This window comes from Micromonospora sp. DT68, assembly GCF_049847245.1.
GTDB classification, from domain to species: Bacteria; Actinomycetota; Actinomycetes; order Mycobacteriales; family Micromonosporaceae; genus Micromonospora; species Micromonospora profundi.
This window is the reverse complement of sequence record NZ_JBNCNZ010000008.1, coordinates 1-56,737: the sequence shown is the minus strand read 5'-3', so window position 1 is coordinate 56,737 and position 56,737 is coordinate 1. Positions and strand designations below refer to the sequence as shown.

Sequence of the window (56,737 nt, the reverse complement as noted above, 5' to 3'; positions counted from 1 at the left end):
GATCACCACTGCGGCGTAGCGGGAGGTGCGCTCCGGGCCGTACCCGCCGGTGGAGCGGGTCGTCACGTCCCAGCGGTCCCCCTCGGCGGGCTCCACACGGACCACCTCGGTGCCGAACCAGATGTGCGACCGCAGGTCGAAATGGTCGGCGTAGCGTTCGAAGTACGAGAGCAGCTGACTGTGGTGCGGGTAGTCCGGCCAGGAGTCCGGCATCGGGAAGTCGGGGAACTGGGTGAACGGCTTCGACGAGATCAGGTGGGTGCTGGCGTACACCGGGCTGCGGTCGTGGCGCCAGTTCCAGGCGCCGCCGACTCCGGTCTCCCGTTCGTAGCAGTCCACCCCGAAGCCGTGCTCGCGCAGGTTCTTGATGGCCGTCAGGCCGCTGGCCCCGGCCCCGATGACGCAGACCGTGTCGCTCCGGTCGGACAGGGGGCGGACGTCGCGGCTCTGCGCCGACGGCGTCCCCTCCGGGTCGGGCCGGCCGTTGTCGGTGGAGGTGGACACCGGGACATCTCCTTTTGTACGGCACGGGTGCCGGTCGCCGCGAAATCCTCTCCACATCGGAGCCGGATGTCCAGCCCCGACGCGGACCGATCGACGGGTGGGGCGGGCGGGTCAGCCGGAGCTGGGCAGCAGCAGGTCGACCAGGACCGGAAAATGATCGCTGGCCCGCCGTGTCTGCGGAGTGTCCACCACGTCGTAGTCGACCACCGTGACCCGCGGGTCGACGAAGAGCGCGTCGATGCGCCGACGCGGGTCGGCGCACGAGTAGGTGAGCCGGTCCGCCCGGTCGGCCGCCACCGCGGCGTCGGTGAGTCCGTCCGCCACAGTGGCCCAGGCCGGCCCGTCCGGCCCCTCGTTCAGGTCGGCCCCGACCACCACCGGGCCGCTCGCCGCGGCCAGGCCGCGCTTGAGCTCGGCGGCCTGTCCGGGACGTTCGGCCGGATCGGTGGACAGGTGCGAGCCGGCGAGGCTGAACCGGGCGCCGCCGACCCGGCATTCGGCGTACGCGGCGCCGCGCAGGTGCCGGCCCGGGGTCAGCGGGAAGCGCTGACACCTGGTGCCTGTCACCTGCACGCGCAGGCTCGTCAGCAGCAGGTTGCCCAGCGCGGGCAGCCCACCGGCGGCCACCACCAGCCCGAACGACTCGGCGAGGGCGGCGGACTTCTCCCGCCACCGGAAGCGGCGCGGCCCCTCCTGCACGATCACCACGTCCGGGCGCGCGGCCCGGACCACAGCCGCCAAAGCGGCGGTGTCGTCGCGCTGGCTGTGGATGTTGTACGACACCACCCGCAGTGGTACGCCCGAGACCTCGTCCATCCCGACCGTCTCAGATCCGCCGGGCCAGGTCGGCGGCGCCGATCACCCCTGCGCTGTTGCCCAACTCGGCGGGGAGCACCTCGGCCACCGGCAGGCGGCCCCGCTGGGCGAGCGAGTCGACGTAGGAGCGGCGGGTCGGGCCGAGCAGCAGGTCACCGGCGTCGATCACGCCACCGCCGACGACAAGGGTCTGCGGGTCGAGGATCTGCGCCATGTCGGCGAGGCTGGTGCCCAGCCACCGGCCGATCTGCGCGAACGCCTCGGCGGAGACCAGGTCGCCGCCCTGCGCGGCGGCGGTCACCATCGGGCCGGTGATCGCCTCGGCCTCGCCACCGGCCAGGTCCAGCAACGCTGCGGCACGCTGCGGCTCCTGTCGGGCGCCGGCGCGGGCGAAGCGGACCAGGGCGCTGCCGCTGGCGTACTGCTCGATGCAGCCCAGCCGCCCGCAGCCGCACTGGTGGCCGTCCGGCACGGCAAGCATGTGGCCCAGCTCCGCGGCGATGCCGTGCGCGCCGCGGACCAGGTCGCCGCCGAGCACGATGCCACCGCCGACGCCGGTGCCGATCGTGAACATGACCATTGAGTCGTCGGCGGCCCGGGCTGCGCCGTAGCGGAACTCGGCCCAGGCGGCCACGTTCGCGTCGTTCTCGACGATCACCGGCACCCCGACCGCGCTGCTGACGTACTCGCGCAGCGGCTCGTCGCGCCAGGCCAGGTTGGGAGCGAAGAGGACGGTTGAGCGGTAGGCGTCGATCCAGCCGGCCGCGCCGATGCCGACGCCCTCGATGACGCGACCGGCAGCCAGCTCGCTGACCAGTTCGATGATGACGTCGCGGGTCTTGCCGACGTCATCGGCGGGAGTGTCCCGTCGGGCCTGCACGAGGACCTTGCCGGTGTCGTCCACGACACCGCCGGCCACCTTCGTGCCACCGACGTCGACTCCGATGGTCAGCGTCACCGCTGCCGCTCCCCTCTGCTGTCCGGCCCACGCGCCGACGGCACGCCGGTCCGGGTCAGGATGTCCCGCGCTCAGGCGACGTCGCCCGGTGCGTCCGCACCGGTGTCGTCGGGCACCCGCGAAGCGGGCACCACGGGTCGGCTGGTCGGTGCCGGTGCGGCCACCGACCCGGCCTCGTCGACGGGTGCTGCGGTGGCCGGGGCGGGTGGGCCCGCCGTCCGGGTGGCGACCGACCAGACATCCCGCTCCGGCGCCGGCTGAGAATCATGCCCGCTGCGGGTGGCATCGCGCCACACGTGATCGTCATCGGTTGCGCCGGACCGGTCGGCCGGGTGGGGCTGCGGTGCCCTGTCGTCGCCGCTCGGGTCGTTCGTCTGCCCAGGTGCCGGCGGGGTCGGTGCCGACGACCCCGACGGATCGGCCGCGGGCTGGTCGGCCGGGGCGAACGCCCGGAGCAGGCTGGCCACACCGGCCGCGAGGTCGCCGGCTCCGGTGGCGAGCCGCTCGGCGAACTCCGGACTCGGATCGCGCAAAGCGGCGATGCCACGACAGACCGGGCAGACGCAGCATTCCGCCGAGCCGGTGGCGAAACCGCCGCCGCCACCGGAACCGCTGCTGCCGCCACCGGGCGCCGCACTGTGACCGAGGACACCGGACAGCATCCCGCCCAGCGGGCCGAACGCGCCGCCCGCCGCCTGACCGGAGGCCAGCCGCGCCCCCGCGAGCAGTGTGGCAACCAGTCGTTCCGCCTCTTCCCGGGCCGAACCCGGATCTGTTCCGCCCACCTTCGGCTCCCCTACAGTGCTGCCGGACACGTCACTGCGCCGTACCGGGTGCTTCTACCCGGCGCTTGAGCTGCTTCAACGCGGTGTCCATGATCATCTTTTCGGCCTTGCGCCGGAACATGCCGAGCATTCCCACGGACAGCTCGACCTCAAGCGTGTAGGTCACAGTGGTGCTGCCGTCCGGGTTTGCCGCCAGGTCGTACGAGCCGCGCTGGCTCTTCTGCATCTTCGAGGGGGCGACGAGGTGCCACTCGACGCGTGACACGTCCTCGGCGTACTCGTAGGCGAGCACGTACTCGTCGGCCATCACCCCGGCGTCGATGGTGAACCGCACCTGGCTTGCGTAACCGTCCTCGTACTCCTCGATCACCTCGGCGCGACGCACCGCCTCGGTCCACTCCGGGTACCGCGAGAAGTCACAGATGACCGCCGCCACCTGCTCCGGTGACGCGCCGATGATGATCGACTGGGTGGAGGAGTCCGCCATGCGCGAAGGCTACCCGGCGGGCGCCTTTTCCCGCGCCGCGCCGCCCCCGCCACGCGCCGAACCGGCTCCCACAAGCCTGGACAGGCATCCTGCGTGTGCCACCCTCACCACCCGCCGGGTAGGTTTCGAGCAGGCCACCGCCCTCGCGCGGCGGCCCGCCCGGCCAGTGCGAGCACGAAGGAGTGCAGGTGCGCGAGTTCTCTGTTCCGCCGATCGTCACCGTCGGCGAGGCGGCCAACCTCACCGATCCGGTGTGGGACAACGCCGAGGTCGCACCGGACACCGTCCAGTTCGCCCGTGCCACCCCGTCGGCCGACGGCACCGGCACCACCTGGGCGGAGGTCACCTGCCTCCAGTTCCGCGACGAGGTGGCGGCGGTGGCCCGAGGGCTGATCGCGGCCGGCGTCCAGCAGGGCGACCGCGTCGCGCTGATGAGCCGTACCCGCTACGAGTGGACGCTGCTGGACTACGCCATCTGGGCGGCCGGCGCGGTCACCGTGCCGATCTACGAGACGTCGAGCGCCGAGCAGGCCGCGTGGATCCTCGCCGACTCCGGCGCGGTCGCCGTCGTGGTGGAGACCCCCACGCACGCCGCCCTCGTCGACGGAATCCGCGAGCGGGTGCCCGAGCTGAACCACGTCTGGCAGATCGAGCAGGGCGCTGTCGACGAGCTGGTCAGCACCGGCGCGGCCGTCGAGCTGGCCGAGGTGGAGCAGCGCCGCAAGGCGGTCCGCGCCAGCGATCTGGCCACCATCATCTACACCAGCGGCACGACCGGCCGGCCCAAGGGCTGCATGCTGACCCACCGCAACATGTACGCCGACATCGCCAACGCGGTGCCGGTGCTGCCGAACCTGTTCAACGCCGGCGCCGCCACCCTGCTCTTCCTGCCCCTGGCACACGCCTTCGCCCGGCTCATCCAGATCGGCGTGGTGCAGGCCCGGGCCACGATGGCGCACTGCGCCGACACCAAGAACCTGATCGCCGAGTTGCAGGACTTCCGACCGACCTTCGTGCTCTCCGTACCCCGGGTGTTCGAGAAGGTCTACAACGGGGCCAAGCAGAAGGCCGAGGCCAACGGCAAGGGCGGCATCTTCGCCCGCGCCGAGAAGGTCGCCATCGCGTACAGCGAGGCGTTGGAGACGCCGCGCGGGCCGGGCCTGGCGCTGCGTGCCCAGCACGCGGTCTTCGACAGGCTGGTCTACCGCAAGCTGCGCGCGGCGCTCGGCGGCCGGTGTCGCGACGCCATCTCCGGCGGCGCCCCGCTGGGTGCCCGGCTCGGCCACTTCTTCCGCGGCATCGGCGTGCCGATCCTGGAGGGCTACGGGCTGACCGAGACCTCGCCCGCCGCCGCCGCGAACCTGCCCACCGGCACCCGGATCGGCACTGTCGGTCGGCCGCTGCCCGGCGTGACGGTGCGCATCGAGGACGACGGCGAGATCCTGATCGCCGGCGACCTGGTCTTCCAGGGCTACTGGCACAACGAGGTGGCGACCGCCGAGGCCCTCACCGCCGACGGCTGGTTCCGCACCGGCGACCTGGGCCAGCTCGACGACGACGGCTACCTCAGCATCACCGGCCGCAAGAAGGAGCTGATCGTCACCGCCGCGGGCAAGAACGTCGCCCCGGCCGTGCTGGAGGACCTGGTCCGGTCGCACCCGTTGGTCAGCCAGTGTGTCGTCGTCGGCGACCGCCAGCCGTTCATCGCGGCGCTCGTCACCATCGACGAGGAGGCCTTGCCGACGTTCCTGGAGAACGCCGGGCTGTCCGCCGACACCCCCGTCGAGCAACTGCGCGAGCACGAGGCCCTGCGGGCCGAGATCCAGTCGGCGATCGACACCGCGAACCAGTCCGTCTCCAAGGCCGAGGCGATCAAGGTCTTCCGGATCCTGCCCCAGGACTTCACCGAGTCCACCGGTGAGATGACCCCGTCGATGAAGGTCAAGCGACAGGTAGTGCACAAGACGTACGCGGCTGAGATCGCCGATATCTACCGGGGCTGACTACCATCCGTCACGTGCCCGCATCCACATCAGCCGCCCCGCACCCGCATCCCCTCACGGCGGCAGCCCGCCTGGTGATGCTGGCGCTTGTCGCGATCCTGACCCTGATCGCCACCCGCGACGTCACCCAGCTGTGGTGGATCGCGCTGCTGGCGGTCGCCGGGCTGCCCGCGCTGCTGGCCCCGCAGCACAGCCTGATCGGGCCGCTGGGCCGGGTGGCCGAGGTCGTGGTGGTGGGCCTGGCCGCGAGCGAGGTGGCAGCGGTCGCGTCGATCGGCGGCACCGTCGACGGGCTCGGCGCCTCGGCGGTGCTGCCCTACCTGGCGGTGCCGGTGATCGTCACCGCGCTGCGCCGTCGCTTCGCCGAAGGCGGCGCGCTGCTCGCGGTGGCCGGCGCCACGCTGCTGATCAGCGGCGCGGTGACCGAGGTCGGCGGTGAACGTCAGCTCGGCCAGGTCGGCTACCTCGCGGTCTGCGCGCAGTGGCTGATCCTGGCCGCGCTCGGGTTGTACGCCACCGGCGCCCTGCACCGCATCATCGCCGTACGCGCCGAGAACAAACCGCAGCCGTACGCCGAGGCGACCCGGCTGCTGACACAGCTTCGGACGGTGGCCCGGCAGCTGCCCGGCGCGACGCTGGACCCGGGCGGCATCTCCGAGCACCTGCTTGACGAGCTGCGCACTGTCGCCCCGGCGGACCGGGGCGCGGTGCTGTCGGCCAGCGGAGGCGGACGGCTCGTGGTGCTCGCCCAGGCCGGCGTGGACCGGGTGGACTGGGAGACGACCCTCGACGCGGATTCGGCCATCGCCGACGCCTGGGCCAGCCAGCAGGCGCAGACCGCTGCGCGGTCGCAGTCGCGCTCGCACCGCGGCGGTGACGTGTCCGCGCTGATCGTCCCGCTGGTGGCAGGGGTACGCACAGTGGGGCTCGTGGTGCTGGAGGCCGATGCCGCGCAGGCGTACCCGCCCGCTGTGGTGTCCCGGGTGACCGCGCTGACCCAGCCGGCCGCGCTGCGGCTGGAGGCGGCGCTGCTGTTCGACGACGTTCGCTCGCTGGCCACGAACGAGGAGCGCCAGCGCCTGGCCCGGGAGATCCACGACGGCGTGGCGCAGGAGTTGGTGATGGTCGGCTACGGCATCGACAACGCCCTCGCCACAGTCTTCGACGACGCGGACGAGACCGCCGAGGCGCTGCGTACGTTGCGTGCCGAGGTGACGCGGGTGATCACCGAGCTGCGGTTGAGCCTGTTCGAACTGCGCAGCGAGGTGGACCGCCAGGGTGGCCTGGCTGCGGCGATCGCCGAGTACGCTCGTACGGTGGGTGCCTCCGGCGGGCTGCGGGTGCACCTGTCGCTTGACGAGTCCACCGCGCGACTGCCCGCCGCTACCGAAGCCGAACTGCTGCGCATCGCGCAGGAGGCGGTGACCAACGCGCGCAAGCACGCCGGGGCGTCGAACCTCTGGGTGACGTGTGAGGTTGATCCCCCCTACGCGCAGATTGAAGTGTCGGATGACGGTCAGGGGATGGCTGACCAGCGCCCCGACGGGCGGTACGGTCTTGCAATCATGGCCGAGAGAGCGGAACGTATCCGGGGCCGGTTGGAGATCAGGCCTCGGCAACCCAGCGGCACGACCGTGGCGGTAGTTCTCGGCACCTCGGCCCGGCGCGATAACGTGCGCGGTAGCGCAGCATCAGAAGGGGAGTAACCCGAGGATGACCACAAGTCCGACACCGGCCACCCGCACCAAGGTCCTCCTTGTCGACGATCATGACCTCATTCGTAAGGGACTGCGGCACGCCTTCGAGCGTGACCGCCAGTTCGAGGTCGTCGGTGAGGCCGCCACGGCGGCAGAGGGCGTACGCCAGGCCGGCGCTCTGCAGCCGGACGTTGTGATCATGGATCTGCGGCTGCCCGACGGCAGCGGCCTGGAGGCCACGCGGGCGCTGCGCAAGTCCAGCGCGTCGATGGGCATCGTGGTGCTGACCATGTACGCGGGCGACGACCAGCTCTTCGGCGCCCTGGAGGCCGGCGCGAGCGCGTTCGTGCCGAAGACCGCACCGGCCGACGAGGTGGTGGCCGCCGCCCGGCACGCCGCGTCCTCCCCCAGCGCGTTCACCGCCGCCGACCTGGCCGAGGCGATGAAGCGTCGGCTCGCCCCGTCCGGCCCGCAGCTCTCTCCCCGCGAGGGTCAGGTGCTGCGACTGCTTGCCGACGGCATGAGCGTGGCGGGCATCGCCAAGCAGCTGTTCGTCAGCGAGTCGACGGCCAAGACGCACATCTCCAAGCTCTACGAGAAGCTCGGGGCCGCCAACCGGGCACAGGCGCTGATGACAGCGCTGCGGCTGGGCCTGCTCGAGGCACCGGACGCCCCGAAGTTCTGATCCGCGTCCGCTCGTCGAGCGGGACGCCCCACCCGAAGTCCGCGCCCGCACTCCGCCGGCGCGGACTTCGCGTATCGACCGCTGTCGGGGGCAACCTGGCGTCAGGCTATGGTCTGGCGGTGCCTGCGGGGGCACAATACCCGCGCGGGTGATGCCCGCATCGCGGACTCTAGGGGTGAGCGCATGCAGCGGCCGGACTGGGCACCCGACACCATCGACATCGAGCGCCCGAGCGTCGCGCGGATGTACGACTACTACCTGGGCGGCTCGCACAACTTCGCCGCCGACCGGGCCGCGGCCCAGGCCATGGTGGCCGCCGTCCCGGAAGCGCCGTTGATGGCCCAGGCCAACCGGGCGTTCCTGCGTCGGGCGGTGAGCTACCTCGCCGAGGCCGGTGTCCGGCAGTTCCTGGACATCGGCTCGGGCATCCCCACTGTCGGCAACGTCCACGAGATCGCCCAGCGGATCGACCCGCTGTCGCGGGTGGTCTATGTGGACGTCGACCCGGTCGCGGTGGCGCACAGCCGGGAGATCCTGGCCGGCAACGACCTCGCCGTGGTGGTGCAGGAGGACCTGCGGCACCCGGAGCGGATCCTGGATCACCCGGACGTTCGCAGGCTCCTCGACCTGAGCCAGCCGGTGGCCGTGATGGTCGTGGCCGTGCTGCACTTCATCCCCGACACCGACCGGCCGGCGGAACTGCTGCGCACCCTGCGAGACGCACTGGCCCCCGGCAGCTACCTGGTGCTGTCGCAGGCCAGCGACGACGGGCGCAGCGACGACGAGCGGGCCGAGGCGGAGCGGGTCTACCAGCGCACCGACAATCCCCTCTCGGTCCGCAGCCGCGCCGAGCTGACCGCGCTCTTCGACGGGTTCGAGCTGGTCGACCCGGGCGTGGTCTGGGTGCCGCAGTGGCGGCCGGACACCCCGGAGAGCGCGGAGGACGCCGAGCGTGCGGTCTTCATGGGCGGCGTCGGGCGACTCGGTGACTGAGCTGCCCGGCGCGGACGGCCACCCGGGCACCTTCGCCCGCGCCTGGGCAAAGGCGGTCTCCGGCACGAGCTATCTGCCGATGACCCAGGCCCAACTGGAGGCCCTGCTGCACCGGCTCACCGGTCAGTTGGCCGGCGCGTTGCTCGCCGAGCCGTTCGACCTGCGGGCCGGGCACCGCGTCGGCGCCGAACTGGTCGCCGCGCACATCGCCTCCGCCGAAGGGCTGGGCCGTACCGTCGAGGTGATCCAGCTGCGCCTGGTGCGTGACCTGGGTCTGGTGGCCGAGGACGTCGAGGACCGGATGGCGCGGCTGCTGGCGGCCGTGGCGACCGGCTACGCGCGGGCGCTGCGGGACCGGACGCTCGACGAGCAGGAGTCGATCCGCCGGGCCGCGATGATGGCCCGCACGCAGGCCGAGCGGGCACTACGGGCCAGCGAGGCGCGGTTCCGCCACCAGGCCACCCACGATCCGCTCACCGGCCTGCCGAACCGGACGCTGTTCACCGAGCGGCTCACCGCCGCGCTCAACGAGCCGGGCCGGGGCGCGCAGCGCGTCGGGGTGTGCTTCCTCGACCTGGACCGTTTCAAGGTCGTCAACGACACCCTGGGGCACCAGGTCGGCGACCGGCTGCTGACCCTGGTGGCGGAGCAGTTGCGCCAGACCCTCGGTGAGCACCTTGTGGCGCGGCTGGGTGGGGACGAGTTCGTCATCCTTGTGGAGGGCAGCGGGGGCACCGACGACATGGTCAAGGTGGCCGAGGCCGCCCTGGCGGCGGTCCGGGCGCCCAGGTCGGTCGACGGGCACGAGCTTCAGGTGTCGGCGAGCATCGGCATCGTCGAGCGCCAGGTCGCCGGCGCCAACCCCAGTGACCTGATGCGGGCCGCCGACAGCACGCTGCACTGGGCGAAGTCGGCAGGTGGCGCGCGCTGGACGCTCTACGACGCCGAGCGCAACCGCCGCGAGCTGGCCCGGTACGCCCTCTCGGCGGCCATCCCGGCAGCCCTCGAACGGGGCGAGTTCTATCTCGACTACCAGCCGCTGACGTCGCTGCGCGACGGTCGACTGCTCGGCGTCGAGGCGCTGGTCCGCTGGCGTCACCCGGAGCTGGGCGTGCTGCGACCGGACAGCTTCATCAGCCTGGCCGAGGAGACCGGTCTGATCGTGCCGCTGGGCGGCTGGGTGCTGGCCGAGGCGTGCCGGGAGGCAAAGGCCTGGTCGGCCGGTGGTGCGCAGGCGCCGTTCGTGAGCGTCAACCTGGCGGTCCGGCAGGTCCACCGGCCGGGCCTGGTGCAGGAGGTACGCGCGCTGCTGCGGCAGACCGGTCTGCCGCCGGAACGACTCCAGTTGGAGATCACCGAGAGCACGATGATGAGCACCGCCGAGGAGCCCGTACGCGCCCTGCGGGTGCTGGCCGATCTCGGGGTGCGGATCGCCATCGACGACTTCGGCACCGGTTACAGCAACCTGGCGTACCTGCGGGACCTGCCGGTCACCGAGTTGAAGGTCGCCGGTGAGTTCGTGGCCGGCCTGCGGTCGCCGGCTGTGGGGCGTACCGACGAGCGGATTCTGGCGTCGCTGGTGTCACTGGCGCACGCGCTGGATCTGACGGTCACCGCCGAGGGGGTGGAGACCGCCGGGCAGGCCGAGCGGTTGCGGGCGATCGGTTGTGACGCCGCGCAGGGCTGGCATTTCGGCCCGCCCGCCCCCGCCGATCGGATTCTCGCCCGGATCCGCTGACCGGCCCCCGGTGTGTGACATCTCCTACCCGTCTTCGTAGACACTGTCTACAAGCCCTGGTAGACACAGTTCATGAGCGTGGAAGACGCCACCCTTCGCGCCCGGCTCGTGGCAGTGGGGGTCGACCTGGTGCTGCGTGAGGGCCAGTCGGCGGTGTCGTTGCGGGAGATCGCCCGCCGGGCCGGGGTGTCCCACGGCGCCCCCCGCCGCTACTTCCCCACCCACGTCGACCTGCTCTCCGCCATCGCCCGGGAGGGCTTCGCCGACCTCACCGCCCGGATCGATCAGACGATGCGCGACGCCGGCCCCGACCCGCGTACCCGCCTTGCGGCGCTGGGCCGGACGTACCTGAACTTCGCGGCCGAGCACCGCGGCATGTTCGAGCTGATGTTCCGGCACGACCTGCTGGCCAGCGGCCGCCTGCGGCTGCGCGAGACGAGCCTGCCCCTGTTCGACGACCTGGCCGACCTGGTGGCCCAGGTACGCCGACCGACGGACGCCCCCGTGCCCGTCCTGGCCGGCGCCCTCTGGGCCAACCTGCACGGCATCGCGCAGCTCTGGGCGTGGGGCAGCCTGCCGCTGGCCACCGGCGCCACCGACGACGACGCCCTGCTGCACGCCACCCTCGACGCCCACCTCGGGCCCGCCGCCAGATGACCACCAACCACCCGGAGAACCCGTGCCCCTGCTGTACGACCTCACCAAGCTGACCGTCGGCGCCGCGCTGCGGCTGGGCTGGCAGCCCCAGGTCCACGGGCGGGAGCACCTGCCCCGACACAGCGGGGCGATCCTCGCCGGCAACCACCTGTCCGTCGCCGACGAACTGTTCCTGGTCACCGCGGCCCCCCGGCACGTCACCTTCTGGGCCAAGTCGGAGTACTTCACCGGGCGTGGTCCGAGCGGCTGGCTCAACCGGCGGATCGTCGACGGCATGGGCGCCATCCCGGTCGAGCGCGGCGGCGGCCGGGCCGCCCTCAGCGCCCTCGACGCCGCAGTGCCGGTGCTGCGTGCCGGCGGCCTCGTCGCCATCTACCCGGAGGGCACCCGCTCCCCCGACGGACGGCTCTACCGGGGTCGGACCGGCATGACCCGACTGGCCCGCGACGCCGAGGTGCCGATCATCCCGGTCGGAGTGCTCGGCACCGCCGAGGTGCTGCCCGTCGACGCGCGGCTACCCCGCCGGCACCCGATCACCCTGCGGTTCGGCCCGCCGATCCAGGTCGCCGGCCGCATCCACGGCCCCCGTGACATCCGGACCGTCACCGACGAGGTGATGGCCGCGATCCAACAGCTCACCGGCCAGGAGTACGTCCCCCACCACGCCCCACCCCGGCCGGCCCGCACCTGAGCGGCGGCGGTCAGCCGGCGAGCAGTGCCGCCATCCGCTGCGCCTGCGCCTCCCAGCGCCACTCCTGCTCCACCCAGGCCCGGCCCGTCGCACCCAACTGGCGGGCCAGATCCCGGTCGGCGAGCAGCCGGGACACCCGGTCGGCGAGCTGGGTGACGTCGCGCCCCGGGACCACGAACCCGGTCTCGCCCTCACGGACGGCGTCCGGCGCTCCCCCGGAGTCGCCGGCCACCACCGGCAGCCCCGTCGCCGACGCCTCCAGGTAGACGATGCCCAGCCCCTCCACGTCCAGGCCACGGTTGCGAGTGCGGCACGGCATCGCATAGACGTCGCCGGCCGCGTAGTGCGCAGGCAACTCGGCCGACGGCACCGAGCCGGTGAAGACCACGTCCCGCTCCACCCCGGCCTGCCGGGCCAGCTTTTCCAACGTCGCCCGGTACGGCCCGCCGCCGACGATCAGCAGCGCCGCGTCGGGCACCCGGCGGCGGATCTCCGGCAACGCCCGGATCAGCATGTCCTGCCCCTTGCGCGGCACCAGCCGGGACACACAGACCACCACCGGCCGGTCGGACAGCCCCAACCGGGCCCGGACCGGCTCACCGTCCACCGACGGGTGGTAGGTGTCCACATCCACCCCCGGCGCCAACCGGCGCAGGTCGGTCACGCCGTCGAGCACCCGGGCCAACCGGCTGCGGGTGTACTCGCCGAGGTAGGTCGTCACGTCGACACCCCTGCCGATCCGGCGCAGCGCCGGACGCGCGGCCGGCAACGCCGCCCAGCCGACCTCGTGACCGTGGGTCTGCGCCACCACCCGGCGCACCCCGGCCCGGCGACGCAGGCCCGCCGCGAGCAGCCCGAGCGGTGCCGCCGCGCCGAACCACACGGTGTCACAGTCGTACGCGCGGGCCAGCCGGGCCGCCCGGCGCGCGATCAGGGGGGTGGGCAGCAGCACCCTGGTGCGTTCCCGGATCACCTCGAACGGCTGGTCGGCGTCGAACTTCGCCGCACCCCGCCAGCTCGACGCGTACACCACCACCGAGCCGGGCGGCTGACGCACCGCAAGGTTGTGCACGAACGACTGGATCCCGCCGGGGCGCGGCGGAAAATCGTTCGTGATCAGCAGCGTGCGACTCATCGACCGGCCTCCCGGGCGTACGCGCGGGCGGCGGCCATCCGCTCCACTGTGGACGGGTGTGAGGCCGAGTAGAGATATTCCCAGCGCGGCGGGTCGGGGTCACCGAGGTTCACCGACCCGAGCCGGCGCTGCATCGACTCGAACGCCTCCGGATCACCGGTCAGCGCGAGCGCGTGCGCGTCCGCCCGTGCCTCCACCTGCCGCGACATCAGCGCCTGCGCCGGAGCGGCCACCAGACCGGCCACCGTGACCACTGCGACAAGCAACGGGAACGCGCGTGGATCGGCGACCGAGTCGACACCGGCCAGCCGCAGCAGCAGTCTCCACGAGCCGAGCAGGTAGAGCGCCACCACCGCCGCCGCGGCGCCCAGCGCACCGGTGAGCGTGCCCACCGCAACGTCGGAGTCCTTCGCGTGGCCCAACTCGTGCGCCACGACGGCCTTCACCTCGGCCGGGGGCGCCTCGCGCAGCAGCGTGTCGTAGACGACCACCCGCCGGGTCGGCCCGAGACCGGAGACGTACGCGTTCACCGCCGTGGTGCGCCGGGACGCGTCGGCGACGAGCACGTCGCGCACGGGAACCCCGTCCCTTGCCGCCATGCTCATCAGCTCGGTGCGCAGCGGCCCCTGCTCCAGCGGGGTGAACCTGTTGAACACCGGCTCCACGAGCACCGGCAGCACGAACGACAACAGCACCACCAGCAGCGCCGCGCCGGCCGCCCCGAACGCCCACCACCAGCGCGGCGCGAGCCTGATGACCGCGTAGAAGCCGAAGAGGGCGACGGCGCCGATCACCGCGCTGACGGCGTACGACTTGAGCAGGTCGACGGCCCAGCCGCTCCAGCCGTTGACGCTCAACCCGTACCGCGTCAGCACGCTCTGCCGCCAGGCGGCGAACGGGAGCATGAGCAGGTCGGCGACGAGCACCACGGCGAGCCCGCCGAGCACCGCCTGCGCGATCCAGTGCCCGCCGAACGGCCGGCCCACAAGCTCGACCAGGCGGCTGCCCAGCGGGGTCAGCCCCAGCGCGAGGGCGATCAGCAGCCCGAGGGCGAGCGCGGCGTACCCGCCGGGTCGAAGCGCGGCCTGGAACTCCCGCCCCCGGGCCACCTGCTCGGCGGGCAGGTCACGCAGCGCGGCGAGCTGGTCGGCGCGGGGTGCCGGCGGCCGGTGCCACGGGATGAGCAGCGCGGCGGTCAGCACCAGCGCCACTGTCAACCCGGCGAGCGTCAGCAGCGCCCATCCGCGCGGGGTCACGGGTGCACCGGCGCGCCGACGCCGAGCGTGCCACGGACGGCTTCGCCGTCGTCGTGTCGTACCCCGCTCATCGCGCCGCTCCTCCCGCCGTGACCGCCCATCCTATGGCCCGCGAAAAGCCCGGTCCGGGCACGGTGTCGCGCTCAGGCGACGCGCCGGGAGGCGCGGCGGCGGGCCGCGCCGGGACGCGCCGGGGCGGCCAGCACCTTCACGTCGAAGCCGGCCCGGGCGAACACCTCGATCGCCTGGACCTCGGCGGCGTCCAGGCCGGCCGCCGGGGACGCCTCGTCGAACAGGGCGGCCACCAGGCAGCCGGAACAGCCGTCACCCCGCTCCTTAGCGCACCCCTCGCAGTCGATGAGCATCACGCCTCCTGATCGGCTCGCGGCACGCGGGCGGCGGTTTGTCGTCGCCCGAGCACCGTCGGTCACATCGACGCTATCCACCGGGTACGACAGAACCGTCCGCACCGGCCGTTGCGGACGAGATCCACTCCAGATCAGCGATATCGGGGTATCCCGGCCGGTCCGACACGCCGACGACCCGACCGTGCGGGCAGGGTGACGTCAGGAACGCGCGAGGCGGCGCAGCAGCGAGTCGGCCCCCAGCGGGTACGCGCCGTGCCGGCGGACCCCGTCGGCCACCTCGCGGTCGGACGACACCACGACGACAGGCCGACCAGCCGGCTCGGCGCGGACCAACCGCCGGATCAGCTCATCGGCCGTCTCGCCCTTGCGGGAGAACAGCACCCGGACGCCACGCGGCGCCGGTGGCAGCCCGTGCATCCGCTCCGCACCGTCGAACACGACTGTGACCTCGTCGCCGGTCTGCGCGGCGATCCCACCCAGCCCGGTGATCAGGCGCTTGCGCTGCTGCTCCAGCGACATCTCGCCGAAACCGCGCTTGGTGACGTTGTAGCCGTCGACCACCAGGTGCGCCCGGGGCAGGGCGAGCAGCTGGTCCAGCCGCGCCGGATCGTCGGTGTCGCGGGCGCGCGCGGCCGGACCGGCAGGTGCGGCACCCGGCTGCTCGGCGAACGCGTCGGCGACGAAGTCGGCGGGGAGCTTGTCCACCGGGTCGAGGGCCAGCTCGCGGCGCAGCCCGACGGCGGCCTGACCGATGGTCTCCAGCAGCAGCCAGAGCCGCGCGTCGTCGACCGAACGCGCCTCCTTCGCACTGGCGCGGGCCACCCCGGCCGCCGCCTCCGCCTCGGCGAGCCGGGCACGGGCGCGGCGCAGCTCGGCGTCCACGTCGGCGCTCGCCCGCGCCGCCCGGCCACGCTCGGTGGCCAGCAGCTCGGCGGCCTTGCGCTCACGGGCCTGGGTCTCGCGCAGGGTACGCGCCAACTGGCGGGACTCCTCGCGGAGCTGACCCAGCTCCTCCCGGACGCGCGACAGCTCGTCGCGCAGCTTGTCGGCCTCGACGCGGGCCACCGCCCGGTCGTGCTCGGCGCGGGTCGCCCGCTGCTCGGCCTCGCGGACCAGCTCGGCGACGACGGCGCTGTCGGCCTCGGCGCGGACGGCCGCGCCGCTGGCGTCGATCAACTCCCGCCAGCCCCGGGGGCGACCCAGGTAGGCCAGCGCGGCCACCTCGACAGGGTCGGCGGCGGCCGGCGCGGTGCCGTCGATCACGGCCGCGCCGAGGTCGCCGGCGTCGGCCAGCACCCGGGCGGTGACCCGCTGCCGGAACAGCGGATCGGCGGCGAGCTGGGCGGCGATGGCCGGTGCGCCGAGTCGTGCCCGCCGGTTCGGAGCGAACTTGGCCACCCGGCGCAGCGGCACCGGCACCTCGTCGGCAGGCAGGGCGGGCAGCACGGCGGCGGTCAGTGCCACGATCCGCTGCCGGACAGGCTCGGGCAGCGTGGGCTCGGGTTCGATGACCACCTCACCGCCCGGAGCCGACGCGGCGTCGGCGTCGGGGTCGCGGTCGGGGTCGGCCTCGGCGTCGGCGTCGCCCACGGCACCGTCGCGCGCGACCAGATCCTCCTGCGGGAGGTGGTCGTCGTGCGGCTCGGTGAGGGGCATGTGGCAAGTCTCCCACCGTTGGTGGGCCCACCGCCCGGTGAGTGAGCCGATCTCTCATCCTAGCCCCATGGTGACGGGTGAGACCGCTGTGACGGGAGTGTCGGACCGTGGCGCTAGCGTGCCGCCGATGGCACAAGCGGAGTACGTCCAGGAGTCACTGGCCGGCCTCGACCCGGCGGTGGGCGGGGTGGACCCGGCGTTGCCCCTCTACGCGACCACCTTCGTGGTGGTCGATCTGGAGACCACCGGCGGGGCGCCCGACGGTGGCGGCATCACCGAGATCGGTGCGGTGAAGGTGCGCGGTGGCGAGCAGCTGGGCGTGCTGGCCACCCTTGTCAATCCTGGGCAGCCGATCCCGCCGTTCATCACCGTGCTGACGGGGATCACCCAGGCCATGCTGCTGCCGGCACCGCCGATCGAGGAGGTGCTGCCGAGCTTCCTGGAGTTCCTCGCCGACGCGGTGCTCGTGGCCCACAACGCCCCCTACGACGTGGGCTTCCTCAAGGCCGCCTGCGCCAAGCACGGCTACCGCTGGCCCAACCCCCGCGTGCTGGACACGGCGGCGCTGGCTCGGCGGGTGCTCACCCGCGACGAGGTGCCCAACCGCAAGCTGGGCACCCTGGCCGCCTACTTCCGCACCGCCACCCAGCCCACCCACCGCGCGCTCGACGACGCGAAGGCCACCGTCGACGTGCTGCACGGGCTGATCGGCCGGCTCGGCGGTCACCGGGTGGACACCGTCGGCGACGCCATCGAGTTCGCCCGCGCGGTCACCCCGACCCAGCGACGCAAGCGCCACCTGGCCGACGGGCTGCCCAAGGTCCCCGGCGTCTACATCTTCCGGGCCGCCGACGACCGGCCGCTCTACGTGGGCACGTCCGGCGACATCGCCACCCGGGTGCGCAGCTACTTCACCGCCGGCGAGAAGCGCGCCCGGATCTCCGAGATGCTGGCCGCGGCCGAGCGGGTCGAGGCAGTGGAGTGCTCGCACTCGCTGGAGGCCGAGGTCCGCGAGCTGCGGTTGATCGCCGCGCACGCGCCACCGTACAACCGGCGGTCGAAATACCCGGAGCGGATGGTCTGGCTCAAGCTGACCGACGGGCCGTACCCCCGGTTGTCGATCGTCCGGGATATCTCCCCCACCGACACCGCATACCTCGGGCCGTTCACCTCCCGGCGGGCCGCGGAGCTGGCCGCCGCCGGCTTCCACGACGCCGTGCCGCTGCGCCAGTGCACGCACCGGCTCTCGCTGCGCACCGTCACGCCGGCCTGCGCGCTGGCCGAGCTTGGTCGCTGCCCGGCGCCCTGCGAGCACAAGATCACCCCCGAGGAGTACGACGAGCGCGCGGCGGCACCGTTTCGCACGGCCACCGCGAGTGACCCGCAGCCGGTGGTGGACGCGCTGCTCGCCCGGATCGAGGCGCTCTCGGCTGGCCAGCGCTACGAGGAGGCCGCAGTGGTGCGGTCCCGACTTGCCGCGGTGCTGCGCGCCACAGTGCGGATGCAGCGGCTATCCGCGCTGACCGGCATCGTCGAACTGGCCGCCGCCCGCCCCGCCGCTCGGGGCGGCTGGGAGCTGGCCCTGGTCCGGCACGGCCGGCTGGCCGGCGCAGGGGTGTCCCCGCCCGGCGTCCACCCGCGACCGACGCTGACCACCATCCGGGCCACCGCCGAGACGGTGCCGGGCGGGCACGGCCCTGTGCCGTCGGCCACAGCGGAGGAGTCCGAACGCATCCTGTCCTGGTTGGAGCGACCGGAGACCCGGCTCGTCGAGATGTCCTCCGGTTGGGCCTCACCAGCCGGTGGCGCGGGCCGCTTCCGTGACCTGCTGGCGAAGGCCGAGAGCGGGGCTTCCCACCAACTCTCGACCGAACGCTCATGACCAAGTGTCCGATCGGACTACGTCGACTCGCTTAGGCTGTTAGAGAAGTGCAGTCCTGCCCGTTTCGTGGGCCTGCTCCCGCCCGCCGGGTCCGGCGGCCGCGGAGCCGGGGTGAGGAGGTGTCCCTCGTGGACGTCGACGCCGGACACGGCGCCGCCCTGGGGGGCGCCCTGCCGACCCAGTCGGGTGAGCTGCCGCTGACCCGACGACTGCGGTCGTTGCTCACCTGGCCGACCACCGACTCCGACCCGGTCACCCAGCTGGTACGCACCCACCGGAGCATTCACGCCGGCACCGACCCTGCGGTGCTGCGCCGGGCGTACACAATCGCGGAGAACATGCACCGGGGGCAGTTCCGCAAGAGCGGGGAGCCGTACATCACCCATCCGCTCGCTGTGGCGCAGATCTGCGCCGAGCTGGGCATGGACACCACGACCCTGGTGGCGGCGCTGCTGCACGACACCGTGGAGGACACCCGCTACACGCTCCAGGCGCTGTCCGAGGATTTCGGCGGCGAGGTGGCCCACCTTGTCGACGGGGTGACCAAGTTCGACAAGGCGTTCTACGGCAAGGCCGCCGAGGCCGAGACGATCCGCAAGATGATCGTCGCGGCCGCCAAGGACGTCCGGGTGCTGATCATCAAGCTGGCCGACCGGCTGCACAACATGCGCACCCTCGGTGTGCGCTCCGCGGCCTCCCGCGAACGCATCGCCCGCAAGACCCAGGAGGTGCTGGTCCCGCTCTGCGACCGGCTGGGCATCCAGAGCCTCAAGCGCGAGCTGGACGACGTGGTGCTGCTGCACCTGGAGCCGGAGGAGCACGCCCGGCTGGCCCGGCACGTGCACGACAGGCCCGGCTGGGACGCGTACCTGGATTCGGTGGTGACACGGACCCGGGTGGCGTTGCGCCGCAGCCGGGTCACCGCCGAGGTCGCCCCGAGACCCCGGCACCTCTACTCGATCTGGAAGGACACCGTTTCCGGCGGTCACACCGCCCCGTACGACCTGCCCCGCATCTCGGTGGTGGTCGACGGCCCGGCGACCGACTGTTACGCCGCCCTGGGGGCGATCCACGGCACCTGGCGACCGGTCCCCGGCCGCTTCAAGGACTTCATCGCCTCGCCGAAGAACAACCTCTACCGCTCGCTGCACACAAGTGTCTGCGGCCCGCAGAACCGCACTGTCGAGGTGCTGATCCGCACCGAGGAGATGCACCGGTCGGCCGAGTACGGCATCGCCGCCGACTTCCGCTTTCCGCGTTCGGGTCGGGGCGACGCCGCGGCCCGCGCCGAGCAGCTGGACTGGCTGCGCCGGGTGCTGGACTGGGAGCCGGACGCCGCCGACCCGGCGCAGTTCTACGAGTCGCTGCGCTGCGACCTCGCCGAGGGGCAGATCCAGGTGTTCGCCGACGGGCGTCAGGTGGTGCTGCCGGCCGGCGCCACACCTGTCGACGTGGCCTACGAGCTGGGCAACGAGCGGGGCGACCACTGCCTCGCGGCCCGGATCAACGGCCGGCTCGCGCCGTTGAGCTCGGAGCTGGACGAGGGCGACGTGGTGGAGATCTTCACCGAGAACGACGGCGACAACGGCTTCGAGGCAGGCGAGGCACGACGGGGCCCGCGCCGGGAATGGCTCGACTTCGTCAAGTCACCGCACGCGCAGATGCAGATCAACCGCTGGTTCGCCGAGCACACCGAGCCGGGCATCACGATCAGCGACAAGGTCCGCCTGGGTCGGGCCACCATCGGGCTCGCCCTGCGCCAGCACAATCGCGGCCTGGCCAGCGACCTGCCGTTGCTGCGGCTCTCCGAGGAGCTCGGCTACCCCGACCTGGAGACCCTGCTGGTAGCGGTCTTCGACCGGGTGCTCGAACCGGACACCGTGGTCCGCCAGCTCATCGACCTTGTCGATCATCGGCAGTGACCGGCACGGCCCCAGCGCATCCGAAAGGCATTCGTGACCACTAGCCTGGGGTCATGATCCCCCGTACCCGTGCCGCTGGTCGGGCCATCTTCTACCAGGCTTTCTATCGGCTGCCGTTGCCGGTTCGCCGACGCCTGGTCCGGCTGGCCGTGCCCAAGTACATCGTCGGCGCGGTCACCCTGGTCCGCGACACCGAGGCCACGGGCGCGGGCCGGTTGCTGCTGCTGCGTCAGCCGCCCGGCAAGGGCTGGTCCCTCCCAGCCGGCCTGCTCAACAAGGGTGAGCCGCCGGTGGTGGGCGCTGCCCGCGAGCTGTTCGAGGAGTCCGGCATCCGGCTTCCCCCGTCGCGGCTGCGTCCCGCCGTGCCGAACGCGATCGTGCACGCCAAGGGCTGGGTGGACATGGTCTTCGAGGCGGAGGTGCCGGCGTCGGAGACCACCCTCGCGGTCGACGGCGCGGAGGTGTTCGAGGCCGTGTGGCACCCGCTTGACGACCTGCCGAAGCTGACCTGGCCCACCGCCCGGCTGCTCGCCTACTACGACATCGGGCCGCTGGCCGGGCAGTTCCCACCGCCGATTCCCGACGACGCGCCATGACTGTGCCGGGCGGGCCGGCGGACGTCTGCGCTGTGGTGCTGGCCGCAGGCGAGGGCACCCGGCTGCGCCCGCTCACCGAGCGGGTCCCCAAGGCCCTCTGCCCGGTGGGCAACGTGTCACTGCTGGACCGCGCGTTGGCCCGGTTGGCGGGGCTCGGCCTAACCGGTCCCGACCGGGTCGCGGTGAACGCCTGCTACCTTGCCGACCAGGTGGTCGGGCACGTCGGCGACCGGGCGTACCTGTCGGTGGAGCCCGGTGACCCGCTCGGCACCGCGGGCGGGGTGGCCAACCTGCGGGACTGGATCGCCGGACGGCCCGTGCTGGTCGGCAACGCGGACGCGTACCTGGCCGACACGGCCGCTCCCCCCGGGCCCGACGTGGCCGCGATGCTGGCCGACTGGGACGGGCGCTGTGTACGCCTGCTCGGTCAGCCCGCCGCGGACCCGACGGCGCCGGGCACCTTCGCCGGACACTGCTTCACCGGCTTCTCGCTGCTGCCCTGGCGGCTGGTCCGCGACCTCCCGGTCGTCTTCTCCGACCTGGTCCGAGCCGTCTGGCGGCCGGCCGAGGCTGCCGGAGCGTTGCAGGTGGTGCCCTATCCGGGCACCTTCTACGACACCGGTACCCCCGCCGACTACCTGACGGCGAACCTGCACGCCGCCGCCGGAGGCGCCCTTGTCGACAGGTCGGCCACCGTGACCGGCCGGTGCCGGGAGTCGGTGGTTGGCCCAGGCGCGCGGGTGTACGGCGATGTGTGCCGCACTGTCGTCTGGCCGGGCGCGACTGTGCACCCGGGCGAACGACTGCACGACGCGATCCGCTCCACCGACGGCGGCACAGTGCGGGTCACCGCGCACGGCTGAGCGGCACGGGCTCCCGTCTCCATGCACGTTGCGAACATCTAGCATGGGCGACGACGCCGACGAACGGAGAAACGTGCCGTGATCACCGCCATTGTGCTGATCGACTGCGCCACCGATGCGATCCCCGAGGTGGCGGAGACCCTGGCCAACCTTTCCGGCGTCAGCGAGGTCTACTCGGTGGCCGGGCACGTCGACCTCATCGCCATCGTCCGGGTACGAGAGTTCGACCAGATCGCCCAGGTCATCGCGGGCAGCATCTCCAAGGTGCCGGGTGTGCTGAACACCGAGTCGCACATCGCGTTCCGGGCGTACTCCCAGCACGACCTGGAGCAGGCGTTCGCGATCGGCCTGGCCACCGCCGACTGATCCGTTCGACTCCGCCGCAAAGCGGGTCCAGACGCACGGCGGCCGGTCCACCCACACGGATGGACCGGCCGTCTGCTGCCGCTACGTCAGCTCACGCTCGGAGCCGGCGTTTCGGTGATGCCGCCGCCCGGAGCCGGCGACTCGGTGGTGCCGCCCGGAGCCGGGGACTCGGTGCCGGTGCCGCCCGGAGCCGGCGACTCAGTGCCGGTGCCGCCCGGGCTGGGCGTACCGCTGGCGCTGGTCTGCGGGACCGGGATGCCAAGCTGGTTGGCGAGCTGGACCAGCTCGTCGTAGTGCGCCTGCAATGTCGGCAGGGCGGTCTGGGCCAACTGGACCACCGACTGCTCGGAGCCCTGCGAGATCTCCGTCTGGGTGGCCTGGATGGCCTGGACGTGGCCGGCCAGCTCACTTGTCACCCAGAGCCTGTCGAACTCGGCGCCGCTGACGTTGTTGAGCTTGTCGATGACCTTCTGCTGGTCGGTGGTGGGTTCGTTCGGCAGTTGGACGTTGAGCTGCGACGCGGTCTGCTGGACCGTCTGGTCCAGAGACGTGTGGTCGGTCTTCAGCATCGCGCCCAGGTCCTTGACCCCCTGGTCCTGGCCCTTCTGCTCAGCCAGGTCACCGGCGGTGATTTCGAACAGGTTCACCTGGTGCAGAGCCTGCAGGTACTGGGTGTCCTGCGTTGACGGCTGTGCCGCGGCCTGCGCGGCCGCGGCTGGCGCGACACCGACAAGCACCAGCGCGGCCAACAGGCCGAGGCGTTTGATACCCAACATGCTTCCCCCCCTAGAGACGTTGGACCGCACGGATACCCGGCTCACCGGGGTTATTCCTGCGATCGCCCGTCGCGCGGGGTCGACCGGTCGCACCGTGGCCGTCCGACTCCTGGCCGGACGGTGCTGGGACGCCGGTAACGGCGTGGCGCCCGCCGGAAGTCCGGCGGGCGCCACGTCACACAGCGTTCGGGGGGTCAGCGACGGCTCTCGCCGCTGCCGATCTCCTCGCGCTCTGCTCGAGCCTCGACCGGCGGGTGCCCCGGCGAGACCGGCGCTTCGACCGGCTTCTCGATCGGGTAGAAGAAGCCCCGGATCGCCGGGCCGAGGGCACCGAGCCGGTTCATCTTCTTCGGGACCACCCAGCCGACGTACTCCAGGCCGCCGTGGCCGTCGTCGTGACCGTTCGCCGCGCTGAGCGGCTGGTGCACCTCGACGAACCGGCCGTCCGGCAGACGCCTGATGATGCCGGTCTCCACGCCGTGCGCGAGAACCTCCCGGTCGTGCTGTTGCAGACCGAGGCAGAGCCGGTAGGTGACGTAGTACGCCACCGGCGGGATCAGCAGCAGACCGATCCGGCCGGCCCACGTCATCGCGTTCAGGCTGATCTGGAACTTGTCGGCGATCACGTCGTTGGCGCCGGAGAGCGTCAGCACGATGTAGAACGACACCGCCATGGCACCGAGCGCGGTACGGGCCGGGACGTCGCGGGGCCGCTGGAGCAGGTTGTGGCTCTTGCGGTCCTTGAGGTGCCGTGCCTCCAGGAACGGGTACATCGTCGACAGGCCCACAAGGATGCCGGGTAGCACCACCGTCGGCCAGAACAGCGGCGGGATGACGTACCCGTCACCGATCGGGATGTTGATCTCCCAGGCGGGCATGAGTCGCGTCGAGCCGTCGAGGAACATGACGTACCAGTCGGGCTGGCTGGCGGCCGAGACCACCCACGCCTCGTACGGGCCGAACAGCCAGATCGGGTTGATCTGGAACAGACCGCCCAGCAGCGCCACGACACCGAAGACGACCATGAAGAAGCCGCCCTGCTTCAACGCGTAGCGCGGGAACATCCGCTCGCCGACCACGTTGTTGTTGGTCCGGCCGGGGCCGGGCCACTGGGTGTGCTTCTGCTTGAAGACCAGACCCAGGTGGACGCTGATCAGGGCGACGAGCAGACCCGGGACGAGCAGGACGTGGGCGATGAAGAACCGGCTGATGATGATCGTGCCGGGGAACTCGCCGCCGAAGACCGACGAGGTGACCCAGGAGCCGATCACCGGGATGGACAGCATGATCGCCGAGGCGATCCGCAGACCGGTGCCGGACAGGCCGTCGTCCGGGAGGGAGTAGCCGGTGAAGCCGGCCAGGAAGCCCACCCAGAACAGCAGCGAACCGATGATCCAGTTGGTCTCGCGCGGCTTGCGGAACGCGCCGGTGAAGAAGACGCGCAGCATGTGCACGACGATCGCGGCCATGAACAGCAGCGCCGACCAGTGGTGCATCTGCCGCATCACCAGGCCACCGCGGACGTCGAACGAGATGTCCAGGCTGGAGGCGTACGCGGCTGACATGGGGGTGCCCTGCAACGGGGCGTAGCTGCCGTTGTAGACCACCTCGGTCATCGCCGGCTCGTAGAAGAAGGTGAGGAACACACCTGTCAGCAGCAGCACGATGAACGAGAACAGCGCGATCTCGCCGAGCAGGAACGACCAGTGGTCCGGGAAGACCTTGTTCAGCAGCTTGCGCAGCGGGGTGGCCACCGCGAAGCGGTCGTCCACTCCCACCGCGGCCTTGCCCGGCGTCGCCTTCAGGTCAAGCTTTCGACGCTTCATGGCCGCTCCCAGAAGTCAGGCCCGACGGTCTCGGTGAAGTCGGACTTCGCCACGAAGAAACCTTCGGAGTCCACCTCGATCGGCAGCTGCGGCAGCCGCCGGCTGGCAGGGCCGAAGACGGGCTTGGCGTTGTCGGTGATCAGGAACTGGGACTGGTGGCACGGGCAGAGCAGCCGGTTGGTCTGCTGCTCGTACAGGCTGGCGGGGCAGCCGGCGTGCGTGCAGATCTTGGAGAACGCCGCGTAGTTGCCCCACATGTAGTCGCCGTGGCCGATCTTCTCGTTGGCCCGGCGGGACTCCTGCGCGTCGGAGTCGCGCAGGTGGATCAGCAACGTCGGCGAGTCGGCGTGCAGGTTGCTCACGCCGTGGTCGATGCCCGGGAAGACGGTGAGCTGGCCGCCGGCGCTGACGTCCGCCGGGCGGATCGGGCGGCCGTCCTCGCGGACGAGGCGGATCAGCTGCCCACCCTCGGCGGGAGAGAAGCCGGTGCGGAACATCTGGTTGTTCTTGTGCGGGTTGGAGATCAACCCACCGACCAGCGGCGCGGCAGCGACCGCGGCCACCGGCGCGAGACCGGCCAGCAGCGAGATGCCGAGCAGCGGACGACGCTTCACACCCAGCTCGTCAGCCATGTAGAGCATGGTCTGGCCGGTGATGGTGCGGCCTTCCTCGTCTACCTGGCCCTCGTGCCGGTCCTGGATCGACACCTCCTTGGGCAGCAACTTCTTGCCCCAGGTCAGGATGCCGAAGCCGACGGCGAGCAGCGCCACGCCGAGGGTGAGGCCGAGCAGCGGGGTGTAGAGCTTGTCGCCACCCCGGCCCGGCTCGTACTGCCACGGCCACCAGATGTAGACGACAAGGAACGCGGTGGCTGCCAGGCCGGTGATCAGGAAGAGCGCGGCGACCACACGGGTCAGCCGACGCTCGGCCTTGGTGCCGGGCTGCACCTGCGGCTCGTAGTGGACGATCTCGATGTCGTCCCGACGGGCGCCCTCGCGGACGATGTCGAACCGGGTCAGCGTGGGGTCGTTCACGTCGAGCGGCTCCCGGCCCTGCGGGGCCTGGTGCTCGGTGTGGGTGCTCATGCCGTCACCTCGCTAGGGGTGGCGCCGAGCGGCACCACGGCACTGAATCTGATGATCCGCTCGGTCACGACTTGCCCGCAATCCACAGGCTGGCGAAGACGAGCGCCACGATGCCAACCAGGAAGATCACCACACCCTCGGTGGACGGCCCGTACCGACCGAGGTTGAACCCGCCCGGGTCCTGGTCGTGCTTCAGCGTCTCCTGGATGTAGGCGATGATGTCGGCCTTCTGCTCCGGTCGGAGCTGGTTGTCACCGAACACCGGCATGTTCTGCGGCCCGCTCAGCATTGCCGCGTAGATCTGCCGGTCGGTCGCCGGGTGCAGGCTCGGGGCGAACTTGCCCGAGGAGAGCGCGCCACCACCGCCACCGAAGGCGTGGCACTGCGAGCAGTTGATCCGGAACAGCTCACCGCCGGAGGCGACGTTGGCGCCCTCGCGCAGGATGTCACCCTCCGGGACGACCGGACCGCCGCCGAGCTCCTGGATGTACTGGGCGAGCTGACGGGTCTGCTCGTCGGTGAAGAGCGGGGGCTTGCGGTGCGCCTGGGCTTCCTGCCGGGCCATCGGCATCCGGCCGGAGCTGACCTGGAACTCGACCGAGGCGGCGCCGACGCCGACCAGGCTCGGTCCGCGGCCCTCGACGCCCTGGGCGTTGCGTCCGTGGCAGGTCACACAGCTCACGTCGAACAGCGCCTTGCCCTCGGCTGCGGCGCCGGTCATCGGCGGGTTGTCCTGCGCCTGCGCACCGGGGGCGAAGACGGTGTAGGCACCGCCGGCGAGCATCAGCGCGGCGATCAGCCGGACCGCGGCGCCCAGCCGGCGGCGGCCCCTGCTGCGCGCGGCGGGCCGCTCGCGCAACCGCGCGAGCAGGCCGCGTCGGCGGTCGTTGTCAGAAGTCATGAGCTGTGTCCTTAACCGGTTGGACCTTGTCTCAGGGGACGAAGCAGCGGCGCGGTTCGTGACGCGCCAAGATCACTGAAGCCAGTAGATCATGGCGTACAGCCCGATCCACACGACGTCGACGAAGTGCCAGTAGTACGACACGACGATCGCCGAGGTCGCCTGCGCCGGGGTGAACCGTCCCATGGTCGTTCGGACCATGAAGATGATGAAGGCGACCAGACCGCCGGCCACGTGCAGGCCGTGGAAGCCGGTCGTCAGGTAGAACATCGATCCGTACCCGTCGGCGTTGATCTTGATGCCCTCGTGGACCAACTCGCGGTACTCGTTCAGCTGACCGAGCACGAAGATGAGGCCCATAACGAAGGTGACGGTGAACCAACGCCGAAGCGCGTGCACGTCGCCCTTCTCCGCCGCGAAGACGCCGAGCTGGCACGTCACCGACGAGAGGACCAGGATCACCGTGAAGGTGGTCGCGTACGGGATGTTCAGCACCTCGGTGTGCTTCTCCCACTGCTCCGGCGCAGCCGCGCGGATGGAGAAGTACATCGCGAAGAGCGCCGCGAAGAACATGAGTTCGCTGGAGAGCCACACGATCGTCCCGACGCTGACCATGTTGGGTCGCGTCAGAGAGTGGATCCGGCTCTTGTCAATGGCTGGGGCCGCAGTCACGCCGTCATTATTGCCCCTGACCGGGGCCGGCGATCAGCGGGGTGGCAAACCCACACCATCCGTGGGCCGGACGTCAGGGTCCGGTTCGCCTGGCCTAGCCTGAAAAGCGTGCTGCACGTCGATCCGATCCTCGCCGCCACCTCGGCTGTCCCGGCCGTTGTGCTCGCCGCCACCCCGGCGGGCACGTCCACCCTGGCCGTCAGCGCCGAGGCGACCCCGCCACCGTTCACCGTCGGCGCGGTCCTGACCGAGACCCGGCTGGACAGCTGGCTGGCCCTCGGCCTGGTGCTCGCCGCAGGTCTCTACCTCTACGGCGTGCACCGGTTGCGCGTGCGCGGCGACCGCTGGCCGGTCGCGCGTACCGCGCTCTTCCTCGGCCCCGGCCTGGGCGGCATCGCGCTGGTCACGGTCAGTGGGCTGCACGCGTACGACACCGCGCTGCTGTCGGTGCACATGGTCCAGCACATGGTGCTGTCCATGGTGTCGCCGATCTTCCTCGCGCTTGGCGCGCCCATGACGCTGGCCCTGCGAACCCTGCCGGTCGGGCCACGCAAACGCCTCCTGGCGATCGTGCACAGCCGTGTGGCCCGCGTCTACAGCTTCCCGCTCGTGGCGTTCGCCATCTTCGTTGTCAACCCGTTCGTGTTGTACTTCAGCGACCTGTACCGCTACACGCTTGAGCACGCCTGGGCGCACGAGCTGGTGCACGCGCACTTCATCATGACCGGCTGCGTCTTCTTCTGGCCGCTGCTCGGGCTCGACCCGCTGCCCGGCCGCTGGCCGTACCCGGCCCGCGCGCTGCTGATGCTGCTCTCCGTGCCGTTCCACACAGTGCTCGGGCTCACGATCATGCAGAGCAGCACGCTCTTCGGCGGCGACTGGTACCCGTCGCTCAACCTCGACTGGGCCGACCCCAAGGCCGACCAGGTGCTCGCCGGAGGCATCCTCTGGGCGGGTGGCGAATTCGTGAGCGTGACGATGATCGCGGTGCTTGTCGTGCAGTGGGTCAAGCAGTCCGAGCGGGAGGCCCGCCGGCTCGACCGCGAGCTGGACCGCCAGGAGGCACGCGAACGCGCCGCGGGCGCCGCGGCCCCCTGAGCTGCGACGACGGTACGCGGAGCCGACGGCGGCAGGCGGCGTGTCGGCTACGTCACGCCGCCCGGTACGATCGGCGCAGTTTTCGAGGTGGAAGCAGAGTGCCGGCATGAGTGAGCACCGCGAACGAATCATCGGGCTCAGCGCGATGGTTCCTCATGACGGCACGGAGCGAAGCGGAGTGCCGGCATGAGCGATCGACTTTGTACCGTCCTGCTCTACAGCGACGACCCGCAGGTCCGTGACCGGATGCGGCTCGCCGTCGGCACCCGGCCCGCGCCCGGGTTGCAGGTCGAGTTCGTGGACGCGTCGACCTACGCCGAGACGATCCGCCTGGTCGACGACTATGAGATCGACCTCATGCTGCTCGACGGTGAGGCCAACCCGGGCGGCGGCATCGGCATCGCCCGGCAGATCAAGGACGACCGGGAGGACTCTCCCCCGGTCTGCCTGGTGATCGCCCGCGCCGCCGACCGATGGCTCGCCGCGTACGCCGAGGTCGAGGGGACGCTCGTGCACCCACTCGACCCGGTGACCACCGGCAACACGGTGGCCGAGCTGCTGCGGACGCACGCACCCGCCTGACGTCCCCCGCTCTCCGGCACCGACGCGGCGCCGGGGTGACCGGCGCCGGTTCCAGCCCACCCGCACTTCGCACGCTCGGGAGGCCCGCCATGGGCGATCGGACCTGGCCGCACCTGCTCACCTCGCTGCTGCGCGGCGAGGAGCTGTCCACCGCCGACACGGCCTGGGCGATGGGCGAGATCATGGCCGGCTCGGCGGGTGCCGCGCAGGTGGCCGGCTTCGCCGTGGCGCTGCGGGCCAAGGGCGAGACCTCGGCCGAGCTCGCCGGTCTGGTGGAGACGATGCTCGGCCGGGCGGTGCCTGTCGAGCTTCCCGACGAGCTGCGCTCGACCGCCCTGGACGTGGTCGGCACCGGCGGTGATCTTGCGCACACGGTGAACATCTCCACCATGGCCGCGCTGGTGGTGGCCGGTGCGGGCGTACGCGTGGTCAAGCACGGCAACCGGGCCGCGTCCTCCTCCTGCGGCACCGCCGACCTGCTGGAGTTCCTCGGCATCCCGCTGGATCTCGACCCGGACGCCATCGTGCGTTGTGTCACCGAGGCCGGCATCGGGTTCTGCTTCGCTGCGCGGTTCCACCCCGGGATGCGGCACACCGGGCCGGTCCGTCGGGAGCTGGGCGTCCCCACAGTCTTCAACTTCCTCGGCCCGTTGACCAACCCGGCCCGGCCCCGTGCCGGTGCCGTCGGGTGCTTCGACGCGCGCATGGCGCCGGTGATGGCCGGCGTGTTCGCCGCTCGTGGCGACTCGGTGCTGGTGATGCGCGGCGAGGACGGGCTCGATGAATTCACCACCGCCGCGCCGACCCGCGTCTGGGCAGCTCAGGGCGGCACCGTACGGGAGGCGCTGCTGGACGCCACGGACCTGGGGGTACCCCGGTCCACCCTCGGTGACCTGCGGGGCGGTGACGCCGCGTACAACGCCGGCGTGGCCCGTCGCCTCCTGGCCGGCGAGACCGGTCCGGTACGCGACGCGGTGCTTGTCAACGCGGCGGCGGCGCTCGCCACACAGGGTCCTCTGGACGGCGATCTGACCGAGGCCCTGCGCGCCGGACTGGACCGCGCCGCCAAGTCGATCGACTCGGGTGCGGCGGCCGCCACCCTCGACCGGTGGATCGAGGTCGCCACCGCCGGCTGACCGGTCCCCCGCGTGCTGGTCGCCCCCGGTCCGCGCAGGAATGTCGGACCGAGGTGGGAAACTACAGGTGAGTAGTTCTGCACCGCTGCCGGGTGCCACGTGTCACGCCGGAGCGGGTCGCCTGGAGTGAAGGAGACGCCCGTGTCGCACCGCGAGCTCTACTGCGACGTCTGCGTGGGCGTGGCACTGTTCGAGGCACCGCCCTGCGTCGACAGCCACGGCACCGACTGTCCCGAGCTGGTCTGCACCGACTGCGGAGCCGCCGTGGTGATCGCCACGTTCACCGCGCCGGTCACACGGCTGGCCGACCGTCGGCACCGCCGGCAGCCCACGCGCCAGCACGCCGCCTGACCCGCAGCCGGGTCGACCGCACGCACGACGAAGGCCCGCTCCCTGTTCGGGGAGCGGGCCTTCGTCGTGGTACGCGTCGGCCGCGAGCGCGACCGGGTGGATCAGTGCTCCGCGGTACGCCGGGTGCCGGTGTAGTACTCGAACAGCAGCCCGCAGACGGCGAAGACGACCGACAGCATTCCCACACCGATCAGCCAGTACTGCCAGAACACCAGGCCCAGCGCGGCGATCGAGGCGGCCATCGCCAGGCCGAACGGCCAGTAGCTGCCCGGGCTGAAGAAGCCCACCTCACCGGCGCCGTCGGCGATCTCGGCGTCCGGGCGGTCCTCCGGGCGCAGGTCGATACGGCGGGAGACGAACCAGAAGAACCCACCGCACATCGTGCAGAGCAGGAACGACAGCAGCAGGGCAACCGTGCCCACCCACTCGATGCCGCCGGCCTCACCGTTGGTCCAGGCGCCGTAGAGGACGGTGGCCCCGAGGAGGAAGCCGGCGATGATCAGGAAGATTCGCCACTCGGTCTTCATGCGGCTGCCCTCAGCTTCCCGGGAAGGCCGGAGCGTCGTCCGGGTTGAAGTTGCTCTGCGTCCGCCGGGTGTCGAACGGTCGCGTGGTCTCCGCGTACGGCTCTTCACCGATCTCGGACAGCGCATCCTGGGTGGACTTGCCGGCCTGCTTGGCCGCCAGGAACTGCTCGTACTTCTCCGGCGAGACCACACGCAGCTCGAAGTTCATGAACGCGTGGTAGCTCCCGCACAGCTCGGCGCAGCGGCCGACGTACGCGCCCTCGGCGTCCAGGCTGGAAACCTCGAACACGTTGCGGACGTTGCCCGGGAAGACGTCCCGCTTGAACAGCAGCTCCGGCACCCAGAAGGAGTGGATGACGTCGCGGCTGGTCTCCTCGAACCGGATGGACCGGTTGGTCGGCAGCACGAGCACCGGGATGACGTCACTGGTGCCGAGCGTCGACGCCGTGGTGCGGGCGTCCGGGCCCTGCCCGTCGCGGTAGTTGAACTGCCAGTTCCACTTGAACGCGACGACCTCGACCGTGACGTCCGGGTTCTTCGACAGCTTGTCCACGTCGGTCTGCACGATCGCCGTGTAGTAGAAGAGCACGGAGACGATCAGGATCGGCGCGATGGTGTAGAGGAACTCCATCGGCAGGTTGTAGCGGGTCTGCACAGGCAGCGCGTTGCCGCGCTTGCGGTAGCGCACCACGCACCAGAAGATCAGGCCCCACACGAAGACACCGACCGCGAGCGCGGCGATGCAGGAGGCGATCCACAGGTCGTACATCCGCCGCGACTCCGGCGTGATGCCGCCCTGCGGCCAACCGAAGCCGCCGAACGTCCGGCCCACGTCACAGCCCGTGAGCAGGACCAGCAGCGCCACGCCACCGAGACCGAGCCCGGCCAACCGACCGGCACCACGTCCCCGGCGTCCACCTGCTCCTGGGGAAGCGCTGTGCCGTACGGCCGTCGGCCGTACCTCCGAACTCCTTGCGACCACCTGGTCCTGCCTCCCTAGCGCGCCGCGGTGCGTCTTTCCTCAGCACCGACGGCAAAGGCGTCACCGACGGTCGCAGATTACTCGACCATGACGAGCTGGGCCGTGGTGGGGTCACTCTCCGCCCCCATCGGGGGGATCCTGCGCATACCGCCGCGATAGCGTTTGCGACTGTGAGCGCGAGGAGTGAGCCGGGGTTGCGAGCCCCGCAGTCGCGAACAAAGGCAGCCCCGTGAGCGCGAGGAGTGAGCCGGGGTTGCGAGCCCCGCAGTCGCGAACAAAGGTGCACCCGTGAGCCCATCCCCTGTCTATCTGGACGCGGCGACCGCCGCGCCGCTGCATCCGGTCGCCCGGCAGGCGTTGCTGGCGGCCCTGGAGGACGGGTGGGCCGACCCGGGCAAGCTCTACGCCCAGGCCCGCCGCGCCCGGCAGCTGCTCGACGCCGCCCGGGAGGCCACCGCGCAGACGCTCGGCGTCCGCGCCGACGAGATCTCTTTCACGTCAAGCGGTACGACGGCGGCGCACGCGGCTGTCCTCGGCGGCCTGGCCGGGCGGCGTCGGTCCGGGTCGGCGTTCGTGCACTCGGCGATCGAGCACTCCGCCGTCCTGCACGCGGCCGAGCGGCACCAGGCGGCGGGCGGGACGGCAGTTGCGGTGCCCGTCGACAGGCAGGGCCGGCTGGACCTGGCGGCATGGTCGGACGCCGTCCGGGTTCCCGGTGTCGCGCTGGCCGCGCTGATCAGCGCGAGCCATGAGGTGGGCACTGTGCAGCCGGTCGCCGAGGCCGCCGCCGCGTGCGCCGACGTCGGTGTTCCGTTGTACGTCGACGCGGCGCAGTCCATCGGCCGGGTGCCGGTGCCGGCGGGCTGGTCGGTGCTCACCGGCAGCGCGCACAAGTGGGGTGGCCCGCCGGGGGTGGGGGTGCTGGCGGTGCGTAAGGGCACCCGCTGGGAGTCGCCGTGGCCTGCCGACGAGCGGGAGGGCGGGCGTACCCCTGGGGCGTTGAACCTGCCCGCGGTGGTGGCGGCGGCGGCGAGCCTGCGCGCGGCGGCGGCCGACGCGGCGACCGAGCAGGCCCGGGTGGCGCCGCTCGTGGACCGGATCCGGGCGCGGGTGTCGGCGGAGGTGCCCGACGTGGAGGTGGTCGGTGATCCGGTGCTGCGGCTACCGCATCTGGTGACGTTCTCCTGCCTGTACGTCGACGGCGAGACGCTGCTGCACGCGCTGGACCGGCGGGGCTTCGCTGTGTCGTCCGGCTCGTCCTGCACGTCGTCCACGCTGCGGCCGTCGCACGTACTGGAGGCGATGGGCGTGCTGTCGCACGGCAACGTGCGGGTGAGCCTGCACCGGGAGACGACCGGGGCGGACGTCGAGCGGTTCCTCGCCGAGCTGCCCGGGATCGTCGCCGGGCTGCGCGCCGAGGCGGGGGTGGTGGGGCTGTGACGATGCCCAACGAGGTACTCGACTGCCGGGGCCAGCGCTGCCCGCTGCCGGTGATCGCGGCGGCCCGCCGGATGCCCGAGGTGCCGGTGGGCACCGTGGTACGGGTGCTCGCCGACGACCCGGCAGCGGCGGTGGACATCCCCGCCTGGTGCCGCATGCGCGGCCAGGATTTCCTCGGCACCATCCCCGGCCCCGAAGGCCCCGCCTACGACATCCGCCGCACCCACTGACCCACCCACACCCCCACGCCCTCGCCCTCGCCCTCGCCCTCGCCCTCGCGCGCCCGCGATCTTGCAGTTGCTGCCTCGGCAAAAAGGGCATAAGACGCGCAGGGGCGTCACAAAGTGCAAGATCGCGAGGGCGAGCGGGGTGAGGGCGGGGGTTAGGGCAGGAGGTGAGGGCGGACTTCTTCGGCCGCGGTGTCGCCGTAGGACTCGGCGAGGCGCTTGACGAAGAGGTCGCGGCGGACCTCGTACTCCTGGGTGCCGACGGTCTCCAGGACCAGCGTGGCGAGCAGCGAGCCGACCTGGGCTGCCCGCTCCAGGCCAAGGCCCCAGGACAGCGCGGTGAAGAAGCCGGCGCGGAAGCCGTCGCCCACCCCTGTCGGGTCGACAGCGCGGATCTCCCGGGCGATCGGCACGTGGATCGGGTCGATGCCCCGCCCGGCGATCTCCACGCCGTGCTTGCCAAGCGTGGTGACCCGCACCTTGACCAGGTCGAGCAGCTGGTCGTCGCTCAGCTTCGCCTTGCTCTGCAGCAGCGACTTCTCGTAGTCGTTGGTCATCAGGTACTCGGCGCCTTCGATCAGCGCCACCACGTCCTCGCCCGGCATCCGGGCGAGCTGCTGCGAGGGGTCGGCGGCGAACGCGTACCCGCGGGTGCGGCACTCTGCCGAGTGGCGCAGCATCGCCTCGGGATCGTTGGCGCTGACAAGCACCAGGTCCAGGCCACCGAGCCGGTCGGCGACCGGGGCCAGCTCGATGTTGCGTGCCTCGCTCATCGCACCTGCGTAGAACGAGGCGATCTGGCACATGTCGGTGTCGGTGGTGCAGACGAAGCGGGCGGTGTGCGCCACCTCGCTGATGTGCACCGAGTCGCAGTCCACACCGTGCCGTTCCAGCCAGGAGCGGTAGTCGGCGAAGTCGGCGCCCACCGCGCCCAGCAGCACCGGGCGCAGCCCGAGCTGCGCCATGCCGAAGGAGATGTTCGCCGCCACACCGCCACGGCGGAGCACGAGGTCGTCCACCAGGAAGGAGAGGGAAACCTTGTGCAGCTGATCGGCGATGAGCTGGTCGGCGAAGCGACCGGGAAAGCTCATCAGGTGATCGGTGGCGATCGAGCCGGTCACGGCGATCTTCATGTCAACCCTCGGGGTCGGGAGCAGGGCGCGGTCAGCCTACCGGCCCGGTAACCGCGTGGTGTCTGGTCGGTCGGACAACGGCAACCCGCCGGTAACCGGCGCTACGGGACCGCTCCCACCGTTCCTCGACACGGCGACGGGGCCGCCCCGGAGGACGGCCCCGTCGTCGTGCTGGTGTGTGGCGCGACTCAGTTGAACGAGTCGCCGCAGGCGCAGGAGTTGCCCGCGTTCGGGTTGTCGATGGTGAAGCCCTGTGCGTCGATCCGGTCGGCGAAGTCGATCGTCGCGCCGGCCAGGTAGGGGCTGCTCATCCGGTCGACAACGACCTCGACGCCACCGAAGTCGGTGACGACGTCGCCGTCGAGCGAACGCTCGTCGAAGAAGAGCTGGTACCGCAGGCCGGAGCAGCCACCCGGCTGCACCGCGACGCGGAGCCGCAGGTCATCGCGGCCCTCCTGCTCGATCAGGGCCTTGACCTTCTGCGCCGCGACGTCGGTGAGGACGACGGAAGTAGGGGCCTGGGCCTCGGTCGACTCGGTCTGCGCTGGCGTGGTCACGTGGAAGTCTCCCTGCGCGGTTTAGGTCCGGACGCACTGGCCAACATCACGCGTCGTCCAGTGATTCCCGGTTGTGGTCCAGTTCCGATCGTACGCCGCCTCGGCCGGACCCACCCGCGTGGCGGGATCGGCACCGCAGGTCGGCCCGGATCTGGCCGTGCCGACGCGCCGAGTAGCCCTCAGCGACTCCACTGCCGGGCCAGCCGCGCGCCCAGCTCGCGCAACCCGTCGGCGGGCCGGCTGAGCGCGGCGTCCAGGCCGCCGGCCTCCTCACCGCCGAAGTGCTCCACCAGGCTGTACGCGTCGGTCACGCCCGCCGAGGCCGCCTCCCGCCGGCCGGCGCTCACCTGGCCGGCCACCACCACGCACGGCACCCCCCGGTCGCGGGCCGCCCCGGCCACCCCGGCGACGACCTTGCCGCGCAGCGACTGGTGGTCGAAGGACCCCTCACCGGTGATCACCAGGTCGACGGTGTCCAGCGCGGCGTCCAGGCGGGTGGCGCTGGTGACCAGACCGATGCCCGACTCGCAGCTGCCGCCTAGCGCGAGGATGGCCGCACCGAGGCCGCCGGCGGCCCCACCGCCGGGCAGCGCGCCGAGACCTGCCGGGCAGCCGGGCAGGTCCCGTTCCAGCACCGCGGCGAAGCGCTCCAGCGCGGCGTCGAGCAGCAGGACATCGGCCCGGTCGGCGCCCTTCTGCGGGCCGAACACGTTGCTCGCGCCATGCAGCCCGAGCAGCGGGTTGTCCACGTCGGTGGCGGCGACCAGCCGGATGCCGCGCAGGCGGGGAGCGCCGTCCACCGCGGCGACCGCGGCGAGCGGTTCGCCGCCGTACGGCAAGGCGCGGCCGGCGTCATCCAACGGGGTGACGCCGAGCGCCGTAAGCATCCCGGCGCCGCCGTCGTTGGTCCCGCAGCCGCCCAGCCCGATCACCACCGTGCGCGCCCCGCTCTCCACCGCGGCGGTGACCAGCAGGCCCAGCCCGTACGACGTGGTGGTCTTCGGGTCACGCTCGGCGGAGGTGAGCAGGTGCAGCCCGCACGCCTGGGCGCTCTCCAGGTAGGCGGTGGTGCCGTCGGCGGTGAGCAGGATCTCACCAGCCGCCGGCCGGCCCAGCGGGTCGACGGTCGGCACCGGCACCCGCCGGCCGTCGAGTGCCTCGGCGAGCACCTCCACGAAGCCCGGCCCGCCGTCGGCAAGGGGCCGGAGCAGCAGGTCGTCGCCGGCGGTGACGGTACGCCATCCGGCGGCCACGGCCGCGGCGACCTCCGGGGCGGGCAGGGTGCCGGCGAACTTGTCCGGGCAGAGCAACACACGCATGCGCAGCAGTGTGGCAGCCCACATCGAGAGAAGCTGCGCCGTGCTCGCGCTGTGGGACCATGGATCTCGTGACTTCGACCTGGGTGGAACCTTCCAACACGGCGACGGCTCTGCTGCTGCTCGGCCGGGGCAGCGACCCCGACACCGAGCGCGGCGTCGAATGTCCGGGCGACCTGCCGGCGCCCAGCGACCCCGACCTGGTGGCCCGCGCCGCGGCGGCGAAGGCGAAGCTGGGCAGCAAGGTGTTCGTGCTGGGGCATCACTACCAGCGTGACGAGGTGATCCAGTTCGCGGACGTGACAGGCGACTCGTTCAAGCTGGCCCGGGAGGCGGCCGCCCGCCCGGACGCTGAATACATCGTCTTCTGCGGCGTGCACTTCATGGCCGAGAGCGCCGACATCCTCACCACCGACTCCCAGCGGGTGATCCTGCCCGACCTGGCTGCCGGCTGCTCGATGGCGGACATGGCGGTGCTGGGTCAGGTCGAGGCCGCCTGGGACACGCTCACCGAGCTGGGCATCGCCGGTGACACGGTCCCGGTGACGTACATGAACTCGTCTGCCGACATCAAGGGCTTCGTGGGCCGCAACGGCGGGGTGGTCTGCACCTCCTCCAACGCCCGACGCGCACTGGACTGGGCGTACGAGCAGGGGTCGAAGGTGCTCTTCCTGCCCGACCAGCACCTGGGCCGCAACACGGCCGTGTTGGAGATGGGCCTGTCGCTCGACGACTGTGTGCTCTACGACCCGCACAAGCCCGGCGGCGGGCTCACCCCTGAGCAACTGCGCGACGCCAAGATGATCCTGTGGCGGGGGCACTGCTCGGTGCACGGCCGGTTCACGCTGGACAGCGTCAACGACGTACGGGAGCGTGTGCCCGGGGTCAACGTGCTCGTCCACCCGGAGTGCCGGCACGAGGTCGTCACGGCCTCGGACTACGTCGGCTCCACCGAATACATCATCAAGACCATCGAGGCTGCGCCGGCCGGTTCGGCGTGGGCGTTGGGCACCGAGCTGAACCTGGTCCGCCGGCTGGCGCTGGCCCACCCGGACAAGCAGATCATGTTCCTGGACAAGGCCGTCTGCTACTGCTCGACGATGAACCGGATCGACCTGCCGCACCTGGTGTGGGCGCTGGAGGAGCTGGTCGCGGGCCGGGTGGTCAACCAGATCACGGTGGACGCCGACACCGCGCACCACGCCCGGGTGGCGCTTGACCAGATGCTCGCGCTGCCGGGCGCCGTCACCCCACCCCCGGGCGCACCCTGATCACGATCCGTGACGCTGGTGGCACACAAAAGTGCCGGATCACCGATTAATACCGCACACGCCGGTGTGACCGAGTCCTTTTTCGTCACCGAGGGCTATGCTGCCGGAGCGACGACGTAGGCGGGCCGTTTCGATATGCCCGCATCCGGGGTAGCGACAGTGGTCATGCTCCCCACCATCAACACAGCAGCACCGACGCGCTGGAGGTTGCGTTGACCGACGACGTCCTGGTCGTGCACGGAGGGGCTCCGCTCGAAGGGCGGATCCGCGTGCGCGGCGCGAAGAACCTGGTTTCGAAGGCGATGGTCGCCGCGTTGCTCGGCGACACCCCGAGCCGACTGTTCGACGTGCCGAAGATCCGCGACGTCGAGGTGGTCCGAGGTCTGCTCGGACTGCACGGCGTCAAGGTGACCGACGGCGTCGAGGACGGCGAACTCGTCTTCGACCCCGCCAACGTGGAGAGCGCCAGCACCGACCAGATCAACGTGCACGCGGGTTCGAGCCGGATTCCGATCCTGTTCTGCGGGCCGCTGCTGCACCGGCTGGGCCACGCGTTCATCCCCGACCTGGGCGGGTGCCACATCGGCCCGCGCCCGATCGACTTCCACCTGCAGGCGCTGCGGGAGTTCGGCGCCACCGTCGACAAGCGGCCCGAGGGTCTGCACCTGTCCGCGCCCAACGGGCTGCACGGCACCAAGTTCGCCCTGCCGTACCCCAGCGTCGGCGCCACCGAGCAGGTGCTGCTGACCGCCGTGATGGCCGAGGGCGTCACCGAGCTGCGCAACGCCGCGGTGGAGCCGGAGATCATCGACCTGATCTGCATCCTGCAGAAGATGGGCGCGATCATCAAGGTCCACACCGACCGGGTGATCGAGATCCAGGGTGTGCCGAAGCTGCACGGCTACACGCACCGGCCGATCCCGGACCGGATCGAGGCGGCCAGCTGGGCGGCGGCCGCGCTGGCCACCCGCGGTCACGTCGAGGTGCTCGGCGCGCAGCAGGCCGACATGATGACCTTCCTGAACATCTTCCGGTCCGTCGGCGGCGAGTACGAGGTCACCGACGCCCGGCCGCCGAAGCTGGGCGACCCGGGCCAGGAGGGCGGCATCCGCTTCTGGCATCCGGGCGGCGAGCTGAACGCGGTGGCGCTGGAGACCGACGTACACCCGGGTTTCATGACCGACTGGCAGCAGCCGCTGGTCGTGGCGCTCACCCAGGCCCGGGGCCTGTCGATCGTCCACGAGACGGTCTACGAGCAGCGCCTGGGCTACACCGAGGCGCTCAACTCGATGGGCGCCAACATCCAGGTCTACCGGGACTGCCTCGGCGGCACCCCGTGCCGCTTCGGTCGGCGCAACTTCAAGCACTCGGCGGTGATCGCCGGACCGAGCAAGCTGCACGCCGCCGACCTGGTCATTCCGGACCTCCGCGCCGGTTTCAGCCACCTGATCGCGGCGCTCGCCGCCGAGGGCACCTCCCGGGTGTACGGCGTCGACCTGATCAACCGGGGCTACGAGGACTTCGAGGCGAAGCTCGCCGATCTGGGCGCGCACGTCGAGCGTCCGTAACCTCGATCACCTTTTGCGCCCGGTGCACCGCGATGTGCACCGGGCGCGAACCGTTGGCTACCCTTGCCGCGTGCCGTCGCTCTTTCGCCGCAAGTCCACCGACCTCGTCGACGAGGCCGCCTCCTCGGTGACCCCCGAGGAGTCCGCCGAACAGCCCCGGGGCTACACCCCGGCCAAGGGTCGGGAGACGCCCAAGCGGCCGACCGTCGGCCGGCGCCCCGCCGGCCCCACCCGCCCCCTGAGCAAGGAGGAGGAGCGGGAGCGCCGACGCAAGCTGCGCGCCGAGGCTGCCGCGGAGTTCCGCCGCGAGGGTGGCCCCCGCGACCGTGGCCCGGAGCGGCTGCTGGCCCGCAACGTGGTCGACTCCCGCCGTACCGTCGGCACCTGGTTCTTCGGTGGCGCGTTGATCGTGCTGATCGGCTCGAACGCGGCCATGCCGCCGGTGGTCCGGCTGATCTCCAACCTGCTCTGGGGCGCGCTGGCGCTGGGCGTGGTCATCGACTCGGTGCTGATCTGCCGCAAGATCGGCAAGCTGGTCCGGCAGCGCTTCCCGAAGACCGACCAGCGGATGGGCTCGCTCTACCTGTACGCGGTGATGCGGGCGATCACCTTCCGGCGGATGCGTGCCCCGGCCCCGCAGGTGAACCTCGGCGACAAGGTCTGATCCCGCTCACGGCACACCGAGCAGGCGAAGCACGGCGGCCGTGACCGCCGCGCCGACAACCACAAGCAGGAACGGCGCCCTGCGCCAGGCGAGCAGCAGGCCGACGAGCACTCCGACCGGCCTGGCCCAGCCGGCGAACCGGCTGGCCTCGGTGATCGCCGCTGTCGCCGCCAGCGCGGCGAGCAGCGCGGCCGCGGCGACCGGCAACAGCAGCCGGGCCCAATCGGGCAGGTCGAGCCGGTCCCGCAGCAGGACACCGGCGACCCGGAAGCCGTAGGTGCCTGCGGCCAGCGTCAGGATCACCGCGATCAGCACGTCGCACTCTCCCCGGCTGCGGGCACTGCGGGGCCGGCACCGCCGGTGGGCGTACGGCGGCGGCGCAGGGCGATGAGGGCCGGGCCGGCCAGTGCGAGCAGCACCGGCAACCCGGCCGGCAGCAGCGGCGTGGCGACGACAGCGAGGGCGGCCCCGCCCAGCGCGGCGTGGCGGGTGTCCCGGTCGCGCAGGGACGGCAGCAGCAACGCGATGAGCCCGGCCGGGAACGCGGCGTCCAGGCCCAGCGCGGCCGGGTCGCCGACCGCGCCACCGGCGAGCACGCCGACCAGGGTGCCCGTGTTCCAGGCGACGAAGAGCAGCGTGCCGGCCAGCCAGAACGCCCGTCGGCGGGCGACGCCGTCCGGCTGGGCGAGCGTGAAGGCGGTCGCCTCGTCGGTCAGCAGGTGACTGCCGAGCAGCCGGTGCCCCAGCCGGGGGCCGAGACTGTTGCCGAGCGCGAGCCCGAACGGCAGGTGCCGGGCGTTGAGCAGGAGCCCGGCCAGCACGGCGGCCAGAGGGCTCCCGGCGGCCACGAGACCGACGGCCATGAACTGCGCGCCGCCGGCGTAGAGGACCACGGACATCGTCAGCGTGGCCCAGACCGGGATCCCGGCGGCCACCGCGACCGCCCCGAAGGAGGCGCCCACGGCGACCATCGCCGCGCCGAGGGCGAGCACATCTCGGAGCACCCCGGCGTCGGCTGTTCGTTGTACCGTACGCATGGTTCATTATGGTGAACAGCTCGCCGCCGTTCGTCAAACCGAACATTCATCCGATGGAGCGAACAAATGCCGCCGGAACCCGCCGCCCCGCTGGCCACCATCGCCACCGCCCTACGCCGCGAACGGGAGCGCGTCGGCATCTCGCTCACCGAACTCGCCCGCCGGGCAGGAGTGGCCAAGTCCACTCTCTCCCACCTCGAATCCGGGACCGCCAACCCGAGCGTGGAGACGCTCTGGGCGCTCGGCGTGGCGCTCGGCGTACCGTTCGGGCGGCTCGTGGAACCTGTCGACGACGCCATCCGGGTGATCCGCGCCGGGGAGGGACCTCGGATCCGCTCCGAGCAGGCCGACTTCACCGGCACGCTGCTCAGCGCCGGTGCGGCGCACCTGCGGCGGGACGTCTACCTGATCGAGTTGGAGCCCGGCGCCGTCCGGGAGGCCGACGGGCACACCCCCCGCAGCGTCGAGCACGTGGTGGTGGCCGCCGGCCGGCTGCGCGTCGGTCCCGAGGCGAACCCCGTCGACCTCGATCCGGGCGACTACGCGACGTTTCCCGGCGACATCCCGCACCGCTACGAGGCACTGCTCCCCGGCACCTTCGCCGTCCTGGTGATGGAACATCCCTGAGCCCCGCACGCCGGTCCCGGGCGGACGGACCCGCTCGTAGGTGGAGTATCGTCGAGGACCAGATACGGTTATCGACCCAAATGTCCGGAACCGTCGGATAATGTTTGCCCCCGTGGGCAGCGCCATAGTGGCGGTGACCGAGCCCACGCCGTTACCCTCCATCCGCAGCCACGCCCTGCCGGAACGGGCGATCTGACCGGCACGCGAGGCCCCAGCGCGACAACTTGCAACGAGGTGACAAGCCGTGAGCGAGCGGACGCGAGCCGGCCACCGAGGCGTGGCAGGCGGCGACCGGACGCCCGGTGAGGGCACACCCCCGGGCACGTCGTCGCCCCCGGGCATCGCACCGCCATCGGAGATCGGCCTCGCGGCCGGATGTGGCGACAGGCCCAACGGATGAACGGTCGCTACACCGACCGCTGGCCGGACCCGAACGAACCGTCCTGGGTGGTCGAACCGACCACCGAGTGGCATCCCCAGTTCCCCGGCCAGCGCTATCCCGGCGACATCGGCGCATCCCACCAGCCACCTCCGCCGCCGCGCGGACGCGCGACAGTTGTCGGCCGCACCGAGGTGCCACCGCTGGCACCCACCCGCCCGGACGGCACGTACCTTGGCCGCTCCTGGGCCGACGAACCCCCTGCCGAGCAGGCTCACGACCGTTCCTGGCCGGACGACGAACCGGTCGGGAACCCGGCCTACAGTTGGCCGCGAGGTGACGACCGCCCGCTGGAGCCACCGCCGCGCGGCCGGTCCGACACCCCCCACTACGACCACGAGCCGTACCGCCGCCCGCTGCCCGAGCCGCCCCGGCGCGAGGAACGCCGCTCCCCCGAGTCGGACCGGCGGACCGCCTGGTCCGACCGACGCCCCAGCGACGAGCGAGGGCCGGCCCGAGAGGCCGCCTGGCACCGCGAGCAGCAGGCTCCTGAGCGGTACGACAGCCGCCGGCCCCAGCCGACCGACCGGGGACATCCGGCCGCCCCGCCGGTCTCCCCCGCGCCCCGGTTCGACAGCGGCTGGGTCCCCGAGCCCGACGAGACGCCGCGCGGACGGGGCACATCGGAACGACAGGCCGCCGGCCACGACCGACGCACCCCCGACAGGTACGACGCCAGGCCGCCGCGCAGCCACGACGAGCGACCTGCCAACAGCTGGGCAGCCGAAGGTGCGGGCCAGTGGGCGCCCGTGGACGGCAGCTCGCGCCACCGCCCGGACCGCCGGCCCGACGACACCCGCCGCCCAGATCGGCCCGACGACGTTCGCCGCCCAGATCGGCCCGACGACGTTCGCCGCATGGAACGGCCCGACGACGTTCGCCGCATGGAACGGCCCGACGACGTTCGCCGCATGGAACGGCCGGAAGACCTCCGCCGCCCGGAGCGGGCCGCCGAAGGCGCCGGGTTGGCCGGTCGGCCCCGACCGGACGGCAACCCCGGCGCGTCCGCCGACCGGCGGTACCGCCCGGACGAGGGATACGGCACGCCGCCGACGTCCGACGGCGGATGGCGGCACCGGCCCGAGCAGGAGGCACCGGAGCAGTCGCGCCGGGACGAACGCCGCCGGCCCGACGCCGAGCAGCACCGGCGCGAGGCAGCGGCCCGCGCCGAGGCGTACCCCGATCGCCGGCCGCGCGAGGAGACGCCGCCAGAGGCGTACCGCGAGCCCCGCGTGCAGCCCTCCTCCCGACCGGACGGCATGCTTCCGTGGCCGCCACCCGGTCCGGTGCGCCCGGACCGTACCCGGGAACCCGGCCATCGCACCGAGCCGCACCGTGGCCCCGAGACGGGCGCGCCGCCACGGCCAGCCCGACCCGACCGGGCACCAGCCGAACCCTCCCGGTACGACGACCGGCCGGCTCGTCCCGCCGCGACGGCACCGACCGCACCGACCGCACCGGGCCGGGCCACGCCGGTCCCGCAGGCGCCCGTCTCCCCGGCCACGCCGGGCACCGGCAGCGCTGGTCCGGTACGCCCGGTTTCTCCGGCGCGACCGGTATCGCCGGCACCTGTTTCGCCAGCACGACCGGTATCGCCGGCCCCCGGATCGCCTGCCACGCCTGGCCGGGACCGTCCAGCGGCCTTCACCCCGGACTCGCCTGCCCCGAGAACACCTGCCCCGAACTCGGCCGCACCGACCTCGCCTGCCCCGACCGAATACGAGCGCCGGCCGTCCACTCCCGCCGGTCACGATCGGGATCGGCCGGTGTCGGCCGTGCCGGTTTCCCCGACGCACGACGTACCTGTCTCCGGCCCGCCGGCCGCCCGGCTCCGACTGGAGTTCCTCCCCGCCCCGGTGCCCGCCGACCGGCACGAACCGTCACCGACCGACCGACACGAGCCGTCACCGCGGCCTGACCGACACGAGCCGTCACCGCCGACCGACCGACGCGAAGCGTCACCGCCGCCTGACTGGCGTGAGCCGTCCGAGCGGCGGACGCCGACCGGGCCGGCACCCACCGCCGCCGCCCAACCCGCCGCGCCACCGCGTTACCCCGGACCGGGCACGGGCAGCAGTCCGGGCACGGGCACCGGGCCGGACGAGGCGCGACGGGACGTGGCGCCTGCGGTCGCGCCACCTCCCACCTGGCAGCGCCCGGACCCGTCGGCCGTCCGCCCGCTCTCGACGCCCACATCGCCTGCCCCCGAGGTGGACGTCGACCGGGCGCTTCCGATCGCCCCCGGTGTGCCGCGCCGGTACGTACCCCCGCCGCCCTCGGAGCCGCCCACGTCGTCGGCTCCCCCACCGGCCGAGGTTCCGGCCCAGAAGCCGGACGCCTGGTTCGGCCCTGCCAAGCCTGCCGAGCCCGACAGGGTCGAGACAACCGAACGCGAGACCGAACGCCAGACGACCGAACGCGAGACGACTGAGCGCGAGACCACCGAGCCAACCGGGACGGTCGACGCGACCGACGCCACCGAAACAACCGACGCGACCGATCCAGCCGACGCGACCGACGATCGAGCGGTCCTCAGCAGCTCGGCCGTGCCTGTGTCCGGGCCGGTGGACGAGCACTACCTGTCGACGGTGGACGCCGAACCCACCGCCGCCGCTACCGCCGCCGACCGGTGGCCCGACTCCGCCGTCACGGCACCCGTTTCCGCGCCTCCGGCTAGGCCGATCTCCGCACCTCCGGCCACGCCCATCTCCGCACCTCCGGCCACGCCGACCTCCGCACCCCCGGCCACGCCGACCTCCGCACCCCCGGCCACGCCGACCTCCGCACCCCCGGCCACGCCCATCTCCGCACCCCCGGCCACGCCTGTCTCCGCGCCGCCTGTCTACGAGGTCGACGCGGACCGCGACGTCGATGTGAACGCCGACTTCGACGCGGACCACGACGACCAGGCAGGTGAGAACGACGACGAGGGCACGTACCGCGTGCATGCGGCGACGCCGCCGCCCGTTGACGCTGTCGAGCCAGCCCCGACCGAGGCACAGCATGCGGGTACGGCGGATGCCGGAACGCAGGTCCACAGCGAACACCCCCGCGACACCGACACCGACGAAGAGGGCGCGGAGCTTCCGAGCACAGACACCTTCGACGTACCGCCGGCGAACGGCGAGCCCGACGACCTCACGCCCCCGGACCGGCCGACGTCCGCACCACCGGCGCCGACCGACACGCACGCGCCAGCCACGGCGGACGCGGCTACCCCCACACACCACCCGGCCGTCGAGGCGACCTTCGCGCAGACTGAGGAGGGCGCCGAAACCGATGCCGAGGAGGACGCTGAGCCACCTGTTGCGGCACAGCCGGTGTCGGGTGCGCCTGCGGGCGTGGTTCCCGGACCACGGACCGGATCGGCGGACGCCGACGTGCCGATGCCGGCACCGCCCGCCGCCGCGCCGGAGCCGAGAAGACCGTCTCTGGCCGACCCGGGCGATCCGGAGCAGGTCCTGGCGGCGTACCGCTGGCGGCTGGACCCGGTCACCCTCCGTGAGGAGCTGACCGAGCCGGACAACATGCGGGCGATCCGGCGGCGGCTGACCGAGAAGCTCGGTTCGGCGATCGACAACCGGGCGCGAGCCCGGCTGCTCAGCCTGCGGGCGGTGGCGTCGCGGATCCTCGGCGACCTGGACGACGCGTTGGCCGACGGCCGGCTCGCCCTCACCTACGCGGAGGCGACCGGGGAACTGCGCCGGACCGCCCTGGCCCAGGCCCGGCTGGCACACGTGTTGCGCTGGCGCGGCGACTTCGCCGAGGCCGACCAACTCTTCGCCGAGGCCAACTCGATCGAGCTGCCCGACCGGCTGCGGGCCGCCCTGCACGAGCACGCCGGACGGACCTGCTACGACCAGGGCCGGCTGATGGAGGCCTGCCAGCACTTCGAGCGGGCCCTCGACTTGCGCGGCGCGGGCGACGCCGAACTGCTGGACCGGGTCCGGGTGGCGCTCGACGCGGTCACCGAACGAGCGTCCGCCGACGGCTTCGGCCCGTACCCCAGGAGTCGGGACGAGGTGCTCGACCGGGACCGGCCCCCGCAGCCGGACCAGGACGGACCACTGTGGGGCTACGTCGACCAGGACGGTGAGGTGGTCATTCCCGCCCGGTACGCCGAGGCGCAGCCGTTCCACGACGGCCTGGCCTGGGTCCGGCGGCCGGACACCGACCGGTGGTCCCTGATCAACCTGCTCGGTACGACGGTGATCCCCCCGTCCTACCGCGCCGCGCGCCCGTTCAGTGACGGCCTGGCCTGGGTGGTCACCGACGGCGGGTGGACGGCGATCGACCCCACCGGCGCGGTGCAGGTCCCGCCGAACTTCGCAGAGGTACGTCCGTTCCGCCGCGGGCTGGCCGCGGTACGCCGTGAGGGATGGGGCGCTGTCGACCGGACCGGACGGATCGTGGTGCCTACCCGCTACCACGGCTTCGTCACCGAGTTGAGCGACGGTGGGCCTGTCGACGGCTTCACCGACGAGGGCCTCGTGGTGGTCGACGTGGCCGGTCGGCGCGGTGTGGTGGACCGGTCCGGTGCGGTGCTCGTGCCGCCTGCGTACCCGATGCTCGTCATCCACCCGGTGGCGTTCCTGGTCGGCAGCGGCGGCCGGTGGGGCGCACTGGACCGGCAGGGTGAGCCGCTCATCGACCCGGTGCACCGCGACCGCGCCGAGGTGCTGGCGGAGATCGACCGGCTGCTCACCGACGCCAACCCAGTGCTCTGAACGGCAGGTCGGCGGTAATGACCGACTGGGTCTAGGTTCAGTACATGGAATTCCGACACCTGGGCCGTTCCGGCCTGATGGTCAGCGAGATCTCGTACGGCAACTGGATCACCCACGGTTCACAGGTCGAGGAGGACGCCGCGTTCGCGTGCGTCCGGGCCGCCCTCGACGCGGGGATCACCACCTTCGACACCGCCGACGTGTACGCCGGCACCCGGGCCGAGGACGTGCTCGGCCGGGCGCTGGAGAACGAGCGTCGCGAGGGCCTGGAGATCTTCACAAAGGTCTACTGGCCGACCGGGCCGGGCCGCAACGACCGTGGTCTGTCCCGCAAGCACATCATGGAGTCGATCAACGGCTCGCTGCGTCGGCTGCGCACCGACTATGTGGACCTCTACCAGGCCCACCGGTACGACCACAGCACGCCGCTGGAAGAGACGATGGAGGCGTTCGCCGACGTCGTGCACTCCGGCAAGGCGCACTACATCGGCGTCTCCGAGTGGACTGCCGCGCAGCTGCGCGCCGCCCACTCCCTCGCCCGTGAGCTGCGCATCCCGCTGATCTCCAACCAGCCGCAGTACTCGATGCTGTGGCGGGTCATCGAGGCCGAGGTCGTACCGGCCAGCGAGGAGCTGGGCATCGGGCAGATCGTCTGGTCGCCGATGGGGCAGGGTGTGCTCTCCGGCAAGTACCTGCCGGGGCAGCCGCCGCCGGCCGGTTCCCGGGCCACCGACGAGAAGTCCGGCGCGAGCTTCATCTCCCGGTTCATGCGCGACGACGTGCTGACCCGGGTGCAGCAGCTCAAGCCCCTCGCGGAGCAGGCCGGGCTGAGCATGGCCCAGCTCGCCGTGGCCTGGGTGCTCCAGAACCCGAACGTCTCCTCGGCGATCATCGGCGCGTCCCGCCCCGAGCAGGTGCAGGACAACGTCAAGGCGGCCGGGGTGAAGCTCGACGCCGAGCTGCTCAAGGCGATCGACGAGATCATCGATCCGATCACCGAGCGGGACGCGGCGAAGACCGAGTCCCCCGCCCAGCGGCCCTGACGCGGCTCCGGCCCGGTCAGCAGCGCGGATCGGCGCGCCCGACCGGGCCGGAAAGCCCGCTCAGCCCCGCCGGCCGCTCAGCCCTGTAAGCCGCTCAGCCCTGCCAGAAGCGGATCAGGTCGAGGCCTGTGGCGTAGAGCCACGACGGCAGACCGAGCAGGTCGCCGACGGCGAAGACGGCATCGAAGAACCAGCCTCCGATGCGCGGGTTCCACAGCAGCGCGAAGAGCAGGATGAAGCCGTACGGGGCGAACAGGTCGTACATCTTGCGCCACTGCGGATTGAGCCACGGCTGGATCATGTTGCCGCCGTCCAGGCCGGGCACCGGCAGCAGGTTCAGCACGCTCGCGGTGAGTTGCAGGAAGCCCAGCAGCGCGACAGCGGCCCAGAACTCCACAGGGCCGCCCGACTGGGTGCCGAAGCGCACCGCGGCCACCAACACCAGCGTGAACAGCACGTTCGTGGCCGGGCCGGCGAGGCTGACAAGCGTGTGCCGCAGCCGACCCGGGATGGAGTGCCGGTCCACCCACACCGCGCCGCCGGGCAGGCCGATGCCGCCGAGCAGCACCACCACCACGGGCAGCACGATCGACAGCAGCGGGTGCGTGTACTTGAACGGGTTGAGCGTCAGATAGCCCCGGTGGGCGATGTCCCGGTCGCCGGCCCGGTAGGCGACCACCGCGTGGGCGTACTCGTGCAGGCAGAGCGAGACCAGCCAGCCGGTGACCACGAAGACGAACACGTTGAACCGGACATTGCCCACCTCGTTCCAGGTCAGGGCACCGCTGACCGCGAAGAGGGCGACCAGGCCGAGGAAGACCGGGCTGGGCCGGAATGCCGCCTTGGGCACGCCGAGCACCAGCCCGTCACCGCCCGGCCGGTCGTAACCCATCACTCGGCCGCGGGCTGCAGACTCATCCGGTAGTCCAACCGGTCGTCCTCCATGAGCGCGACCGAGGTGACGCCGGACGCCGCGAGCTCACGCCAGGTCTGACCGATCCAGGATTCGGCGTCGGCCTGGCTGCCGAACGACTCCGCCGGACCCTCGACCGTCTGGCCGTCCGTGCCCTCGTACCGCCAGCTCCACGCCATCTGCGCGTCTCCCCTCGCCGCTGAAGTCCCGCCGGGACGAACCTTCGCAAGCGTAGTCGGCCACGCTGACAGCGGCCCGTGCGGAGGTTCCACAGCGCGTACCTGAGGGTATGCCGCCGGCATCGGCACGGACCGACGGCGTACGACGGGGGGCGGGACGATGAGCAGGCCGTTGCGGGAATGGGACACCGATGATCTGCGGAACATCGCGGTACGGGGCGGCATCGAGGGCGCGCGGGAGATGGACCGGGAGGAACTTGTCGATTCCCTGCTCGCCCGCCCCGGCGAAGGTCTCTGGCAGGAGGACCCGAAGCCGGCGGACGTGAACCCCAACGACTATCAGTACCGCGCACCCGGCGAACGGTGATCCGGGCCGGGACAGCGCTACCTGTGCTGTTGGTGCCTTCCGGCTGGCTCTAAGGTACGAGCATGTCCGTTGAGGGGTGGAAGACGATCCTGGTGCTCGGCGGGATCCGATCCGGCAAGTCCGAGTTCGCCGAGTCTCTGGTCGCCGACGCGCCGGTGGTCCGGTACATCGCCACCGCTCCGGAGGGCGACCCGGAGGACACCGAGTGGGCGACCCGGCTCGCGGCGCACCGCGCCCGGCGGCCGGGCAGCTGGACCAGCGAGGAGACCGCCGGGGAGCCGCGGCGGCTCGCGGATGTGATCTCGTCCGCCGAGCCCAACGAGACGCTGCTCGTGGACGACCTCGGTGGCTGGGTGACGGTGCTGCTCGACCCGGACCACCAGCCCGCCGACGACCTGGCGACGGTCGCCGAGCTTGCCGAGGCGATCGGCTCCTGCGCGGCGCGGGTGGTGCTGGTGAGCCCCGAGGTGGGGCTGTCGCTGGTGCCGACCACCCCGCTGGGTCGGGCGTTCACGGACGCGCTCGGCGCTGTCAACCGGGCGGTCGCCGACGCCTGCGACTCGGTGGTGCTTGTGGTCGCCGGCCAGCCGGTCCCGCTGAAGCCGGCAGCCGTGCCGCCCACCGCCGCGGCTGCACCCGCTGTCGCTGCGACCGGGACAGCCTCGGTCGGCTCCGGGCCGAGCCCGATCGACGTCGAGCCCACCCCCGAGGTGCAGCTGCCCGACGTCCTGACCCACACGCCGCCGGTGGCCCCGAACCAGGAGCCCGGCAACCCCTGGGCCGCACCCACAATGGCACTGCCGATGGTGTCCACCGGGCTTGTCATCCAGCCCGGCATGGAACTGCCGATGCCCGACGAGTACGCCGGACCGCAGGCGGTGGACCGGCTGGCCACGCTGGACGTACCCGGCGCCGGGCTGGGCGTACTGGACCGGGTGGTCGGCTTCGCCGCCGCCACCCAGGGCACCTCCACCCCCCAAGCCTGGAGTTCGGTGCGGGTGCTGCTGCTGCACGGCGACCACGCCGGCGGGGCGTCGGCCGGCGCCGTGGCCGGCGAATCGGCGCGCCGGGCCGCGCAGGCCCGCGCAGGCCGGGGCGCGCTCGCCCGACTGGCCGCCGAGAGTGGTGCGAGCCTCCAGGTGGTGGACACTCCGGCCGCCGCGCCGATCGAGGACGGGCCTGCGCTCACCCTCGACCAGGTGGAGTCGGCACTGCGCTACGGCTGGCGGCTGGCGGAGCAGGCGGCCGACGCGGGCGTACAACTGCTGGTTGTGGCAGCGTGCGGCGCCGGCACCGAGGCGGCAGCGGCGGCGGTGCTGGCGGCCACTGCGGGCGCGGAACCACCGGCCGTGCTGGGCCGTGTCTTCACCGACGCCGGGGCGATCGACGACGCGGCCTGGATGGTCCGCTGCGCGGCGGTGCGCGACGCGCTGCACCGCACCCGACACTCGCCGCGCGGCGCGAAGGACGTGCTGTCCGAGCTGGGCGGCGGCGACGTGGCGGTGGCCACCGGCGTACTGCTCGGCGCGACCGCCCGGCGGGTGCCGGTGCTGCTCGACGGGCCTGTCGGAATCGCCGCCGGGATGGTCAGCCGCGACCTGGCCGGGCAGGCGCGACACTGGTGCCTGCTTGCCGACCACGGCGGTCATCCGGCGGTACGGCTGGCCGCCGACGTGCTCGGCCTCAACCCGCTGCTCGACCTCCGGATGGACCTCGGCGAGGGCGCCAACGCGCTGGTGGCGCTCCCGCTGCTGCGCTCGGTGCTGGCGCTGGCAGCCGCGCTGCCGGTGCACCCGTCGCTTGCCGGCGGCGAGGCCCTGGACGAGCCGGCGACGCCGGAAACCGACCCGGACGACGCCGACACCGACGCCGACGACGTCGAGCCCGGGCAGACCACCGATCCGGACCGCGCCGCCGAGCCGGACTTCGTCGAACCGGAGCCGGCCGGGCCGGGCCCGACAAGCACCGAGCCGGACGCGCAGCCGGCGTCGGGCTGGCGTGCCGGCTGACTCGCGGCTCCTCGCGGGAGCCCGGCTGGCGGTCACCACCTTCACCACGCTTCCGGTACGCGCCGGACGGATCGACCGCACGGTGGCGGGCACCGCCATGGCGCTCGCCCCGGCCGTCGGCGCGCTGCTCGGCGCGCTGCTGGCAGGTGTCCTGCTGCTGGTCGGCGCTCTCGCCCCGGCGCTTGTGGCAGCCGGTGTGACGGTGGGCGCCGCCGCCCTGCTGACCCGAGGTCTGCACCTGGACGGGCTGGCCGACACGGTGGACGCCCTCGGCTCGTACCGACGGGGTGCCGCCGCCCTGGAAATCATGAAGAAGCCGGACGTCGGGCCGTTCGGCGTGGTGGCCCTTGTGGTCGTACTCCTGGTGCAGGCCGCGGCGCTCGCCGAGCTGGCCGGTCGTTCCTGGCCGGCGTGCCTCGCGGCGGTGGTCGCCGCGACAGCAGCCGGGCGGCTCGGCGTGACGGTGGCCTGCCGGCGGGGTGTGCCGGCGGCCCGGCCGGACGGGCTCGGCGCGCTGGTGGCCGGCACTGTCGGTCCGGTGGCGCTTGCCGTCGGCGCGGTCGCCGTCGTGCTGCTGGCGGTCCCGGCGGTGCCGGGCCGTCCGTGGCAGGGGCCGCTTGTCGTCGTGGCCGCACTCGCCGTCGCGGTGCCGCTGCTGGCCCACGTGGTACGCCGGCTCGGCGGGATCACCGGCGACGTGCTCGGCGCGACAGTCGAGGTGATCACCACGCTTGTCTACCTGGGTGTGGTGCTGTCCGGCTGAACAGCTCCGGGCCGGCCGGGTAGCGTTCGGCTCGACAGCACCGGCGCCGCCACCGGGGGAACGAACATGCTCATCACTGACGACTTCCTGCCCGTACCGGTACCGGAGTCGCTCAGCGCGACCTATCTGGTGCCGATGGAAGGGCTGCCGAAGGTCAGCGCGAAGACCGCGGTCGCCGCGCTTACCGGCCGGCTGGCCGAGCCGGTGCACGGCCTCGCACGGCAGATGCTGGACAGCCCGCTGATGAGCGTGGACACCCGGCCGATCACCGAGTTCCCCGAGCTGCCGCCCGATCTGCTCACCGCGTTCGGCGCCACCGAGGCGCAGCTCGCCCGGCTGGCCGCGGCGACACACCTGGTGGTGGTGCAGGCCGAATACCGGCCCGGCTGGCCACCGGCGCACGAGTGGGCGGCCCGGGCGGTCGCGGCTGCCGTTGCGGAATCCGTCGACAGCGACGTGGTGGACGTCTTCGGCCTGCAGTTCCTCGACCCGGCGACCGCGTTGCGCTCGCTCCCCGACGAGCACGGCCGGATCCGACTTGTCGACTGGGTGCTGGTGCCGTACTCCTCGGACACCGAGGGGCTCTGGTTCACCACGAAAGGGCTGCGCCGTTTCGGGCTGCTTGAGTTGCAGACCCAGGGCGTGCCCGACCATCTCACCCGCGCCTGGGGTGCGGTGCTGACCGGTGCGGCCCGGCGGCTGCTGCGGGACTGGACCGACGGCCTGTCCGGCGAGGAGGTACCCGCGTTCGTGCAGCTCCCGGTGCTGGCGACGGTGACCGGGCACGACATCGCCGTGGCGTACGGCAATCCGGAGCAGCACGGTGCTACCGCGCCGGTGCTGCTGCGCCTGGAGCTGGACCCGGCGACCGACCCGGAGGCCGACTCGTTCCTGAGCCTGCGCCCGCCGGCCGGGCATCCCGGTCCGGACGGGCGCTACTACGCCGCCGCCTGCGCGACGCTGTTCGCCGGGATCCAGCCGGACGTGCGGTACGCCCGCTCCGGCGACGCGATGAGCCGGGCTGTCGCCACCGCCCGTGCGGCGTTGGGCGATGCCCGCGCCCGGTTCGTCGCCGGGCAGCTGCCGCCGGAGTCGCAGCTGGTGGTCAAGTACGGGCTGCCCGGTGACGACGGCCCGGAGTACGTCTGGGCCGGCGTCACCTCCTGGGAGACCCCGGAGCGCATAGTCGGCGTGAGCGCCAGCGACGCCGCCACGGACCCGGCAGTCAAGATCGGATCCCCCGTGGTGATCGAGGCAACCGACGTAGTCGACTGGGCTGTCCTGAACGCGACAGGAGTGATCGAGGGCGGCTGGACCCAAGCAGTTCTGGACTCCGGCAATCCCCCCAAAACCCCCTAACCGCCCCCTGCGCCCTGCCCGCCCCCTGCCCCCCGCCCACCAATGCGTTGATCATGAGGTTAGCGGGTCACTGGAAGATCAAAGCGCCCGTCAACCTCATGATCACCGAGGCGGGGTGGAGGCAGGGGGGCAGAGGGGCGGGGTGGGCGGGGTGGGTTACTTCACTGAGGGGTTTACGAAAGGCGGCTTGGTAACCGTTAGTGGGGCGCGGCGGTTGCGGATGTTGATCTCGATCACGTCGCCTTCGGCGAGGTTCGCGTCGGTGTCCAGCAGGGCCAGCGCGATGCCCTGCTTGCGCGTCGGGCTGAAGGTACCGCTGGTCACCTCGCCCACCTGCGTGTCACCGACGTGCAGCGTCATCCCGGGGCGCGGAATGGCCCTGTCGACCGCCACCAGGCCGCGCAGCGTACGCCGGGGACCGGCGGCCTTCTCGGCGAGCAGCGCGTCGCGACCCCAGAACGCCGGCTTGTCCCAGCCCACCGCCCAGCCTGAGCGTGCCTGCACCGGGGTGATGTCCAGCGAGAGGTCCTGCCCGTGCAGCGGGTAGCCCATCTCGGTGCGCAGCGTGTCCCGAGCGGCAAGTCCGCAGGCACGCAGGTCGAAGGCCGTACCGGCGGCGAACAAGGCGTCCCAGACGGTCACGGCGTCGTCCGCCGGCACCACGAGCTCGTAGCCCAGCTCGCCCGTGTAGCCGGTACGACAGACGGTCAGCTCCACGTCGGCCAGCGTGGCGGCGGAGAAGCTCATGTAGTCGTGCTCGGTGGGCAGGCCGAGGGCTGCCAGCAGCTCGCCCGAGCGGGGGCCCTGCACTGCCAGCACCGCGTACGCCTCGTGCTCGTCGGCGACCGTGACACCCTGCGGCGCGGCGGCGCGCAGCCGGCGCACCACCTCGGCGGTGTTGGCGGCGTTCGGGATGAGGAAGACGTGGTCGTCGGCGTACAGGTAGGCGATGATGTCGTCCACCACGCCGCCGGTGGCGTCGTCGCAGCAGAGCGTGTACTGCGCCCGACCCGGCCCGATCCGTCCGAGGTCGTTGCTGAGGCAGGCGTTGACGAACTCGGCCGCGCCGGGGCCTGTCACCCGGGCCTTGCCCAGGTGCGACACGTCGAAGACCCCCACCGCGGTACGCACCGCCGTGTGCTCCTTGAGCACCCCGCCACCGGCGTACTCCAGTGGCATTTCCCACCCCCCGAAGGGGGCGAACTTGGCGCCGGCGGCGGTGTGCCGCTCGTGCAGCGGGGATCGGCGCAGCCGGGTCGCGGCGGCGTCGGAGGTCACGTCGGTCATGGGTGGCAACTTACCGGGGGCAACGCCGCTGGTTAGCATCGGCGGGACCCCGTCGGCGGCATCGACGGGACAGCCCTGATGTCCGGCGGGTAGGTTCCGTCGGAGACCTTCACCGCCGGTACGCGACGCCGCGACCGGCCCGGCCCGCCCGGAGTAGCTTCAGTGACATCCCCCCGCACGACCACCCTGAGCCTGGTCGACACCGACCCGGCGGAGCTTGCCGTCGACGCGATCGTGATCGGCGTGCACAGCCAGACCGGAGAGCAGGGCGCCACCAGCGGCCTCGCCGGCACCCTGCTGCTCGCCAGCGGCGCGGAGAGCATCGCCGCCGCCTTCGACGGCAAGCTGACCGAGACGTTGGCGCTGCTCGGCGCGACCGGCGCCCCAGGGGAGGTGATCAAGCTGGCGACCCTGGGCACGGTCACCGCCCCGCTGGTCGCCGCCGTCGGGCTGGGTCCGGAGCCGTCGGGCGCCGCACCGGCGCCGGAGGCGCTGCGCCGCGCGGCCGGTTCGGCGATCCGGGCCGTGGCCGGCGCCGCGAAGGTGGCGCTCGCCATGCCGCTGCCGGACGACGCGGACGCGCCGGCTGCGCTGCGCGCTGTCGCCGAGGGGGCGCTGCTCGGCGGGTACCGGTTCGCCGGTTACAAGACCCGGCCGCAGCCGACCCGGCGGGAGCCGGTGGCCGAGGTGCTCATCGCCGTGCCGGACGCCGCTGACGCGGGCGCCCAGGCGGAGATCACCCGGGCGCAGGCGGTGGCCGGCGCGGTCCGGCTCAGCCGGGACTGGGTGAACACCGCCCCCAACGAGTTGCGTCCCCCGTCGTTCGCCGACGCGGTTGCCGGTGCCGCCCGGGAGGCGGGGCTCGACGTCGAGGTGCTCGACGAGGCGGCGCTCGCCGCTGGTGGGTACGGCGGCATCGTGGCAGTCGGGCAGGGTTCGGAGGCTCCGCCGCGGCTGGTGAAGCTCACCTACACCCCGCAGGGCGGCGGCAACGGCAAGCGTGTCGCGCTTGTCGGCAAGGGCATCACCTTCGACACCGGCGGCATCTCGATCAAGCCGGCGCAGGGTATGTGGGAGATGAAGTCCGACATGGCGGGCGCCGCCGCGGTGGGTGCCGCCATGCTGGCGATCGCCGCGCTGAAGCCGGCGGTGGCGGTCAGCGCCTACCTGCCGATGGCGGAGAACATGCCGTCGGGCAGCAGCTACCGGCCGGGTGACGTGATCAGCATGTACAACGGCAAGAAGGTGGAGGTGCTCAACACCGACGCCGAGGGCCGGATGGTGCTGGGCGACGCCATCGCCCGCGCGTGCGAGGACGGCACGGACTACCTGTTCGAGACGTCCACGCTCACCGGCGGCCAGGTGATCGCGCTCGGCAAGCGGATGGCCGGCGTGATGGGCACCCCGGAGCTGTGCGAGCGGGTCCGGACGGTGGGCGACGCGGTCGGCGAGCCGGCGTGGCCGATGCCGCTGCCGGACGACGTCCGCAAGGGCATGGAGTCCGACGTCGCGGACATCTCGCAGGTCAACGCGGGGATGGACCGGGCCGGGCACATGCTGCAGGGCGGTGTGTTCCTGCGGGAGTTCGTGGCCGACGGCGTGGCCTGGGCGCACATCGACATCGCCGGGCCGGGTTACCACTCGGGTGAGCCGACCGGCTACTGGACCAAGGGCGGCACTGGTGTTCCGGTCCGCACGCTCGTCCAGCTGGTCGAGGACGTCGCCGCAAACGGCTGAGAAGTGTAAGGAAGGGCCCCTTCTTAACGCGGCGGTTTCAAGGGGTCGTTGCAACACGTTGGCTAGTCGGTGACGGCTAG

General features: G+C 72.3%; 53 protein-coding genes (1 of these 53 cut by a window edge). 29 read left to right on the top strand and 24 right to left on the bottom strand.

What is annotated here, in order from left to right:
• The 5 genes from ACPXB1_RS16775 to ACPXB1_RS16755 form a co-directional block, all read right to left on the bottom strand.
• Positions 1–504, bottom strand: the start of a protein-coding gene (locus tag ACPXB1_RS16775) for a flavin-containing monooxygenase (protein WP_355593111.1). Its footprint begins 903 nt before the window's first position; only the first 504 of its 1,407 coding nucleotides appear in the window; its start codon is at positions 502–504; the stop codon falls past the left edge of the window.
• A gap of 111 nt (positions 505–615) precedes the next feature.
• Positions 616–1,320: an endonuclease/exonuclease/phosphatase family protein gene (locus tag ACPXB1_RS16770; protein ID WP_355628074.1), complete on the bottom strand. Its 705-nt coding sequence runs from the start codon at positions 1,318–1,320 to the stop codon at positions 616–618.
• Between the two features lie 10 nt (positions 1,321–1,330).
• A complete protein-coding gene (locus tag ACPXB1_RS16765) occupies positions 1,331–2,278 on the bottom strand; it encodes an ROK family glucokinase (protein WP_355593115.1) in 948 nt (315 codons plus the stop codon).
• Between the two features lie 71 nt (positions 2,279–2,349).
• Positions 2,350–3,063 (bottom strand): hypothetical protein, encoded by a 714-nt coding sequence (locus ACPXB1_RS16760; protein WP_355593117.1) that lies wholly within the window; start codon positions 3,061–3,063, stop codon positions 2,350–2,352.
• A 31-nt stretch (positions 3,064–3,094) separates the two neighbouring features.
• Positions 3,095–3,550 (bottom strand): SRPBCC family protein, encoded by a 456-nt coding sequence (locus ACPXB1_RS16755; protein WP_355593119.1) that lies wholly within the window; start codon positions 3,548–3,550, stop codon positions 3,095–3,097.
• Positions 3,551–3,738: 188 nt separating this feature from the next.
• Between ACPXB1_RS16755 and ACPXB1_RS16750 the strand changes: the two genes are divergently transcribed.
• From ACPXB1_RS16750 to ACPXB1_RS16720, 7 genes are all read left to right on the top strand, one after another.
• Positions 3,739–5,553 carry an AMP-dependent synthetase/ligase gene (locus ACPXB1_RS16750; RefSeq protein WP_355593120.1) on the top strand — a complete coding sequence of 605 codons (1,815 nt, stop codon included), beginning with the start codon at positions 3,739–3,741 and terminating at the stop codon, positions 5,551–5,553.
• A gap of 14 nt (positions 5,554–5,567) precedes the next feature.
• Positions 5,568–7,259, top strand: coding sequence for a sensor histidine kinase (locus tag ACPXB1_RS16745; protein ID WP_355593122.1), 1,692 nt, complete (start codon positions 5,568–5,570; stop codon positions 7,257–7,259).
• A gap of 7 nt (positions 7,260–7,266) precedes the next feature.
• Positions 7,267–7,935, top strand: coding sequence for a response regulator transcription factor (locus ACPXB1_RS16740; protein WP_007072219.1), 669 nt, complete (start codon positions 7,267–7,269; stop codon positions 7,933–7,935).
• Between the two features lie 183 nt (positions 7,936–8,118).
• Positions 8,119–8,928, top strand: a complete 810-nt coding sequence (locus ACPXB1_RS16735) for an SAM-dependent methyltransferase (protein WP_355593124.1) — start codon at positions 8,119–8,121, stop codon at positions 8,926–8,928.
• Between the two features lie 79 nt (positions 8,929–9,007).
• Complete coding sequence (locus tag ACPXB1_RS16730; protein WP_355593219.1) at positions 9,008–10,666, top strand: putative bifunctional diguanylate cyclase/phosphodiesterase; 1,659 nt, start codon at positions 9,008–9,010, stop codon at positions 10,664–10,666.
• A gap of 72 nt (positions 10,667–10,738) precedes the next feature.
• Complete coding sequence (locus ACPXB1_RS16725; RefSeq protein WP_355593126.1) at positions 10,739–11,323, top strand: TetR/AcrR family transcriptional regulator; 585 nt, start codon at positions 10,739–10,741, stop codon at positions 11,321–11,323.
• 22 nt (positions 11,324–11,345) lie between these two features.
• Entirely contained in the window at positions 11,346–12,014 is a 669-nt protein-coding gene (locus ACPXB1_RS16720) for a lysophospholipid acyltransferase family protein (protein WP_053657994.1), read from the top strand.
• Between the two features lie 10 nt (positions 12,015–12,024).
• Here the strand turns inward: ACPXB1_RS16720 and ACPXB1_RS16715 are convergent, their stop codons facing one another.
• From ACPXB1_RS16715 to ACPXB1_RS16700, 4 genes are all read right to left on the bottom strand, one after another.
• The gene (locus ACPXB1_RS16715) at positions 12,025–13,149 is read right to left on the bottom strand and encodes a glycosyltransferase family 4 protein (RefSeq protein ID WP_355593128.1); all 1,125 of its coding nucleotides are present in this window, start codon (positions 13,147–13,149) and stop codon (positions 12,025–12,027) included.
• Positions 13,146–14,405: a M48 family metalloprotease gene (locus ACPXB1_RS16710; protein WP_355593130.1), complete on the bottom strand. Its 1,260-nt coding sequence runs from the start codon at positions 14,403–14,405 to the stop codon at positions 13,146–13,148. The genes ACPXB1_RS16715 and ACPXB1_RS16710 overlap by 4 nt, the downstream gene beginning before the upstream one ends.
• A 143-nt stretch (positions 14,406–14,548) precedes the next feature.
• Positions 14,549–14,770, bottom strand: coding sequence for a hypothetical protein (locus ACPXB1_RS16705; RefSeq protein ID WP_355593132.1), 222 nt, complete (start codon positions 14,768–14,770; stop codon positions 14,549–14,551).
• 201 nt (positions 14,771–14,971) lie between these two features.
• Complete coding sequence (locus ACPXB1_RS16700; protein ID WP_355593134.1) at positions 14,972–16,429, bottom strand: NYN domain-containing protein; 1,458 nt, start codon at positions 16,427–16,429, stop codon at positions 14,972–14,974.
• Between the two features lie 127 nt (positions 16,430–16,556).
• On the opposite strand from ACPXB1_RS16700, the gene ACPXB1_RS16695 reads away from it, so the two are divergent.
• From ACPXB1_RS16695 to ACPXB1_RS16675, 5 genes are all read left to right on the top strand, one after another.
• Positions 16,557–18,311, top strand: coding sequence for a DEDD exonuclease domain-containing protein (locus ACPXB1_RS16695; RefSeq protein WP_355593136.1), 1,755 nt, complete (start codon positions 16,557–16,559; stop codon positions 18,309–18,311).
• Between the two features lie 128 nt (positions 18,312–18,439).
• On the top strand, positions 18,440–20,233 hold the full coding sequence (locus ACPXB1_RS16690) for a RelA/SpoT family protein (protein WP_355593221.1): 1,794 nt from the start codon (positions 18,440–18,442) through the stop codon (positions 20,231–20,233).
• 53 nt (positions 20,234–20,286) lie between these two features.
• On the top strand, positions 20,287–20,829 hold the full coding sequence (locus tag ACPXB1_RS16685; RefSeq protein WP_355593138.1) for an NUDIX hydrolase: 543 nt from the start codon (positions 20,287–20,289) through the stop codon (positions 20,827–20,829).
• The gene (locus tag ACPXB1_RS16680; RefSeq protein ID WP_355593140.1) at positions 20,826–21,692 is read left to right on the top strand and encodes a nucleotidyltransferase family protein; all 867 of its coding nucleotides are present in this window, start codon (positions 20,826–20,828) and stop codon (positions 21,690–21,692) included. Before ACPXB1_RS16685 ends, ACPXB1_RS16680 begins: the two co-directional genes overlap by 4 nt.
• Positions 21,693–21,770: 78 nt before the next feature.
• The gene (locus tag ACPXB1_RS16675) at positions 21,771–22,058 is read left to right on the top strand and encodes an Lrp/AsnC family transcriptional regulator (RefSeq protein WP_355593142.1); all 288 of its coding nucleotides are present in this window, start codon (positions 21,771–21,773) and stop codon (positions 22,056–22,058) included.
• Between the two features lie 86 nt (positions 22,059–22,144).
• On the opposite strand, the gene ACPXB1_RS16670 is transcribed toward ACPXB1_RS16675, so the two are convergent.
• The 5 genes from ACPXB1_RS16670 to ACPXB1_RS16650 form a co-directional block, all read right to left on the bottom strand.
• Entirely contained in the window at positions 22,145–22,834 is a 690-nt protein-coding gene (locus tag ACPXB1_RS16670; RefSeq protein ID WP_053657976.1) for a DUF4142 domain-containing protein, read from the bottom strand.
• A 194-nt stretch (positions 22,835–23,028) separates the two neighbouring features.
• Entirely contained in the window at positions 23,029–24,660 is a 1,632-nt protein-coding gene (locus tag ACPXB1_RS16665; RefSeq protein ID WP_053657974.1) for a cytochrome bc1 complex cytochrome b subunit, read from the bottom strand.
• Positions 24,657–25,745 (bottom strand): cytochrome bc1 complex Rieske iron-sulfur subunit, encoded by a 1,089-nt coding sequence (locus ACPXB1_RS16660; protein ID WP_053657972.1) that lies wholly within the window; start codon positions 25,743–25,745, stop codon positions 24,657–24,659. The genes ACPXB1_RS16665 and ACPXB1_RS16660 overlap by 4 nt, the downstream gene beginning before the upstream one ends.
• Before the next feature lie 64 nt (positions 25,746–25,809).
• Positions 25,810–26,646, bottom strand: a complete 837-nt coding sequence (locus ACPXB1_RS16655) for a cytochrome bc1 complex diheme cytochrome c subunit (RefSeq protein ID WP_053657969.1) — start codon at positions 26,644–26,646, stop codon at positions 25,810–25,812.
• A gap of 72 nt (positions 26,647–26,718) precedes the next feature.
• Positions 26,719–27,318: an aa3-type cytochrome oxidase subunit III gene (locus ACPXB1_RS16650; protein ID WP_053657968.1), complete on the bottom strand. Its 600-nt coding sequence runs from the start codon at positions 27,316–27,318 to the stop codon at positions 26,719–26,721.
• A gap of 108 nt (positions 27,319–27,426) precedes the next feature.
• Between ACPXB1_RS16650 and ACPXB1_RS16645 the strand changes: the two genes are divergently transcribed.
• From ACPXB1_RS16645 to ACPXB1_RS16630, 4 genes are all read left to right on the top strand, one after another.
• Positions 27,427–28,416, top strand: coding sequence for a cytochrome c oxidase assembly protein (locus ACPXB1_RS16645; RefSeq protein ID WP_355593150.1), 990 nt, complete (start codon positions 27,427–27,429; stop codon positions 28,414–28,416).
• 186 nt (positions 28,417–28,602) lie between these two features.
• Positions 28,603–28,998, top strand: coding sequence for a hypothetical protein (locus tag ACPXB1_RS16640; protein ID WP_355593152.1), 396 nt, complete (start codon positions 28,603–28,605; stop codon positions 28,996–28,998).
• Positions 28,999–29,087: 89 nt separating this feature from the next.
• Complete coding sequence (trpD, locus tag ACPXB1_RS16635; RefSeq protein ID WP_355593154.1) at positions 29,088–30,134, top strand: anthranilate phosphoribosyltransferase; 1,047 nt, start codon at positions 29,088–29,090, stop codon at positions 30,132–30,134.
• 141 nt (positions 30,135–30,275) lie between these two features.
• On the top strand, positions 30,276–30,485 hold the full coding sequence (locus ACPXB1_RS16630; protein WP_355593156.1) for a hypothetical protein: 210 nt from the start codon (positions 30,276–30,278) through the stop codon (positions 30,483–30,485).
• Positions 30,486–30,586: 101 nt separating this feature from the next.
• Here ACPXB1_RS16630 and ACPXB1_RS16625 read toward each other — a convergent pair whose 3' ends face one another.
• Entirely contained in the window at positions 30,587–31,012 is a 426-nt protein-coding gene (locus ACPXB1_RS16625) for a cytochrome c oxidase subunit 4 (protein ID WP_355593157.1), read from the bottom strand.
• Positions 31,013–31,022: 10 nt separating this feature from the next.
• Complete coding sequence (gene coxB, locus ACPXB1_RS16620; RefSeq protein ID WP_355593159.1) at positions 31,023–31,994, bottom strand: aa3-type cytochrome oxidase subunit II; 972 nt, start codon at positions 31,992–31,994, stop codon at positions 31,023–31,025.
• 288 nt (positions 31,995–32,282) lie between these two features.
• Between coxB and ACPXB1_RS16615 the strand changes: the two genes are divergently transcribed.
• A complete protein-coding gene (locus ACPXB1_RS16615; RefSeq protein ID WP_425735497.1) occupies positions 32,283–33,434 on the top strand; it encodes a cysteine desulfurase family protein in 1,152 nt (383 codons plus the stop codon).
• Positions 33,431–33,664, top strand: a complete 234-nt coding sequence (locus ACPXB1_RS16610) for a sulfurtransferase TusA family protein (protein WP_425735496.1) — start codon at positions 33,431–33,433, stop codon at positions 33,662–33,664. Before ACPXB1_RS16615 ends, ACPXB1_RS16610 begins: the two co-directional genes overlap by 4 nt.
• A gap of 152 nt (positions 33,665–33,816) precedes the next feature.
• Here ACPXB1_RS16610 and ACPXB1_RS16605 read toward each other — a convergent pair whose 3' ends face one another.
• The 3 genes from ACPXB1_RS16605 to ACPXB1_RS16595 form a co-directional block, all read right to left on the bottom strand.
• A complete protein-coding gene (locus ACPXB1_RS16605) occupies positions 33,817–34,794 on the bottom strand; it encodes a carbohydrate kinase family protein (RefSeq protein WP_425735495.1) in 978 nt (325 codons plus the stop codon).
• A 188-nt stretch (positions 34,795–34,982) separates the two neighbouring features.
• Complete coding sequence (gene erpA / locus ACPXB1_RS16600) at positions 34,983–35,351, bottom strand: iron-sulfur cluster insertion protein ErpA (protein ID WP_355593168.1); 369 nt, start codon at positions 35,349–35,351, stop codon at positions 34,983–34,985.
• A 179-nt stretch (positions 35,352–35,530) separates the two neighbouring features.
• Complete coding sequence (locus ACPXB1_RS16595) at positions 35,531–36,694, bottom strand: glycerate kinase family protein (RefSeq protein ID WP_355593169.1); 1,164 nt, start codon at positions 36,692–36,694, stop codon at positions 35,531–35,533.
• Positions 36,695–36,738: 44 nt separating this feature from the next.
• Between ACPXB1_RS16595 and nadA the strand changes: the two genes are divergently transcribed.
• The 3 genes from nadA to ACPXB1_RS16580 all read left to right on the top strand — a co-directional run bounded on the left by nadA (position 36,739) and on the right by ACPXB1_RS16580 (position 40,170).
• Positions 36,739–37,938: a quinolinate synthase NadA gene (nadA, locus tag ACPXB1_RS16590; protein ID WP_355593171.1), complete on the top strand. Its 1,200-nt coding sequence runs from the start codon at positions 36,739–36,741 to the stop codon at positions 37,936–37,938.
• Between the two features lie 212 nt (positions 37,939–38,150).
• The gene (murA, locus tag ACPXB1_RS16585) at positions 38,151–39,506 is read left to right on the top strand and encodes a UDP-N-acetylglucosamine 1-carboxyvinyltransferase (protein WP_053657949.1); all 1,356 of its coding nucleotides are present in this window, start codon (positions 38,151–38,153) and stop codon (positions 39,504–39,506) included.
• Between the two features lie 70 nt (positions 39,507–39,576).
• On the top strand, positions 39,577–40,170 hold the full coding sequence (locus tag ACPXB1_RS16580) for a DUF3043 domain-containing protein (protein ID WP_355593173.1): 594 nt from the start codon (positions 39,577–39,579) through the stop codon (positions 40,168–40,170).
• 6 nt (positions 40,171–40,176) lie between these two features.
• Here the strand turns inward: ACPXB1_RS16580 and ACPXB1_RS16575 are convergent, their stop codons facing one another.
• Together ACPXB1_RS16575 and ACPXB1_RS16570 are read right to left on the bottom strand one after the other, a co-directional pair.
• Positions 40,177–40,485: an AzlD domain-containing protein gene (locus ACPXB1_RS16575; protein WP_355593175.1), complete on the bottom strand. Its 309-nt coding sequence runs from the start codon at positions 40,483–40,485 to the stop codon at positions 40,177–40,179.
• Positions 40,479–41,207 (bottom strand): AzlC family ABC transporter permease, encoded by a 729-nt coding sequence (locus ACPXB1_RS16570; RefSeq protein ID WP_355593177.1) that lies wholly within the window; start codon positions 41,205–41,207, stop codon positions 40,479–40,481. The genes ACPXB1_RS16575 and ACPXB1_RS16570 overlap by 7 nt, the downstream gene beginning before the upstream one ends.
• A 66-nt stretch (positions 41,208–41,273) precedes the next feature.
• On the opposite strand from ACPXB1_RS16570, the gene ACPXB1_RS16565 reads away from it, so the two are divergent.
• The 3 genes from ACPXB1_RS16565 (at position 41,274) to ACPXB1_RS16555 (ending at position 48,043) form a co-directional block, all read left to right on the top strand.
• Positions 41,274–41,834 carry a helix-turn-helix domain-containing protein gene (locus ACPXB1_RS16565; RefSeq protein WP_355593179.1) on the top strand — a complete coding sequence of 187 codons (561 nt, stop codon included), beginning with the start codon at positions 41,274–41,276 and terminating at the stop codon, positions 41,832–41,834.
• Positions 41,835–42,230: 396 nt separating this feature from the next.
• Entirely contained in the window at positions 42,231–47,000 is a 4,770-nt protein-coding gene (locus ACPXB1_RS16560; RefSeq protein WP_355593181.1) for a WG repeat-containing protein, read from the top strand.
• A gap of 44 nt (positions 47,001–47,044) precedes the next feature.
• The gene (locus tag ACPXB1_RS16555; protein WP_355593183.1) at positions 47,045–48,043 is read left to right on the top strand and encodes an aldo/keto reductase family protein; all 999 of its coding nucleotides are present in this window, start codon (positions 47,045–47,047) and stop codon (positions 48,041–48,043) included.
• Positions 48,044–48,137: 94 nt separating this feature from the next.
• Here ACPXB1_RS16555 and ACPXB1_RS16550 read toward each other — a convergent pair whose 3' ends face one another.
• Both ACPXB1_RS16550 and ACPXB1_RS16545 read right to left on the bottom strand, forming a co-directional pair.
• Positions 48,138–48,935: a site-2 protease family protein gene (locus ACPXB1_RS16550; protein ID WP_355593185.1), complete on the bottom strand. Its 798-nt coding sequence runs from the start codon at positions 48,933–48,935 to the stop codon at positions 48,138–48,140.
• Positions 48,935–49,135 (bottom strand): hypothetical protein, encoded by a 201-nt coding sequence (locus ACPXB1_RS16545; RefSeq protein ID WP_355593187.1) that lies wholly within the window; start codon positions 49,133–49,135, stop codon positions 48,935–48,937. Before ACPXB1_RS16545 ends, ACPXB1_RS16550 begins: the two co-directional genes overlap by 1 nt.
• 160 nt (positions 49,136–49,295) lie before the next feature.
• On the opposite strand from ACPXB1_RS16545, the gene ACPXB1_RS16540 reads away from it, so the two are divergent.
• The 4 genes from ACPXB1_RS16540 to ACPXB1_RS16525 all read left to right on the top strand — a co-directional run bounded on the left by ACPXB1_RS16540 (position 49,296) and on the right by ACPXB1_RS16525 (position 53,633).
• Entirely contained in the window at positions 49,296–49,502 is a 207-nt protein-coding gene (locus tag ACPXB1_RS16540; RefSeq protein ID WP_053657931.1) for a hypothetical protein, read from the top strand.
• Between the two features lie 62 nt (positions 49,503–49,564).
• On the top strand, positions 49,565–51,511 hold the full coding sequence (gene cobU / locus ACPXB1_RS16535; protein WP_355593189.1) for a bifunctional adenosylcobinamide kinase/adenosylcobinamide-phosphate guanylyltransferase: 1,947 nt from the start codon (positions 49,565–49,567) through the stop codon (positions 51,509–51,511).
• Positions 51,501–52,274, top strand: coding sequence for an adenosylcobinamide-GDP ribazoletransferase (locus tag ACPXB1_RS16530; protein WP_355593191.1), 774 nt, complete (start codon positions 51,501–51,503; stop codon positions 52,272–52,274). The genes cobU and ACPXB1_RS16530 overlap by 11 nt, the downstream gene beginning before the upstream one ends.
• Positions 52,275–52,340: 66 nt before the next feature.
• Entirely contained in the window at positions 52,341–53,633 is a 1,293-nt protein-coding gene (locus ACPXB1_RS16525; protein WP_355593193.1) for a DUF2314 domain-containing protein, read from the top strand.
• Positions 53,634–53,789: 156 nt separating this feature from the next.
• Here ACPXB1_RS16525 and gcvT read toward each other — a convergent pair whose 3' ends face one another.
• On the bottom strand, positions 53,790–54,920 hold the full coding sequence (gene gcvT, locus ACPXB1_RS16520; protein WP_355593195.1) for a glycine cleavage system aminomethyltransferase GcvT: 1,131 nt from the start codon (positions 54,918–54,920) through the stop codon (positions 53,790–53,792).
• A gap of 162 nt (positions 54,921–55,082) precedes the next feature.
• Here gcvT and ACPXB1_RS16515 point away from each other — a divergent pair, with 162 nt between their 5' ends.
• The gene (locus ACPXB1_RS16515) at positions 55,083–56,657 is read left to right on the top strand and encodes a leucyl aminopeptidase (protein WP_355628051.1); all 1,575 of its coding nucleotides are present in this window, start codon (positions 55,083–55,085) and stop codon (positions 56,655–56,657) included.
• Positions 56,658–56,737: the final 80 nt, after the last annotated feature.

Excerpts from the sequence above, each read along its gene's own strand:
- ACPXB1_RS16655 (WP_053657969.1), bottom strand. The coding sequence starts at position 26,646 with ATGACTTCTGACAACGACCGCCGACGCGGCCTGCTCGCGCGGTTGCGC.
- ACPXB1_RS16525 (WP_355593193.1), top strand. The coding sequence starts at position 52,341 with ATGCTCATCACTGACGACTTCCTGCCCGTACCGGTACCGGAGTCGCTC.
- ACPXB1_RS16550 (WP_355593185.1), bottom strand. The coding sequence starts at position 48,935 with ATGGGTTACGACCGGCCGGGCGGTGACGGGCTGGTGCTCGGCGTGCCC.
- ACPXB1_RS16595 (WP_355593169.1), bottom strand. The coding sequence starts at position 36,694 with ATGTGGGCTGCCACACTGCTGCGCATGCGTGTGTTGCTCTGCCCGGAC.
- ACPXB1_RS16715 (WP_355593128.1), bottom strand. The coding sequence starts at position 13,149 with ATGAGTCGCACGCTGCTGATCACGAACGATTTTCCGCCGCGCCCCGGC.
- ACPXB1_RS16625 (WP_355593157.1), bottom strand. The coding sequence starts at position 31,012 with ATGAAGACCGAGTGGCGAATCTTCCTGATCATCGCCGGCTTCCTCCTC.
- ACPXB1_RS16730 (WP_355593219.1), top strand. The coding sequence starts at position 9,008 with ATGACCCAGGCCCAACTGGAGGCCCTGCTGCACCGGCTCACCGGTCAG.
- ACPXB1_RS16770 (WP_355628074.1), bottom strand. The coding sequence starts at position 1,320 with ATGGACGAGGTCTCGGGCGTACCACTGCGGGTGGTGTCGTACAACATC.
- ACPXB1_RS16560 (WP_355593181.1), top strand. The coding sequence starts at position 42,231 with ATGAACGGTCGCTACACCGACCGCTGGCCGGACCCGAACGAACCGTCC.
- ACPXB1_RS16735 (WP_355593124.1), top strand. The coding sequence starts at position 8,119 with ATGCAGCGGCCGGACTGGGCACCCGACACCATCGACATCGAGCGCCCG.
- ACPXB1_RS16705 (WP_355593132.1), bottom strand. The coding sequence starts at position 14,770 with ATGCTCATCGACTGCGAGGGGTGCGCTAAGGAGCGGGGTGACGGCTGT.
- ACPXB1_RS16545 (WP_355593187.1), bottom strand. The coding sequence starts at position 49,135 with ATGGCGTGGAGCTGGCGGTACGAGGGCACGGACGGCCAGACGGTCGAG.
- ACPXB1_RS16660 (WP_053657972.1), bottom strand. The coding sequence starts at position 25,745 with ATGAGCACCCACACCGAGCACCAGGCCCCGCAGGGCCGGGAGCCGCTC.
- ACPXB1_RS16755 (WP_355593119.1), bottom strand. The coding sequence starts at position 3,550 with ATGGCGGACTCCTCCACCCAGTCGATCATCATCGGCGCGTCACCGGAG.
- ACPXB1_RS16695 (WP_355593136.1), top strand. The coding sequence starts at position 16,557 with ATGGCACAAGCGGAGTACGTCCAGGAGTCACTGGCCGGCCTCGACCCG.
- ACPXB1_RS16665 (WP_053657974.1), bottom strand. The coding sequence starts at position 24,660 with ATGAAGCGTCGAAAGCTTGACCTGAAGGCGACGCCGGGCAAGGCCGCG.
- gcvT (WP_355593195.1), bottom strand. The coding sequence starts at position 54,920 with ATGACCGACGTGACCTCCGACGCCGCCGCGACCCGGCTGCGCCGATCC.
- ACPXB1_RS16670 (WP_053657976.1), bottom strand. The coding sequence starts at position 22,834 with ATGTTGGGTATCAAACGCCTCGGCCTGTTGGCCGCGCTGGTGCTTGTC.
- ACPXB1_RS16725 (WP_355593126.1), top strand. The coding sequence starts at position 10,739 with ATGAGCGTGGAAGACGCCACCCTTCGCGCCCGGCTCGTGGCAGTGGGG.
- ACPXB1_RS16605 (WP_425735495.1), bottom strand. The coding sequence starts at position 34,794 with ATGAAGATCGCCGTGACCGGCTCGATCGCCACCGATCACCTGATGAGC.
- ACPXB1_RS16570 (WP_355593177.1), bottom strand. The coding sequence starts at position 41,207 with ATGCGTACGGTACAACGAACAGCCGACGCCGGGGTGCTCCGAGATGTG.
- ACPXB1_RS16700 (WP_355593134.1), bottom strand. The coding sequence starts at position 16,429 with ATGCCCCTCACCGAGCCGCACGACGACCACCTCCCGCAGGAGGATCTG.
- ACPXB1_RS16540 (WP_053657931.1), top strand. The coding sequence starts at position 49,296 with ATGAGCAGGCCGTTGCGGGAATGGGACACCGATGATCTGCGGAACATC.
- cobU (WP_355593189.1), top strand. The coding sequence starts at position 49,565 with ATGTCCGTTGAGGGGTGGAAGACGATCCTGGTGCTCGGCGGGATCCGA.
- ACPXB1_RS16555 (WP_355593183.1), top strand. The coding sequence starts at position 47,045 with ATGGAATTCCGACACCTGGGCCGTTCCGGCCTGATGGTCAGCGAGATC.
- ACPXB1_RS16740 (WP_007072219.1), top strand. The coding sequence starts at position 7,267 with ATGACCACAAGTCCGACACCGGCCACCCGCACCAAGGTCCTCCTTGTC.
- ACPXB1_RS16685 (WP_355593138.1), top strand. The coding sequence starts at position 20,287 with ATGATCCCCCGTACCCGTGCCGCTGGTCGGGCCATCTTCTACCAGGCT.
- trpD (WP_355593154.1), top strand. The coding sequence starts at position 29,088 with ATGGGCGATCGGACCTGGCCGCACCTGCTCACCTCGCTGCTGCGCGGC.
- ACPXB1_RS16640 (WP_355593152.1), top strand. The coding sequence starts at position 28,603 with ATGAGCGATCGACTTTGTACCGTCCTGCTCTACAGCGACGACCCGCAG.
- ACPXB1_RS16565 (WP_355593179.1), top strand. The coding sequence starts at position 41,274 with ATGCCGCCGGAACCCGCCGCCCCGCTGGCCACCATCGCCACCGCCCTA.
- ACPXB1_RS16680 (WP_355593140.1), top strand. The coding sequence starts at position 20,826 with ATGACTGTGCCGGGCGGGCCGGCGGACGTCTGCGCTGTGGTGCTGGCC.